The sequence below is a fragment of the Acetivibrio ethanolgignens genome, assembly GCF_001461035.1.
Lineage (GTDB): Bacteria > Bacillota > Clostridia > Lachnospirales > Lachnospiraceae > Velocimicrobium > Velocimicrobium ethanolgignens.
The window spans coordinates 57,672-105,123 of sequence record NZ_LNAM01000175.1 but is presented as its reverse complement, the minus strand read 5'-3'; the positions used below and the strand labels follow the sequence as shown (position 1 = coordinate 105,123).

Here is a 47,452-nt window from a genome sequence, read left to right as displayed (position 1 = left end):
CCTTCCGAAATCCAACTTAATTTTTTGAAAAAAGTGTCTTGACAAATGGGTTCACTTTATTTTGAACTTAGTGCATAGGCGTGGTTGAGGAACATATTCATGCGTTTGTCGTGCGTAATTTAAAGAAATTCTTGTATTTCTCTCAGAATTACGGTATAATAAAAAGGTTAGCGAAAATTGAGATGATGAGAAGAGCAAATAGGAGATTTTTATGAGTGAACCAAAGATAGCAGAAAATAAAATGGGTGTCATGCCAGTGCCGAAGCTTTTGGTTAGTATGTCGCTGCCGATGATGATATCCATGCTGGTGCAGGCTCTGTATAATATCGTAGATAGTATTTTTGTTGCAAGAATCAGTGAAAATGCACTGACGGCAGTATCTCTGGCCTTTCCGATACAGAATCTGATGATTGCAGTAGCCTCGGGTACAGCAGTAGGTATTAATGCCCTGTTATCCAGAAGCCTGGGAGAGAAAAAATTTGAAGAGGCAGATAAGGCAGCAGAAAATGGTCTGTTTCTTGCTCTGGTAAGCTATATTGCCTTTGCTATATTCGGTGTATTTGGCTCTAGAATCTATTTTGAAAGCCAGACAGATGTAGCTGAGATTGTAGAATACGGCGTAGAATATATGTCGATTGTACTGATTGTATCTATGGGGCTCTTTTTTGCGATTACTCAGGAGAGGCTTTTACAGGCAACCGGTAACAGCTTTTATTCCATGATTTCCCAGATTAGCGGGGCGTTGACCAATATTGTTATGGACCCGATTTTGATTTTTGGACTGTTGGGGATGCCAAAGCTTGGAGTAGCAGGTGCGGCGATAGCGACAGTTATGGGACAGCTAGTATCTATGGTGGTAAGTCTTTGCCTGAATTTGTGGAAAAACAAGGAAATTCATCTGAGTATCCGTGGATTTAAGCCGGATTTGCGAATTATCAGTATTATTTATACGGTAGGTGTGCCGTCAGCCATTATGATGGCGATTGGCTCTATTCTGACCTATTATTATAATAAAATACTGTTGCTGTTTTCATCAACGGCAGTGTCTGTATACGGAGTTTATTTTAAGCTGAACAGCTTTATCTTTATGCCGGTATTTGGCCTTAACAGCGGTATGATACCGATTATTGCCTATAATTACGGTGCAAGGAATAAAAAGAGGATTTTGGATACGACTAAGCTGAGTGTTGCGGTAGCAACGGCTATTATGATACTGGGAATTATTATTTTCCAGACAATTCCGGATAAGCTGCTGGGGATGTTTGACGCCTCAGAAAATATGCTGGAGATAGGGGTAACAGCCTTTCGGATTGTTTCCATAAGCTTTATTTTTGCCGGTTATAATATTATTATCGGTTCTGTATTTCAGGCCTTTGGAAATGGTGTATACAGTCTTATCGTTTCCGTTGTGCGTCAGCTAGTTGTGATTCTGCCGGTAGCGTATTTCCTGGCAATTAATTTTGGATTGGATGAGATATGGTGGTCCTATCCATTGTCAGAAATTGTGGCAGTGATTTTAAGTACAGTATTTTTTATCCGGCTGTATCGCCAGAAAATCCGATATATAGAAAATTAAAAAGAGCTGCTGCGGTGTATACTGCGGTAGCTCTTTGGTGTGAACTCACTAATTTGTTTATAAATCCTGCTTGCCTTCGCCCTTTTCCTTGGTAGAACTAAAGGAGCTATTGCTCCATGGGCGACGCTTATAGGTCTCCAGACTGTCAAAAAGAGTCTTGATAAGCGAAAAGGCAGCGTCTATATCTCGCGGATCCCTATTTTCCAACAGGCGGTACAAGGAGTACGCGACCACAGAATTTGTGTATTTTCCTGTGTAGGAATCTGCTAACAGGTAATCTACAGTAACTCCCAGAGCATTAACAATTTCGAGCAGAACATCAAGAGAAACACTTCGTTCACCACGCTCGATTTGTCCTATATAGGCGGAAGAAACATGTACATTTTCAGCCAACTGCTCTTGAGTCAAATTAAGTTTCAACCGTTCTTCCCGAATTCGGCTTCCCATCGACAAGTAATTCATATTATTCCTCCAGTATTAAGTTACAAATTAGCCTATTATTATATTATCATGTCAAAAAATGTAAAAAATATACGGAAACTATTAAAAAAAAGCCATTAGTTATAAATTAAAGCGAATAGTTTTTTTATAGAACAAACAATTTGAAAAAATGCTTGCAATTTAAAAATGCATGTGGTAATCTATCAAATAAATAAATTTGAATATCGGCTATGACGAAGACTAAGTCCTACTGAGTGCGTTGTAAGACAGGAAAGTGGTGCCACCGACTGAGAGCCCGCTATGGATGCTAGGTGGGAGGAGGAACACTTCTGAGCTCGCAGGCTGAACTTTAAGTAGGTCTGTGCGTGGTACGCGTTAAGTGCATGAAAGTGGGAAAGCAAAGAAGCTTTCCAATGCGGGTGGTACCGCGGATTATTTTGATAAACCGTCCCGGAGTTTTATACTCCGGGATTTTTTTATTCGATAGGAAAATTTGCCTTACAACTCATTTTATCCATATTTTAACAGATTCAGGAGGGAAAGAAAATGGAATTTATGAAAAAAGCATTTGGAGAAATCGTTACTGTAAATGGAGCAATTCATAATGTCCGGGATATGGGCGAGGTAATTTTTGTAATTCTTAGAAGAAGGGAAGGGCTGGTACAGTGTGTCCTGAAGCACTCCGACATGGAGGCGGTAGAAAAACAGATCAGGGAGGGAGCCTGCGTTACTGTTGAGGGGGTTTTAATAGAGGAGCAAAGGGCACCACAGGGAGCAGAAATACAGGTACAGAGGATAACCTTCTTATCTATGCCGGCAGAGGCGATGCCAGTTCCGATTGGAAAGTGGAGGCTTAATACCTCCTTGGAGACAAAGCTTTCCCTACGGCCGGTAACTCTTCGGAATATCCGGGAGAGAGCGAAATTCAAGATACAGGAGGGAATTGTGCGGGGCTTCCGTGACTTTCTCTATCAGGAGGGCTTTACAGAAATCCGTACACCAAAGCTGGGAGCCAGAGGAGCTGAAGGTGGTTCTAACCTGTTCCGGCTGGACTATTTTGGGAAAAAGGCCGTACTGGCACAGAGCCCACAGTTCTATAAGCAGATGATGGTAGGTGTATATGACAGAGTCTTTGAGACAGGACCGGTATTTCGTGCCGAAAAGCACAATACAAAGCGGCATCTAAATGAATATACTAGTCTGGATTTTGAGATGGGCTATATCAGTGGCTTTGAGGATATCATGACAATGGAAACCGGCTTTTTAAAATACACGATGGAGCTTTTACAAAAGGAGTATGCTAAGGAGCTTAATATTCTGGGGATTGCTCTACCGGAGATAAGGGAGATTCCAAGGGTACGCTTTGATGACGCGAAACGGCTGGTTTCGGAAAAATATAACCGGCCTATCCGTAACCCTTATGATTTAGAGCCGGAGGAGGAGCATCTGATAGGCTGCTACTTTAAGGAAGAATATGCTTCGGATTTTGTGTTTGTAACCCATTATCCATCTAAGAAAAGACCTTTTTATGCGATGGATGACCCGGAGGATACGACCTTTACCTTAAGCTTTGACCTTTTGTTTAAGGGAATGGAGATTACCACAGGCGGTCAGCGTATTCACGATTATAAAATGCTGATGGAGAAGATAGAAAAGCGTGACATGACATCTGAGGGTATGGAAACCTACCTGATGGCCTTTAAATATGGCATGCCGCCGCATGGAGGCCTGGGTATTGGTTTAGAGCGTTTTACCATGCAGCTTTTAGGAGAAGACAATGTAAGGGAGGCTACGATGTTCCCAAGAGATTTAAACAGATTAGAACCATAAGGAGAGAAAAAATGGCAAATCAGATTTCAGATGAAACAATGGAGTATGTAGGCATTCTTGCAAAGCTATCCTTGACACCGGAGGAAAGTGAAGAGGCAAAGCACGATATGGAACGGATGCTAGACTATATTGATAAATTAAATGAGCTGGATACGGAAGGGGTAGAACCGATGTCCCATGTATTTCCGGTAGAAAATGTATTCCGCGAGGATGAGGTAGTACCGTATGCCGGAGGCCGGGAGGAGATTCTGGCTAATGCACCGGCAAAAAAGGACGGAAGCTTTGTAGTACCAAAAACAGTGGAATAGCAGAAAGGAGGAAATGACGTGGGTCTGACGGAATTAACAGCTGTGGAGCTGGGAGAGAAGATTAAAAAGGGTGAAGTAACGGCAGTAGAAGCCATGCAGGCCGTACTTGCAAGGATAAAGGAAAAGGAAGAAGTTATCAATGCTTATGTTACCGTTGATGAAGCAGATGCCCTGAAGCGGGCAGAAGAGGTACAGAAAAGGATTGAAGCAGGCGAGCTAACCCATCCCCTGGCAGGGGTTCCGGTTGCGATAAAGGATAACCTTTGTACGAAGGGAATGAAGACAACCTGCAGCTCAAAAATACTGGAGAATTTTATACCGGTATATACGGCAACGGCGGTAGAAAAGCTTACGGAAGCCGGAGCCGTTATTATTGGTAAAACCAATATGGATGAATTCGCCATGGGAAGCACAACGGAGACCTCAGCCTATGGTGTTACGAGAAATCCAAGGAATACAGACTATGTACCGGGTGGCTCCTCTGGCGGCTCCTGTGCAGCAGTGGCAGCAGAGGAATGCTTTTTTGCCCTTGGCTCAGATACCGGCGGCTCTATCCGGCAGCCAAGTGCCTACTGCGGTGTAACAGGCATTAAGCCGACCTATGGTACCGTGTCCCGGTATGGACTGGTGGCCTACGGCTCTTCCCTTGACCAGATTGGGCCGATTGGCAAGGATGTCAGGGATTGTGCGGTAATTCTGGAGACTATTGCCGGTCACGATAAGAAGGACAGCACCTCGGTAAAACGGGGAGAAGCTGATTTTTCCAAGGCATTGATTCATGATGTGGCAGGGATGAAAATCGGCATTCCAAGGGATTACTTTGGAGAAGGGCTGGATAAAGAGGTAAAGGAGTCTGTACTGGCAGCAGCAGAGCTTTTGAAGCAGTGTGGGGCTGTTGTGGAGGAATTTGATTTAAGCCTTGTAGAGTATGTAATACCGGCTTATTATGTCATTGCCTCTGCGGAAGCAAGCTCCAACCTGGAGCGGTTTGACGGCGTGAAATATGGCTACCGTACAAAGGAGTTCGACGGGCTTCACGATATGTATAAAAAATCCCGCTCCGAGGGCTTTGGAAAGGAAGTAAAGCGAAGAATCATGCTGGGCTCCTTTGTCTTAAGCTCTGGCTACTATGAGGCCTATTATCTGAAGACTCTGCGGACGAAGGCACTGATAAAGAAAGCCTTTGATAAGGCCTTTAAAAGCTATGATATGATACTTTCCCCTGTGGCACCGACAACGGCACCGAAGCTGGGAGAAAGTCTAAAGGATCCATTAAAGATGTATCTGGGCGATATTTACACCGTATCGGTGAATCTGGCGGGGCTTCCGGCTGTCAGTCTGCCTTGCGGTGTAGGCAAAAATAATCTGCCGATAGGTCTGCAGCTGATTGGCAATGCATTTGAAGAAAAGAAGCTGATACAGGCAGCCTATACGTTAGAACAGACCTTAAAGAGACAGGAGGTAGAATAGGATGAAACAGTATGAAACCGTGATTGGTCTGGAGGTTCATGTGGAGCTTGCGACCAAAACAAAGATTTTCTGCTCCTGCTCCACTCAGTTTGGCGGAGCACCGAATGCTCACACCTGTCCGGTCTGCACCGGTATGCCTGGTTCTCTTCCGGTTCTTAATAAAAAGGTGGTAGAGCATGCTGTGGCTGTGGGGCTGGCAACAAATTGTGAAATTACAAGGTACAGTAAATTTGATAGAAAGAATTATTTTTACCCGGATAATCCACAGAACTACCAGATTTCCCAGCTGTATGAGCCAATCTGCCGAAATGGAGGGATTGAGATAGAGACTAGGGCAGGGAAAAAGGTTATCGGCATTCATGAAATCCATATGGAGGAGGACGCAGGAAAGCTGATTCACGATGAATGGGGTGACTGCTCCCTGGTAGATTATAACCGTTCCGGTGTACCGTTAATTGAAATCGTATCAGAGCCGGATATGCGTTCTGCAGATGAGGTAATTGCCTATCTGGAGAAGCTGAGACTGATTATCCAGTATCTGGGAGCCTCTGACTGCAAGCTTCAGGAGAGCTCCATGCGTGCAGATGTCAACCTGTCGGTAAGGGAAATAGGGGCAGAAGATTTTGGCACAAGAACTGAGATGAAGAACTTAAATTCCTTTAAGGCGATCCGTCGGGCTATCGAGGGTGAAAGAGAGCGTCAGATTGAGCTTCTGGAGGATGGAAAGGCAGTGGTACAGGAGACAAGACGCTGGGATGACAATAAGGAGATGTCCTATCCGATGCGTTCTAAGGAGGATGCCAAGGATTATCGTTATTTTCCGGAGCCGGATTTAATGCCTTTAGTTATCAGCGATGAGTGGCTTGAGGAAATTAAGGGCCGCCAGCCGGAGCTTCGTGATGAAAAAATGGAGCGGTATGCAAGGGAATTTGATATTCCGGAATATGATATTGCTATTTTAACGGGAACAAAGAAGCTGGCAGACATCTTTGAAGCAACAACCACCCTGTGCGGCAAGCCAAAAAAGGTGTCCAACTGGCTGATGGTAGAAACGATGCGGCTGTTAAAGGAAAGGAACATGGATGCCGAGGATATTTCCTTTTCACCCAAGCATCTGGCAGACCTGATTGAACTGGTGGAGGCCAGGGAAATCAACGGTACGGTGGCGAAGGAGGTTTTTGAACGGATTTTTGCCGAAAATATTGATCCGGTAAGCTATGTAGAAGAAAAGGGCTTGAAAACCGTCAGTGACGAAGGGGCCTTAAGAGAGACGATACAGCGGATTATGGAAGAAAATCCTCAGTCCGTAACGGATTATAAGAATGGAAAAACCAAGGCCATGGGCTTTTTGACCGGACAAACCATGAAGGCGATGAAGGGAAAGGCCGATCCGGCTGTAATCAACAAAATTCTTCTTGAACTGATCTCCTAAATGGGGTAAAATAGTACTACGGATAAGACCATCGGGTAAATAGAAGGAGGAGCAGGTAATGGAGGAAAAAAGAAGACATAAAAGAATGCCGGCAGAGTTATATCTGGATATATCTTCTCTGTTTAAGCAGGATAATGTAAAGGTAGACAATGTTCACGCACCGATTGAGGTTATTGATGTATCTAAGAGCGGCATTGGCTTTAGGTCAAGCAGTATTCTTCCGGTTGGTTACTATTTCAATGCACGTCTGGTACTGGGAGACAAGATGGATTCCAGCTTAAACTGTGTAGTGCAGATTATTCGCAACCAGCTGTGTGAAGATGGAAAATATAAGTATGGCTGTGAATTTGTTGGTCATGCCGGAGTTCTGGATTATATTTTTGACGAATATGAAAAGAGGCTTTCTGGAGAACAGAAGTAACGGCTTGACAAGGAAAGAAGATTGCGATAGAATAATGTTCAGTGAATGGCTGGGATAAGGAATAGTAAGGATGGAAGGCTTTTTCAGAGAGCTGCCGGCGGGTGTAAGGCAGCAGCATAGGAAGTCCTGAACTCGCCTTGGAGCTCTTTTTCTGAAGCAGTATTTGTGTGTAGGAGAAAGCGGGATTTCCCGTTACAGAAAATATGAGTGCGTAAGAGTGCAGAAGCTGCCAGCAGCTGTTGGAGTCTTACGAAGTAGAGTGGTACCGCGGATATGCTCCGTCTCTATGGGCTTTGCCTGTATAGACGGAGCTTTTTATTTTTTCAACAACAAACAGGAGGAATTTTTTATGGCAACACCTTATAAACATAAGGAAGTAGAGAAAAAATGGCGTGAGACTTGGGAAAAGAACCCGGTCAACGTAAATGATGGCAAAAAGCCAAAGTATTATTGTCTGGATATGTTCCCATATCCGTCCGGCAATGGTCTTCATGTAGGTCACTGGAGAGGCTATGTAATCAGTGATGTATGGAGCCGCTATAAGCTGTTAAAGGGTTATTATATCATTCACCCAATGGGCTGGGATGCTTTTGGTCTGCCGGCAGAAAACTATGCAATTAAGATGGGTGTTCACCCTGCAAAGTCTACCGCAATCAATATTGCTAATATCAAGCGGCAGATTAATGAAATCGCTGCCCTTTATGACTGGGATATGGAGGTAAATACTACAGACCCAGAGTTCTATAAGTGGACTCAGTGGATTTTTGTGAAGATGTTTAAGGCGGGGCTGGCTTATGAAAAGGAGATGCCAATTAACTGGTGTCCATCCTGTAAGACAGGTCTTGCAAATGAAGAGGTTGTCAACGGTAAGTGCGAGCGGTGCGGTGCTGATGTAACCAAGAAAAATTTAAAGCAGTGGATGCTTCGGATTACCAAATATGCAGATCGTCTGTTAGATGACTTAGACAAGCTTGACTGGCCGGAGAAGGTTAAGAAGATGCAGTCTGACTGGATTGGCAAGTCCTATGGTGCAGAGGTTGATTTTAAGGTAGATGGAACGGATAAGGCCATCACCGTATATACAACCAGACCGGATACCCTGTACGGAGCTACCTTTATGGTACTGGCTCCGGAGCATGCGATGGCAAAGGAGCTGGCTACTTCTGAGACCCAGGAGGCAGTAGAAAAATATATTTATGAGGCTTCTATGAAGTCTAATGTAGACCGTCTGCAGGATAAGGAAAAGACCGGTGTATTCACTGGCTCCTATGCAATTAATCCAATCAATGGTGCAAAGGTTCCTATCTGGCTGTCCGACTATGTTCTGGCAGATTATGGTACAGGAGCTATCATGTGTGTTCCTGCCCATGATGACAGAGATTTTGAATTTGCAACCAAGTTTAATATTCCGATTATTCAGGTTATTTCTCCGGATGGAAAAGAGCAGGAGAACTTGACGGAACCGTATACAGAATCCGGCATTGTGATCAATTCCGGTGAATGGACCGGCAGAGATTCTGCAGAGCTTAAGAAGAATGCTCCAGGGGAAATCGAAAGCCGTGGTATCGGTAAGAAAACTACGAACTACAAGCTTCGTGACTGGGTATTCTCCAGACAGCGTTATTGGGGTGAGCCGATTCCTATTGTACACTGCGAGCACTGTGGTGCCGTTCCTGTACCGGAGGATCAGCTGCCGCTGCTTTTACCGGAGGTAGAGAGCTATCAGCCGACGGGTACCGGTGAATCACCGTTAGCAGACATCCCTGAGTGGGTAAATACAACCTGTCCGGTCTGTGGTGCTCCGGCAAGGAGAGAGACAAATACTATGCCTCAGTGGGCTGGCTCCTCCTGGTATTTCCTACGTTATGTAGACAGCAAGAACAAAGAAGAGCTGGTATCTAAGGAAAAGGCAGACAAGTACCTGCCGGTAGATATGTATATTGGTGGTGTAGAGCATGCGGTGCTTCACCTTCTGTATTCCCGTTTCTATACCAAGTTCTTACATGATATTGGTGTAGTTGATTTTGATGAGCCATTTGTAAAGCTCTTTAACCAGGGCATGATTACCGGTAAGAACGGTATTAAGATGAGTAAATCCAAAGGGAATGTAGTATCACCGGATGATCTGGTACGCGATTACGGCTGTGATTCCCTGCGTCTGTATGAGCTTTTTGTAGGACCGCCAGAACTGGATTCTGAGTGGGATGACAGAGGTATTGACGGCGTTTACCGTTTCTTAAACCGTTTCTGGAATTTGGTTCAGGACAGCAAGGATGCCAATGTAGAGGCAACCAAGGATATGTTAAAGCTTCGCCACCGGATGGTATGCGATATTACGACTCGTCTGGAAAACTTCAGCTTAAATACCGTTATCAGCGGTTTCATGGAGTACAACAATAAGTTCATCGAGCTGGCTAAGAAAACTGGAGGTATTGATAAGGAAACTCTGGGTACAGCAGTTATCCTGCTGGCACCATTTGCTCCTCATGTGGCAGCAGAGCTTTGGGAGGCTCTTGGTCATACGGAGGGCGTATTTGAGCAGAGCTGGCCGGAATATGATGAGGCTATGATGAAGGATGATGAAATCGAAATCGCAGCTCAGATTAACGGCAAGACTAAGGCTACCCTTTGCATCCCTGCCGATGCAGATAAGGATACTGCGATTGCAGCAGCTAAGGAAGCCCTGGGTGATAAGCTGACCGGCAACATTATAAAGGAAATCTACGTGCCGGGAAGAATTGTAAATATTGTAGCGAAATAATTTGAGAGATTTTAGTACCCCTGTAAAACGATACTCTTTTACAGGGGTATTTTTTGCTTTAAATCCTCTGAGAAAGCTTGCGAACAGCAAAAATGGCAGTATCAATTTCAGCTTCTGTATTGAAGTAGGAGAAACTGAAGCGGACACAGCCCTGAGCCTTAGTGCCGAGGGCTTCGTGCATCCTGGGGGCACAGTGGGCACCGGGACGAACAGCAATTTCATATTCCTGGCAAAGAAGGTCAGCGACAAGACCGGATTCCAGAGATGCAATATTTAGAGAAACGATAGGAGTCCGTGTTTTAGAGAAATCACCGTAAACAGTAATATTGGGAAGGTGCTGGATTCCCTGATAAAACCGCTTCATTAAAGCTTCTTCTCGTTCATGGATGACAGACAGGCCAGTGGAAAGGATGAAATCCACAGCTGCCTGAAGGCCTGCTATTCCATGTCCATTTAGGGTGCCTGCTTCCAGACAGGTAGGGAAGGCTTCCGGTTGGGGTTTACTGTAGCTTTGAACACCACTGCCGCCTACTTTCCATGGCTTGAGTCGAAGGCCTTCACGAATACAGAGACCTCCGGTTCCTTGGGGACCCATAAGCCCTTTATGTCCGGTGAAGCATAAAATATCAATTCCCATTTCCTCCATATAGATAGGAAGATGCCCTGCAGTCTGGGAGGCATCTACAAGAAAAAGAAGTCCATGGTTTTTAGCCAGTTTTCCAACTTGGGAAATATCAACGGCATTTCCGGTGACATTGGAAGCATGGGTGCAGATAATAGCTTTGGTATCAGGACGGATAAGAGAGGGGATAGCCTCATAAACAGGGTAGCCCTTGGCATCAGTAGGGATAAAGTCCACAGTAAGGGAAAGTTCCTTCTCTAAAAGATAAAGGGGCCGTAAAACAGAGTTGTGTTCAAGTTCGGTGGTGATTACATGGTCGCCTGCTTCTAAAATCCCATGAATGGCAATATTTAAAGCCTCTGTTGCGTTAGAGGTAAAAACAGTTTGTTCTGGAAGCGGACAGCCAAACAGCTCGGCCAGCTTTTTTCGGGTTTGAAAAATAGTAAAGGAGGCAGATAAGGAGCTTTCATGGGTACCGCGGCTGCTGTTTCCGAAGCTTTGCATGGCTTCAGTAACAGCAGAAATAACGGCATTTGGCTTTTTTAAGGTAGTAGCTGCGTTATCAAGGTATATCATAGATTGCCTTCTTTCTTTTTTAGATCAGCGGCACATAAGGCAGCACCAATGGCACCGGCATAACGGCCATTCTGACTGGAAACTACCTTAGCATGGAGGACATGTGACAGAGCATCCACGATATAGGAAACATCGCATAGTCCTCCAGTTAAGAAAATCGGAGCAGAGGATAAGTCCAGCCGACTGGTCTGGGAGGCTACCTTTTGCACAATAGACTCCACAACAGCATGGGCGATGGTTTCCTTTGTCTCACCCTGTCCAATCAGGCTGATAACCTCGGACTCTGCAAAAACAGTACACATGGAACTGATAGAAATATCGCCACCAAAGGCGGCCATCCGGCAAAGCTCATCCGGAGTTACGGCAAGGATATTAGCCATAACCTCAAGAAAACGACCGGTACCGGCAGAGCATTTATCGTTCATGATAAAATCACGGACAGATCCGCTTTCCATGCAGATAACTTTGGTATCCTGACCTCCGATATCAATAATGTTTAAGCTGGAGCTCTTTTGCAGCCAGAGAGCACCTTTTCCGTGACAGGTAATCTCTGTAACAGCCTTGTTTGCAAAAGGGACAGCAACACGTCCGTAGCCGGTAGCAACACAGTATTCCTTTGAGACATCTATTTGATGCTCCCAAAGAGCTTTCTCAATCGCTTTAGCGGTATCTACACTGCTCCAGCCGGTTGGCTGTACAAACTGGAGAAGGATTTCATTTGTATCCTCTAATACTACTGTTTTTGTGCAGGTAGAACCGATATCAATTCCAATGTATTTCATAGAACTCCTTTTTGCCAATCAGCAGAATTTTCCACGGTAGGGATTAATCTGGCAGGGCATTTCTACAATTGAATAATATCTTGCCTTATGTTCTTTGATACAATCAGTTACGGCCTTGATGGCAGAAGCTTCTATCAAAAGAGACATTCCGCAGGAAAGCTCTCCCTGGATTGTCCGGGGAGTTGGTGCAATACGAGAAGGAAGTCCTTTCTTTTGTAAAAGTTCCTGAAGGGCCAGACCATGCGTATAATTTTCAAATAAAATATAGTAATTCAGATCTGTAGTATCTGCCATAAAGCTTACCCCAGCATCTCAACAAAGGCTTCGATACGGGTTCTTAACTGTTGTTCATCGGTATCAGTATAATCCGTTTCGATACCAAGAACAGGGATACCAGCTTCTTTGAGAGCCTTTTCCACAGTATAGCCCTCTGTGTCATAAAGGCAGCAGAACTTGAGGTTGACATCAATAACACCATCCACCTGATATTCCTTAGCCATCCGCAGAATATCATCAATACGTCCGGTATTAGGTGTAAAGCAGGCACAGTTGGTTTTCATGTAACGCTGGGACAGTGCTATGTACTGCTCCTTGAGTGTAGTTTGGGTTTCATCCACCAAATTTTCAAAGTAGCGGGTTCCCGTACACATTTCTTCACAGACAACCGCAGCTCCACTGGTTTCAATGATATGATGCAGCTTCCAGTTTGGAATAGCAAGCGGAGTACCTGTAAGAAGAATTCTCTTTGTACCTTCAGGAAATACGGATACACCCTTTGTAATCCTCTCTTCCAGCTCGTCGGCCAGCTTATTTGCCATCTGGGCACAGCGAACCGGATCATCAAAGAAAGCAATCTGCATCATTAAAAGAGCATCCTTTCCGCTGATTGGAAGTAACTTGGACTTTCTGGCTTCAAATACTCTTGCCAGAGCCTTCCGTTTTTCATTAATAATCTTAATAGCGTGATTCAGTTTTTCAGGAGTAATTGTATTTCCAGTCAGTTTTTCTACTACCCCGGCAAATTCTTCAATTTCTTCAGCCCATTTTACAATATCTTTTTCCCGTTTCATCTGAGGAACATCCATGATATGAAGGGGAACATCTTGTCCCAGGATTTCCCAGGCTTTCTTTTTACCATCGCAGGTGGTTTCACCAACGTACATATCAGCGATACGGAAGAAAGGGCAGGTGCGGCCCAGTCTGGCACCAACAGAAGCCTTGATTAATGGACAGGTGCTTTTGGGGAGAACAGCTTCTCCATCCGGAACCCAGAACTGGGAGCCGCCGCACAGACCAGTAACGATACCATCTGCAGCGATAACAACTTCATCAGGAACATAGACACAAAAAGTTCCGAATACCTTCTGACCATTTTTCTGAGCTTCAATTAACTCAGAAGGGCGGATGCCATGAATTTCAGAGACAACAAAATCCCAAAAGTTCATAGCTTCCGGACGGCTTTTCTGGGACAGGTAAACGTCACCAAAAGCCGTCGGCAGTACTTGGCAAAGGGCATCGTGAGTTTCAAGATCCATTCCTAAAGATTTCCACATTTCTACATAGTTTGACATAATAATACCTCCTCTTTTCCAATATTTTAGCATAGTTTGGAGAAAAGAACAAATTCATAATCATTATGTTTTAAAAGGAGATTATAGAAAAATACTATAAGTATAAAAAGAAAGGGAGCAGACTTATAGGGCCTGCTCCCGTAGGTTCTTAAGAAATATGAATGGCTCCGACAGGGCGGACATTCATAGGATAAACATTTTCTTCACCAAAATATTTGGAAATGTAGGAAACATAGCTGTCAGCGTCTGTCTTCGGCAGGATACAGGCAATTACACCGGCAAAGCCGCCGCCATGGACACGGCAGATACCGCGGCCGTTCTTATCCAGGAAAAGCTGGGTCAGGGCAAGAGCCAAGGTAATCTTCTGCTCCTGTGGATTTTGGTTGGTGTAGCAGTTCTGCAGCCACTCCCAGGAGGAGGTACCAGAGGCCTGAATCAGCTTTAATAAGCTTTCAGCATTTCTTTCTTCCATGGCCTTGGCAGCATCCTCAACACGTTTTGTTTCGGTAAAGAAATGAAGGGCTCTCAAAACAGCACGGTCATTTTCAATATCGCCTATATGGGATAAAAGGGCTTCCAGCTTAGTCTCGCATAACAGACTGGCACCAGCAGCTTTCGCAGCCTCCTTCATTTCGGATGGAATCTCCGAATACTCCTGGCTTAAATCAGCATGTCCCTTGCCGGTGTTTACGATAACTAGCTCATAGCCGATATCATGGAAGGAAAAATCAACCTTTTCATATTTTGGATTTTTGGCATCGGAAAAATCCAGAAGAATGGTGCCGCCAACAGCACAGGCAAGCTGGTCCATCAAACCAGAGGATTTTTCCCAGTATACGTTTTCTGCATACTGGCCGATTTTAGCAAAATCTACATAGGTCATGGCATTATCATTGAAAAGGTAATTTACGATAGAGCAGATAAGCATCTCGAAGGAAGCAGAGGAGCTGACACCTGCAGCACGGATAACCGTGGTAGATACACAGGCATCAAAGCCGGCAGTCCTAAAACCGAATTTCTGAATGGCTTCCATCATACCTGCAACCAGAGACTCGGTACCCTGATTTTTCGGGACAGAGGAAAGCTGAGATAAGTCAATTAGGATTTCTCTGTCGTAGCCCTCACTGGTAATATGTATCACATTAGTATTATTTTTTGCAGCAGCACCTATGGTATCCAATGTGATGCTTCCGGCGATAACCTTGCCGCCGTTGTGGTCGGTGTGATTACCGATGATTTCTGTTCTGCCCGGTGCGGTAAAGAATTCGGCAGAATCGTGCTGGTACTTTTTTGCAAGCTGGTCAGCCAGTACATGGAAGCGTCCGGAACTGATTTTGCTTTCTCCATAAATTTTTTCTAATACGGTACAATCTGGTGTGTTCATTTTTTACCTCCCAATACATTTATTTGCTTATATTAATCATTATATCGCTTTATCAGGGAAAAAACCTTGATTATTCAGCGTATAAAAAGGAAAATATTGCGTTTTTCAACTGAAAAGTGGTAAAATAGAAAAAAATAAAGGGAAATTGTTGATTTTGGAGGAGAAGGATGCAGATTGTTACAAATCAGTTTCAGAAGGAATTAAAAAAGCATGGAAGCGATGAATTTCCGTTTCTGGTGAGCTATGAAAGTCTGTCCGGCTATGAGTCCGGCTCCTTTTTCTGGCACTGGCATCCGGAGATAGAGCTTACCCTTGTGGAGAGGGGACAGATGGTATATAAGGTGAATCAATACAGCTTCCATTTAAAGGAAGGCGATGTTCTCTTTGGAAATGCAAATGCTCTACATGCCGGCTTTATGTACGAAAACAGAGATTGCTCTTATATTTCCATAACCTTTGATCCCAAGCTTATTTATGGTTTTCGTCAGAGTCGGATTTGTCAGAAGTACGTGGAGCCGATTACCCGGGATTTTTCTCTGGCGGGAATTCATTTTGAAGCACAGTGGGAGGAGGGGGATAAGGCAGGGCAGATGCTTCGAGAAATTATTCGCCTGGATGAAGAAAAACCGGATGCTTATGAGCTTGATATTGTTGAAGAGCTTCGGTCCTTTTGGAAGCTTCTTTTAAAAAGCAGCCGTTCGGGAACTGATTATACGGCACATGACAGGACAGAACATGAAAGAATCCGGAAAATCATGGACTATATTGAACAGAACTATCAAAATAAGATTTCTCTGGCTGACATTTCCAGGCACATCCACCTGTGCGAAAGCGAGTGCAGCCGCCTCTTTAAACGATATATGAATATGTCGCTGTTTGGCTTTTTACAGGAATACCGCATTGAGCGGAGCCTGGAAGCCCTAGGAAATTTGGAATGCTCTATTACGGAAGCAGCTGCCAGTGCAGGCTTTTTGGACCCGAATTATTATTCTAAGGTATTTGCAAAGTGTAAAGGAGTAAGTCCGAGACAGTATCGGAAGGAGATAAAATATGCCAAATATCATTGAAATAACTGATTTTGAAGCACCGGAATTAGATGTATATGCCCGGCTAACAGAGGGGCAGCTTTTACCGCCTGTGACTATACGGTGTGTATTCCTATGTCCCACGGGGTAGATTCTTTAAACGTTGCAGCCGCCAGTGCAGTGGCTTTTTGGCAGCTTGGAGTAAGGTAAAAGATTTTAGGGTGAAAGAGGAAATTTTAATATTTCCCCTTGACACCCTTGCTTTTTTGTAATATACTTTGAAAGTCAAATTATTTTTAAATAAAAATATTAAAAATTCAAAATAAAAAGAAATGATTTTGAGAAATGAGGTTCAGACATGACAGGAAGAATCTGTGGAACGGGCTCTTTTATACCAGAGTATTGTATGGATAACGAAGAGTTTTCGGGTATGGTAGATACAAGTGATGCATGGATTCGGGAGAGGACAGGAATTGTACGGCGGCACATTGCCAGGGCAGAGACAGTCGCCTTTATGGCAGCAGAGGCAGGAAAGAGGGCTCTTGAAAATGCGGCAGTAGAGGTAGCAAAGCTGGAGCTGATTATCGTGGCAACCTTTTCAGCCGAGGCAGTGCTTCCCAGTGTGGCCTGTGAAGTGCAAAAAGAAATCGGTGCTAAAAAGGCGGTCTGCTTTGATATCAATGCGGCCTGTACAGGATTTCTATTTGCCTATCAGACAGCCCAGGCCTATATAGCTGCAGGTATTTATAGAAAAATTCTTTTAATTGGTGCAGAGAAGCTGTCAAGCCGGGTGGACTGGACAGACAGAGGCACCTGTATTCTCTTTGGAGATGGGGCTGGAGCGGTAGTGCTGAAGGCAGAAGGAGGAGAGCTTCTTCCGATGTGTGCCTATTCTGATGGGGAAAGCAGTAAAGCTCTTACCTGCCGGGAACCGGAGCTTACGATAAAAATGGATGGACGCAGAGTATTTGAATTTGCCGTCCGACGAGTACCAGAGGCCATTGCAGAGGTTTTGGAAAAAAGCCAGCTTAAAAAAGAGGATATCCGGTTCTTTCTTTTACATCAAGCAAATGAGAGGATTGTTGCGGCAGTGGCAAAACGACTTTCGGTGGAGGCAGAACGGTTCCCGATGAACCTTTCGGAATACGGGAACACCTCAGCAGCTAGTATCCCTATTTTACTGGATGAATTAAACCGGTCAGGAAGACTTAGAAGAGGAAATCATCTTATACTCGCAGGCTTTGGAGCCGGTCTTTCCTGGGGAGCATCTTTGATAAAGTGGTAGAAAATGTGGTAATTGCCGGAGATTTCCGGATTACATAGTATTTAATAAAAAAGGAGATTAAAGATATGTTTGAAAAGGTAAAGGAAATTGTAGCAAAGGAATTAGGCTGTGAAAGGGACACATTAGCTATGGAAACCTCTTTTAAGGAGGATTTAGGTGCAGATTCTCTGGACTTATTTGAAATGGTCATGTCCTTTGAGGAGGAATTTGGAAAGGAAATTCCTACGGAGGAGCTAGAGAAGCTGACTACCGTAGGTGCAGTTGTAGAATATCTGGAGCAGGACTAAGGAAGGACGAGGTGCATGAGAACCAGATTAAGTGAATTATTAGGAATCGAATATCCGATTATTCAGGGTGGTATGGCCTGGGTAGCAGAAAGTCAGCTGGCTACTGCAGTCTCTGAGGCTGGAGGCCTTGGACTTATCGGAGCTGCCAGTGCTCCGGCTGAATGGGTGCGGGGGCAGATTCGTAAAGTAAAGGAGCAGACAGATAAGCCCTTTGGTGTCAATATCATGCTGATGAGCCCTTATGCAGACGAAGTGGCAAGGGTCATAGCAGAGGAGGGCGTAAGGGTAGTAACGACGGGAGCAGGCAATCCGGAAAAATACATGAAGCTATGGAAGGAAGCTGGTGTAAAGGTAATTCCTGTGGTTGCTTCTGTGGCACTGGCAAAACGGATGGAGCGTTGTGGTGCTGATGCAGTAGTAGCCGAAGGCTGTGAGGCAGGCGGTCATATCGGCGAGAGCACGACGATGGTTCTGGTACCGCAGGTGGCAGATGCCGTGGGGCTTCCTGTTATTGCAGCGGGCGGTATTGCAGATGGAAGAGGTGTTGCGGCGGCCTTTATCCTGGGAGCAGAGGGCGTACAGCTGGGGACTCGTTTTGCAGTGGCAAAGGAAGCTGTGGTACATCAAAACTATAAAAATAGTATTTTGAAGGCAAGGGATATTGATTCCAGAGTTACAGGACGAAGCACCGGACATCCGATTCGGGTTCTTAGAAACCAGATGGTAAGACAGTATCTGGAGCTGGAAAAGGATGGAGCTTCCTTTGAGGAGCTGGAAAAGCTGACACTGGGAGCTTTGAGAAAGGCTGTTGTAGAAGGTGATGTAATAAATGGAAGTGTAATGGCTGGTCAGTGTGCGGCTATGGTGTCAGAGGAGCTTACCTGCAGAGAGCTGATGGAAAAGCTTGTTAAGGAAACCGACGATTTGATTAAGAAAGCAGGATTTTATGAATAAAACAGCATTTATTTTCCCGGGTCAGGGTGTGCAAAGGGCCGGTATGGGAAAGGATTTTTATGAAAACAGCCAGGTAGCAAGAGAAATTTTTGAGGAGGCCTCTGAGGTGCTTTCCATGGATATGAAGGCACTTTGCTTTGAAAAAAATGAACAGCTTGATAAGACAGAATTTACCCAGGCTGCCCTGGTAACGACCTGTCTTGCTATGCTTTCAGCGGTAAAAGAGGCAGGATTTTCAGCAGATGTGACAGCAGGCTTAAGTCTGGGAGAATACTGTGCTATTGTGGCAGCAGGCGGCATGAGTGCAAGGGAGGCCATTTATGCTGTAAGAAAACGGGGAATTTATATGCAGGAGGCAGTACCGGCGAAAGAAGGAGCTATGGCAGCAATTCTTGGCATGACTGCCGAAGAGGTAGAAGCTGGTATTCAGGGAATCCCGGATGTGTATGTAGCAAACTACAACTGTCCTGGCCAGTTGGTGATTACCGGAAGGACGAAGGCAGTCAAAGCGGCTAAGGAAGAGCTTTTAAGCCGGGGAGCAAAAAGGGCTGTTGATTTGAATGTGAGTGGGCCCTTTCATTCTCCGCTGTTAGAGGCAGCGGGGGAAAAGCTCGAAAAGGAGCTTTCTAAGCTTATCTTTACAAAGCTTACACTTCCTTATGTGACAAATGTGACTGCAGAATATGTAACAGAGATCGGAAAAACAAAGGAGCTTCTAAAAAAGCAGGTGGCTTCTGGCGTACGCTGGCAGCAGAGTATGGAGGTTATGCTTAAAAATGGAATTACCACCTTTATAGAAATTGGACCGGGACAGACATTAAGAGGATTTTTAAAGAAGATTGCCCCAGAGGCAAAAGTTATCAATATTGGTACATGGAAGGAGCTTTTATATGTTAAAGAATAAGATTGCTGTAGTGACCGGAGCGTCCAGAGGAATTGGAAGAGCGGTTGCAGTGGAGCTGGCCGGGCAGGGGGCTTTTGTAGTGATTAACTACAACGGCTCCGAAGAAAAGGCTATTGAGGTAAAGGAAGAGATAGAAAAAAAAGGCGGCCGAGCCAGCCTGTACCGGTGTAATGTTGCTTCCTTTTCAGAGTGTGAGACATTTATTAAAAAAATAATAGAGGATTTTGGAAGAATAGATATTTTAGTAAATAATGCGGGCATTACCAGAGACGGTCTTTTGATGCGGATGAGCGAAGAGGACTTTGATGCTGTGCTGGATGTAAATTTAAAAGGAGCCTTTCACTGTATGCGATTTGCAGCACGGCAGATGATGAAGCAGCGGGATGGAAGAATTATTAACATGGCTTCTGTAGTAGGTGTGGCAGGCAATGCAGGACAGGTAAATTATGCAGCCTCTAAGGCGGGAATGATCGGACTTACAAAAAGTGCGGCAAAGGAGCTGGGAAGCCGTGGAATTACGGTGAATGCTATTGCACCGGGCTTTATTGAAACCGAAATGACCCAGGTGCTTTCTGACGAGGTAAAGCAGGCAGCGGCAGCCCAGATTCCGCTGGGCAGCTTTGGAAGGCCGGAGGATGTGGCAAAGGTTGTGGCCTTTTTGTCATCGGGAGGAGCCGCTTATATTACCGGACAGGTGATTCATGTAGACGGTGGAATGGTGATGTAGTTAGGAGGGTTTTTATGAAGAGGCGAGTTGTGATAACAGGACTTGGTGCGGTGACACCTATCGGAAATACCGTGGCAGATTTCTGGGCAGGAATCCGTTCTGGAAAGGTGGGAATCGGTGAAATTACCCGTTTTGATACAACAGAGTATAAGGTGAAGCTGGCGGCAGAGGTAAAGGACTTTTCGACAGAGAACCTGATGGACTTTAAGGCAGCAAAACGGATGGAACGTTTTTCACAGTTTGGCGTAGCTGCGGCAGTTGAGGCTTTTTCAGATGCGGAGCTTTCTATGGAGGCAGAGGATCCTTACCGGATTGGCGTTATTGTTGGTTCCGGCATCGGAAGCCTGGAGATAATTGAGAGGGAATATAAAAAGATTTTAGAAAAAGGGCCTGCCAGAGTGAATCCCTTGATGGTTCCACTGATGATTTCCAATATGGCGGCAGGAAATATTTCAATTCGGCTGGGACTGAAGGGAAAATGCACCAATGTGGTCACAGCCTGTGCAACAGGCTCTAACTCCATAGGAGATGCCCTCCGGGCAATCCAGCATGGAGATGCGGATGTTATGCTGGCAGGCGGCTGTGAAAGCTGTATCTGTCCGACGGGAATCGCAGGCTTTACGGCATTAACGGCTCTGACAACAGTGACAGACCCTCTTCGGGCATCCATTCCTTTTGATAAGGACAGAAGCGGCTTTGTGCTGGGAGAAGGAGCAGGTATTGTCGTACTGGAGGAGTTAGAGCATGCAAAACGCCGGGGAGCCAGAATCTATGCAGAGCTGGCAGGCTATGGATCAACAGCAGATGCCTACCATATTACCTCACCGGCAGAGGATGGAGAGAGTGCAGCAAGGGCTATGACCCTGGCAATGGAGGAAGCAAAGGTTTCTCCGGAAGAAATTGATTATATTAACGCTCACGGCACCAGTACACGTCACAATGATTTGTATGAAACGAGAGCTATCCGGGCGGCACTGGGAGCGGCAGCAGACAAGGTGGCTGTTAACTCTACCAAGTCCATGACAGGCCATCTTTTAGGAGCAACTGGAGCAATAGAGCTTATTGTATGTGTGAAATCCCTAGAGGAGGGCTTTATTCATCAGACGATGGGAACCAGAGAAACCGAAGAGGAATGCGACCTCAATTATGTGCTAGGGGCACCTCTTGAGAGGCAGATAAAATGTGCCATCAGTAATTCTCTGGGCTTTGGAGGTCACAATGCAGCTTTGCTAGTAAAAAAGTATGAAGGGTAGATAGGCATGGAGATAAAAGAAATCTTAGAGCTGGTGGAGGCTGTTTCAGCATCAAAGCTGACCGGCTTCCGGTATGAGGAAAATGGTGTACGGTTGTCCTTAAAAAAGCAGACCACGGTGACAAAAGCAGAGGCACTTCAGCCGGAAATGGATACAAGAGTTACCGTACAGGCTGTATCTGTGAGGGAGACAACTGCAGAAGAAAAGCTAATCAGCTCACCGCTAGTGGGGACCTTTTATGCAGCTCCGGCAGAGGATGCCGAGGCCTTTGTAAAGACTGGAGATGTAGTGAAAAAGGGACAGGTGCTGGCGATTGTTGAGGCTATGAAGCTGATGAATGAAATTGAATCAGAGTATGATGGCACGGTAGCGGAGATTTTGGTCGAAAATGGCCAAATGGTAGAGTATGGACAGCCCTTGTTTAGGATTGTATAGAGAAAGGAAGAAAACATGAATGCATTGACAGTTAAGGAAATAGAAGAAATTCTCCCTCACCGGCATCCCTTTTTACTGGTGGATGCGATAGAGGATTATGTGCCGGGAGAGTATGCCATTGCCTATAAATGTGTCACCTTCCGGGAGGACTTTTTCAGAGGGCATTTTCCGCAGGAGCCGGTCATGCCGGGAGTTCTGATTATTGAGGCACTGGCCCAGACAGGGGCGGTAGCTATTTTGAGTCAGGCAGAAAAGAAAGGAAAGATTGCCTACTTTGGTGGAATTGAAAAGTGCAGATTTCGCGGCAAGGTAGTACCGGGTGACAAGCTTAGGCTTGAGACCCGGATTATAAGGGAAAAGGGACCGGTTGGTGTTGGCGAGGCAATAGCGTCCGTAGATGGAAGGACAGTTGCCAGTGCAGAGCTGACCTTTATGATCGGATAGGTGAGAACAGTGATAAAAAAGGTATTGATTGCGAACAGAGGAGAAATTGCAGTGCGGATTATCCGGGCTTGCAGAGAAATGGGAATTGAAACAGTTGCAGTTCATTCGGAAGTGGACAGGGAGGCACTTCATACCCAGCTGGCAGATGAGGCAGTCTGCATCGGACCGGCACCTTCGGCCCAGAGCTATCTGAATATGGAGCAGATTATCAGTGCGACTTTAGTATCTGGAGCAGATGCCATTCATCCCGGCTTTGGATTTTTATCGGAAAATGCAAGATTTGCAGCTCTTTGTGAGCAGTGTAACATTACCTTTATCGGACCATCCTCCGCTGTCATTGAGCGAATGGGAAATAAGGCCGAGGCAAGAAATACGATGATAAATGCCGGAGTACCAGTAATTCCAGGAGGGAAAGAGGCTGTTTGGGATGTAGAAGCAGGCAAAGAGGCTGCAAAGGAGGCTGGCTATCCGGTTATGATAAAAGCAGCTCTGGGCGGTGGCGGCAAGGGCATGCGGGCGGCAAAAAAACCGGAGGAATTTGAAAAAAGCTTTCAGACAGCACAGAAAGAGGCCAAGGCAGCCTTTGGCGATGGCACTATGTATGTGGAACATCTGGTGGAGCATCCAAGACATATCGAATTCCAGATACTGGCAGACCATTATGGTAATGTAGTTCATCTGGGAGAGAGAGACTGCTCCATTCAGAGAAATCACCAGAAGCTGGTAGAGGAATCACCCTCAGAGGCAATTTCGGACCAGCTACGAAAGCAGATGGGAGAGGCTGCTGTCCGGGCAGCAAAGGCAGCAGGCTACGAAAATGCGGGAACCATAGAATTTCTTTTAGAAAAGGATGGAAGCTTTTATTTTATGGAGATGAATACCCGGATTCAGGTAGAGCATCCGGTAACGGAATGGGTGACGGGGATTGATTTGATAAAGGAGCAGTTAAGGATTGCTTCCAGGCTTCCACTCTCCTTTTCCCAAGAGGACATTCATTTTAAGGGACATGCAATAGAATGTCGGATTAATGCTGAAAATCCGGCACAGAATTTCCGTCCTTCTCCAGGAAGAATTACCGGAATGTACCTTCCCGGCGGCGAGGGTGTGCGGATTGATACGGCAATTTACAGTGGCTACCAGGTACCGGCCTACTATGATTCCATGCTGGCAAAGCTGATTGTCTATGGAAAGGACAGGAAGGAAGCTATTGCAAAAATGTGCAGTGCTCTGGGAGAGGTTATTATCGAGGGTATTGATACCAATGTGGATTACCAGTATGAGATTATGAATCATCCTCTGTATATATCCGGCGATATTGATATTGATTTTATTGAAAAAATGGAAAGGGCTTCATTGGAAACAGAGCCTTGCTTTGGGAGGTAATAGAGGTTGCAGCTGAAAAATATGTTTAAAAAGACCCGAAGTGCATTTAACAAAGAGGAGGAAAAGACTCTGGAGAAGGCACCGGAGGTGCCGGAGGGACTTTTAAAGAAATGTAATGTCTGCAAAAAGGCGATTTTTACGGAAGAGGTAAAAAGAAATGACTATATCTGCCCGAGCTGTGGAACTTATTTCCGTATTCATGCGAGAACACGGGTGGAGCTTTTAGCAGATGAGAGAAGCTTTGAGGAATGGAGCCAGGGGCTTGAGACGAAGAATCCGTTAAATTATAAGGGCTATGAGGAAAAGATAAAAAAAGCACAGGAAAAGACAGGGCTTGAGGAGGCTGTTTTATGTGGCAGGCTGGCAATCGAAGGAAGAAAGGCCGCAGTTGCTGTCTGCGACAGCCGTTTTATTATGGCAAGCATGGGAGGCGTAGTTGGTGAAAAAATAACCAGGACGATTGAGCGGGCAACAAAGGAGCGTCTGCCGCTGATTATTTTTGCCTGCTCCGGTGGTGCCAGAATGCAGGAGGGAATGACCTCGCTTATGCAGATGGCAAAGACAGCCGCAGCCTTGAAACGGCACAGTGATGCGGGACTTCTCTATATTTCTGTATTAACGAATCCGACAACCGGTGGTGTGACAGCTAGCTTTGCTATGCTGGGGGATGTGATTTTGGCAGAGCCGGGAGCCTTAATTGGATTTGCCGGACCCCGGGTAATTGAGCAGACCATCGGACAGAAGCTTCCAAAGGGCTTTCAGACAGCAGAATTTCTTTTAGAGCATGGTTTTGTTGACCGTCTGGTAGAGCGGAGGGAGCAAAAGGCAGTGCTGTCCCGTCTTCTTATGCTGCATGAGAAAAAGGAGGCAAAGGATAGAAAAAAGGCGGTTTCTTACCAGAAAAAGGCGGCAGGAGAGGAAAGGCAAGAGCTGTCTGCCTGGGATAGAGTAGCCCTTTCAAGACGCTCTGACCGTCCGGTGGGAAGTGATTACCGAAAGCGACTGTTTTCAGAATTTATAGAGCTTCATGGAGACCGTCTATTTAGGGATGACAGGGCAATCTTAGGTGGTGTAGGACTCTTTGAGGGACAGCCGGTGACGGTAATTTTTCAGGAAAAGGGAAAAACAACGAAGGAAAATATTGCACACAATTTTGGTATGCCCTCACCGGAGGGGTACCGGAAGGCCTTGCGGCTGATGAAGCAGGCGGAGAAGTTTCAGCGGCCTGTGATTTGCTTTGTAGATACGCCGGGAGCCTTTTGTGGTCTTGAGGCAGAAGAGAGAGGACAGGGCGAGGCTATTGCAAGAAATCTTTTTGAAATGGCAGGCTTAAGGGTGCCTGTATTATCTATTGTGATTGGAGAAGGCGGCAGCGGCGGAGCATTGGCTCTTGCCGTAGCAGATGAGGTCTGGATGCTGGAAAACTCAGTATATTCCATTCTTTCTCCTGAGGGCTTTGCTACGATTTTGTGGAAGGACAGTAAACGGGCAAAGGAAGCTGCTGAGGTAATGAAAATGACAGCCCAGGATTTAAAGGCTGCTGGGATGATTGAACAGGTCATTGCAGAGCCGGAACAGCTGACTACAGAGACTATGGAAGAGGTCTGTGTGGAGCTTAGGACAGGAATCTGTCGGTTTTTGAAAGCTTCAGGGGAGCTTTCGGAGGAAGAGCTTTGTGAAAAGCGATATCAGAGATTTCGGAAATTTTAGAGAGAGAGGAAAAATATGGATTATAAACCTCTGCAAATTGGAGAAAAGGAAGCTAAAATACCGTTAATACAGGGCGGTATGGGTATCGGCATCAGTCTTGGATCACTGGCAGGAGCGGTAGCAAAGGAAGGAGCTGTTGGTATCATTTCCGCAGCTCAGCCAGGCTTTCGTGAGCCAGATTTTGAAGAGAATCTGCTGGAAGCCAATCTAAGAGCTATAAAAAAGGAATATGAAAAAGCCAGGAGGATGGCTCCAGAGGGAGTAATTGGATTTAATGTCATGGTTGCCATGAATCATTATAAGGAACATGTAGAGGCGGCTGTGGAGGCTGGTGCAGATTTGATTATTTCCGGGGCAGGACTTCCTGTTTCTTTACCAGAATATGTTCCTGTGGAGAAGGCTAAAATTGCACCGATTGTATCATCAGCAAAGGCAGCCGGAGTGCTTTTAAAGCTCTGGGGTAAAAAATATAACCGTACTGCAGACCTTTTGATAGTAGAAGGGCCGCAGGCCGGAGGACATCTGGGCTTTTCTCTGGAGGAGCTTTCTGCTTATGAAAAGTGCCGGGAAAGCTATGAAAAGGAAGTCCTTTCTATATTTCTGATTGTGCAGGAGTATGAAGAAAAATATAAACGAAAAATTCCAGTAGTACTGGCAGGAGGCATTGACAGCAAAGAGGCTGTGGAACGGGCTCTGGAGCTTGGAGCAGACGGTGTGCAGGTGGCAAGCCGCTTTGTGACAACAGAGGAATGTGATGCGGATATCCGTTACAAGGAAAGCTACCTAAAAGCAGAAAAAGAGGATATTGTGCTGGTGAAAAGCCCAGTCGGCATGCCGGGACGTGCGATAAAAAATCCTTTTATTGACAGGGTATATCAAGAGAAAAGAATACCGCCAAAACGCTGCTATGACTGCCTTAAGACCTGTAACCCTGCTGAAACACCCTATTGTATTACGCAGGCTTTAATGAATGCAGCCAGAGGGGATATTGAAAATGCCCTTTTGTTTTGCGGAGCAAGGGCATGGAAGGCAGAAAGGATAGAATCTGTAAAAGAAGTGATTGATTCTTTATTTTTCTCTAAATAATGTGTATAATGGTAGAAGGTATTAAAATTCTTTCAAAGGAGGAAGCAAGTGGATACCTATAAGACGATTAATGACATTCTGGTTCATCTGTTTCATGAAATCTGGGAGCTGGAAGAGAAAGCCATTATTACAGAGGAATTTAAGGATATTACAAATAACGATATGCATATCATAGAGGCTGTAGGAACTTCAGGAGACCGTACCATGTCTGCTATCGCGAAGCAGCTCAATATCACAGCCGGTTCCCTGACGACCTCCATGAACAGTCTGGTAAAAAAACGCTATGTGATAAGAGAACGCAGCGAAGAGGATCGCCGCGTTGTCTATATCCGCCTGACTCCAAAGGGAGAAAGGGCGTATTTTCATCATGCTGATTTCCACCGGCAGATGACAAACGCTGTGATGGGACAGCTGTCAGAGGATGAGATACCGGTACTTATGAAAACTCTGGAGGGACTCTCCACGTTCTTCCGAAGCTACAGATAAAAACATCTTTAAAAGCTGGTTTCCCAAAATTCCGTTTTTTACGAGCGAAATAAATGGATTTATTTTCTGATACACCGTCAGTTGTTAGCAAGCTCTTATTGGACAGCCGCCTTCAATACATCCAGAAGCTCATCATTCTTTTCCGGGCTCATAAAACAGAAGCGGATGTAGCGGTTGTCTAAGAATGGGAAGGTAGAGCAGTCGCGGATCATAAGGCCGCGGCGGATTGCCATATCAAAGAGCTCTTCTGAGGTAAGTCCTTCTTTTTCAATACGGACAAGTACAAAATTGGCAGTAGGTGGATAGACCTTATATTCCGGAAGTTTGGACAGTTCGTCACAGATACGAATCCGTTCGCTGGAAATCAGCTGGCGGGTCGCTTTCTTATATTCTTCATCGGAAAACATAATTTCACCGGCAATAGCAGCCAGGCTGTTAATGGTCCACGGATTCTTCTTCTGGTTGATTTCCTTTATCAAATCAGTATTGCAAAAGACAGCATAGCCCAGGCGGAGCCCTGGAGCAGCAAAAAACTTGGAAATGCCGCGTAGGATAATAATATTGTTGTAATATTCCGTCAGTGGAACCGAGGTTATCTCCTCCATCTGTTCTGCAAACTCCACATAGGTTTCGTCCACCATAACAAAGATATCGCGTTCCTTACAGATATCCAGAATCTGACGCATTTTGTTGCGGGGGATGGCAGTAGAGGTTGGATTGTTCGGATTGCAGATAATTAAAAGGTCAATGTCCTTTTGCAGTTCTTCTGACAAGGCCTGGAGATTTAACTCAAAGTTATCCTCTTCTTTGAGGCTAAAGTACAGGGAACGTCCACCTTCTAAGGAAACCTCACGTTCATATTCTGAGTAGGTCGGGCCAATAATCAGGGCCTTTTTCGGCTTCTGAAGCTGAATCATAATAGAAATCAGCTCGGTAGAACCATTACCGACCAGAATATATTCCGGGTCAGAGTGGATATAGGAGGCAATGGCCTTTCTGAGACTTGTGTATTCCCGATCCGGGTAAGAGGTAATGGCATCAATACGGGAGGCCAGAGTTTCCCGCAGGCGGAAAGAAACCCCAAGGGGGTTTACGTTAGCGGAAAAGCTGGTAATGTCCTCTTTTTTTATGCCATAAATATTTTCTATTTTTTCTAAATCACTTCCGTGAAAATGCTCCTTATGCTTAATCATATTTTAAAATCCTTTCTGAAAACGTTGTACAAAGGTCAAAATCAGTGGTATAATTTACTATTATAAGGCATTTTGGGAAAAATGCAAATATTTACTTGAGAGGCACCGATGAAAAAGAAAATTTACCAGCTGGCGAGAGAAGAATTTGAATATACCCCTGCAGTGCTGATTCTGCAGGAGGAGGCAATACAAAAGGAAGCACAGGAGGGAGGCAGTGCTAAAGGCACACTGTTTATCCGTAATTTCGATAACAGAAGAATGAAGGGGGTTTTGTATGCAACAGCCCCTTTTATCCATTTGGAAGCTACGGCCTTTTTTGGTACAGAGGCTCTGATTGATTATGAGCTTCGTACAATGGATAGGAAGGCAGAGGAGCATCTGCGGGGAGAAATTTATCTGGTTACCAGCTGTGGTGAATATAGAATTAGTGTAGAGCTTACGATAAAAGAGAATGAGCAGAAAAAAAAGGCAGGGAATCTTTTTCGTCTGGCAAATTTAGCAAGGGATGACTGGGCGGCGGCAGTAGAGCAGTATAAGCTTTTGTATGCCAGAAGAAGCGGAGGAGGACCAGCCAGCCAGGAGCTGGAGGAGTTTTTAATAGATGGCAGTAAAAAATGGAAAATCCAGCTGAGTACCGATGTATCCTCCTTTTATTATGATGAGGTAACGGAAAGCTTTGCAGAGTCTTTGATGATAAAAAAAGATAACTGGGGATATTTAAAAGTTGAGGTATGGTCAGATGCAGAATTTTTACAGCCGGAGCATAAGGTCATCTGGAGTGATAGCTTCATTGGGGATGAATACATGCTGGAATTTCTGGTTAGAAAAGAAAAGCTGCATGATGGAAAGAATTACGGACGTTTATATATTAAGACCATCCATCAGCTTCTCACAATAGAGGTTTGTGCTGTCTGTGTAAGCCGAAGAGAGGAAAAGGAACGGCGAAGAAAGCAAAAGGAAGTAAAGCTTTGGCTTATGAATACCTATTTCCAGTACAGATGCGGACTTTTGGAGAAAAGCAGCTATGCAAAGGAAGGGCTCAGGCTTCGCCGGGAAAATCAGAATGTATTTCCTGAGATAATAGAACAGTATCTGGAAATCTATTTTATGATTTTGAATAACCAGGGGGCTCTGGCACAGGAGCTTTTAAAGGATATGCATCCGGAGGACAGGCTCCAGAAGGGCTGTGAAGCATGGCTTTGGTATCTTGCCTGTGAGAATATGGAGGAAAAGAAGGGCTATGTCGGGAGACTTTTAGGGCTTTGGGAAAAAGAGCCGGATAATATGTGGCTTTTGTGGCTGCTTTTACAGGTAAAGGCGACACTTTGCTGGGACGCCAGAAAATGCTTTGAACAGATAGAGCAGTATAATCAAAAGCATCATCCGAGTACTCTTTTACACATTGAGCTTTTAGAGGCATTAAATGAAAAGCCCGCTCTGTTAAAGCAGCTTAACAGTTCTTTAATCAGTGCTCTTAATTGGGGAAGCCGGATGAATCTTTTATCACCAGAGGTTAAGGAAAGATATGTTTTCCTGGCAGCCAATGAGGAAAATTGTCTGCATGCCCTGGACGGGCTAAAGGAGCTCTATAAGCAGGAACCATCCGAACAGGTTTTGTATGCAATTAACGCAGTTATGATTAAAAATAATTGTCTGGGAAGCCGGTATTTTCCATGGTATGAAAAGGGAATTTTGATGCAGCTAAGGCTTCAGGGATTGTATGAGGCATATTTATGCTCTGCGGATGAAGGATTCGACTTTAGAATACCAAAACAGGTGCTTACTTATTTTAGCTATGACAGCCTGCTCCCGGACAGTGCAAAGGAGCTTTTGTTTTCTTATATTATCAGGCACAAAAGAGAGGAAGAGGACATCTATCTGAATTTCCTGGGACTGATAGAACAGTTTGCTTTGAAGCGGCTTTCTGAAGGAGCATTGAATCATTTGCTAGCAGTTATATATCCTGAGGTTTTAAAGCCGGAAATGATGAATGATTTTTATTTAAAAAAGCTGTCCAGGTTTTTATTCCGTGAGGAGCTTTCCTGTGATAATCCGAATATTACAGGTGTATATGTACAGCATAAGGAGCTTGTGTCTGAGGAATATTATCCTTTGGAAAAGGGCAGGGCTGACATCTATGTGTTTACAGAGAATGCAAGGATTTCTTTTGTAGATAAAGATGGGGCAAGATATGGGTCTTCGATTGAATACAGGAGAGAAAATTATCTGGATTTGTCTTCCTGGTATGAGGAGTGCTTCCGGGTGGATGGCGAGAATCTGCATCTTTTGCTGAACCGGTATGAGAAGATAGAAAAGTATCAGAAGTTTGATGAAAATGCAAATGAAATCAGAAGAAGGGTTTTGAATATTCCGGGACTTTTAAAGGAATATGAGGCAGAGTGCCGGCTTGCCTTAATTCATCAATATTTTGATAAGATGGAGGAGGAACTTTTACGGGAGCAGCTGCTGCTATTTTCACCAGAGCTGGTGGAAGAAAAAGAACGTCCGAAGCTGATAGACTACTGCATTTTACAAGGCTTAAATGACAGGGCTTATGAGCTGATACAAAGCTGGGGATATCAGGGAGTGCCATATAACCGGCTTTTGCGTCTGGCTACCCGGCTTTTGGAAACAACAAATGGAAAGGATGAGGTACTTCTTTCTATCTGCAGCTATCTTTTGGAAAGCAGAAGATACAGTCAGGGAACTCTTATCTATCTTGTTCTTTTTTATGAGGGATTATTAGGACAGATGGCACGAATCTGGGAGGTGGCACGGGAAAATGCCGTAGAGACCTGGCCATTAGAGGAGAGAATTTTAGTACAGCTTTTGTTTACAGAAGGGTATATTAGAAACCATTCTAAAATTTTTGCTTCTTATTATCGGAAAAAGAAAGACTTGAGTATTAACAGGGCGTATCTTAATTATTATTCCTATCGTTATTTTGTAAAGGAAAGCAGTCTTGCGGAAGAATTCTTTGGTTTCCTTCCAGCAGAGCTTGACAGGGAATTCAGTCAGATTATGGCCTTAGCATTTCTGAAGGAAAAGAGCGGAAAAAAGGAGCTTTCTGCAAAGGAGAACAAACGGGTAGAAGAGCTTTTGCTGTATTTTCTACAAAGGAACAGAATATTTCCGTTTTTTAAGGCCTTTAAGGATACAAACCGGACCTATATTGAATACCGGACAGCTCCGGAACGCAGAGTCAGTCTTTCTTACCGGCTGGGAGATATGGCAGAGTTTAAGGTAATTCCTATGACGGAATTGAGTTATGGGATTTATGTGGCAGATTTTTTGCTGTTCCCGGATGAAGTACTGCAGTATTATATAATGGAGCAGGGAACAGAGGAGGAAGCTATTACGGAAAGCTGCACCCTGATAGAAAATGATGAGAGCCGGGAATTAGAAAATTCAAGCTTTGGTCTTTTGGGAGCAATTCTGACAGCAAGACAGCTTGCAGAGGATGGGACGGCAGAGGAGCTAATGGAGGAATATATTTTGCAGGAATATAGAAAAGAAAAGCTGTTTACTGAGCTGTAAAGAGAGGAGATAGCGGCAGTGGAGGAAAGAACAATATATGCAGGAATGGATCTGCGTGAAAATAAAATACAGCTGTGTGCTTATCCGCCTCAGAGCAGCGAAATAAAGATGATTCTGGAGGATTTTCCCCTGTTAATTGCTATCGAAGAGGATAAAAAGGAATGGATTTTTGGAGAAAGGGCACTGGAGAAAAAGGAGCAGAAGGAGGGTATTGTTATAACCGGTTTCTTAGAGCTTTTGGAAACAACGGAGGAGATTACCATCTATGGAGTAAGGTTTTCAGTAGAGGACCTGCTATCCAAAATTATAAAAAAAGCCTTGCTTTTCTTGAAAACAGAATTTCCCAATGACCTCATACGGCATCTTAATGTATCGCTGGAGAACCCTTCTAAAAAGCTGGAGGAGAGGCTTAAAAGAGCCTTTTTGAAGCTGGGGATTGATGGAGACCGTCTGCAGGTTGAAAGTCATGGACACAGCTTTTTATGCTATGCACTAAGCCAGAAGAAGGAACTCTGGATCGGAGAGGTAGGTCTTTTAGATGGAAGCGGTGGAGAAATTTTATTCCGGCGGATTCTTCTGGATAGAAAGCGGCGGCCGGTGATAGCAGGAGTAACCAGGGAAAAGCTTGCCAAGCCTATGCAAAAGGAAGAAATTGTACAAGTAGTAAAGCCAGAGATAGGAACACTTTATCTGACAGGCTCTGGTTTTTCAGGTGAAGAAAGGCTTAATCTGGTACATCAGCTTTGCCGGGGCAGAAGAGGCTTCCTTGGAGAGAGTCTGTATTGTGAAGGAGCCTGTATTTCTGCAAAAAGCCAGGAAAATCCTGAGATGATGGAAAGCTTTTTGCTTCTAGAAGAGGACAGTATCCAGTGTGAAATTTCAATTCCTATATACCATGATGGGAAAGAATGCAGGGCTTATCTTGCGAAGGCATCTGAAAAATGGCAGGATGTTAAAAAGAATGCCTGCCTGATTTTAGAGGAAGAGGAAGAAATACCGGTAACGGTGTCCTATCTGCCAAGCGGAGAGGAAAAGACTTTTATTATCGCGTTGGAGGGCATGTGGAAGCGGCCATCCAGGATGACAAAGGTATCCCTCCGGCTGATGTTTACCGATAAGAAAACCTGCATTGTCAGAATAAAGGATCTGGGTTTTGGAGAATTCTGTCCATCCAGCCAGAGAATCTGGGAAAAGACAATTGAGCTCTAAGGAGGTAAAGACTTGGGAAGGATTATTTTATGCTGTGGTGAAAAAGCAGAGAATCCGTGGTATATAAAAGAAACAGATACAAAGCTTTATAGTATAGAAGAATTGTGTTATTATATATATAATAACATATATATTATTTCACAGGGATTTTTCACACTGGGACTGGCAAATTGGATAAAGGAGGAGCTCAAGCTTCCTGCTCTGGCCGACAAGCTTAAGAATCTGGTTCTTGGTAGAAACAGCTGCAAGGACATGGTAGTGACGGTGCTATGCGGTTCCGATTATTATCAGGAAGAGGAGCTTAAAGAACTGATAGTGGTTATGGACAGCTTGACTCATATGTCGGAGCTGCAGCGTGAAAAGTATAAGGCAGATTTATGGCTTAAGAAAAAGAGGTATACGCTGGCAGCGATGGAATACCGGAAGCTTCTGGGGGGACAGCTTAAGGAGCTTACACCGGAGGAGACAGGTGACATTTATCATAATATTGGTATTACCTGTCTGTACACGGGAACATTAGAGGAAGCAGCACAGTATTTTTTACAGGCCTATGGAAGGAACCAGAACCGGGAATCCCTAAAGGCCTATGTGCAGGCATGCAGTATGGCAGGAATACCTGTACTTGAATTATCCGAGGAGGAAGAAAAGGAACTTTTGACAGAGCTTGAGGAAAGTAAGATGGCTTATAAGGAAACCTCGGATTATCGAAGACTGAAGGAAGCCATTGAGAAGAAGCTTCAGGGTCATGCCGCTGATTATCATGAGGAGCTTAACCAGATTTTAAAGGAATGGAAGCGGGAATACAGAAAGAAAGTTGGATAAAAATGGGTTTATTTTCATGGTTTTTTAGAAAAAAACAAAAGGAAGAGAAAATTTTATCGCCGGAACAGAAATTTTTTTCATCAAGAGCGGTAGATGAGGAGAAGCTTTTTAAGGAAGCTGTGGCACAGCCTTTGGCAGTAGATGAGGATGCCAAGGAGGAAGCAAGGCGTCAGCTTCAGGAGGCAAGAGTGGAATATGAGGCTGTAACCTCTTATCTGACGGATATCCAGAGGATTGATATGGTGCCGGAGGAAGAAAGAAAGAGCTTTACTGAAGCAGCCGAGAAGATTCTGCTTTTTAAAGGAGAAAGAGAAAAATATAAAAACCAGGAGATTAAGCTTTCTGAGCGGCATAGAAACAGCATGGAGCTGTATGAGGAGAGCCTGCCACAGGAGCTAAAGGCAATGCAGGAAAAGGAGCAGTATCAGTCAGTCATAAAGAATGATATGCGGCATCTGGAGGGAGAAAAGGGTGTCCTTCTCTATGAACGGGATGAGATTGTGGAAAAACAGGAAAATTTAAAAAAACTAGCTGTAACAGCAGCAGCTTTAGTTGTAAGCTTGTTAATTTTGCTGGCATTGCTTGACCAGGTATTTGAAGCAGCCATGCAGCTTCCCTTTCTTTTGACTGTGCTTATGGGAGTTGTAAGTGCAGCTTACATTATTTACGAGTCCAGACAGAACCGGAAAAATATGGTGCTGACGGAAAAGAAACTGGCACGGGCGATTGGATTGTTAAATAAGGTAAAGATAAAGTATGTAAATAATACCAGCTGTCTGGAATACGCTTATGAAAAACTGGGGGTAGAAAGCTCCATGGAGCTGGAATATGTCTGGAAGCAATACCTTTTATTAAAGGAAAGAGAAAAACAGTTCCGCTCTACAACGGAGAAAATTAATCAGTACAATCAGATTTTAATTACAGAGCTTAAGAAGATAGATGTAAGGGATGCAGAGGTCTGGACCTATCAGCCGGAGGCACTGTTAGATAAAAGGGAAATGGTTGAGGTGCGGCACCGCCTGAATGTAAGGCGTCAGAAGCTGAGAGACCGGATGGATTACAATAATAAGCTGTTAGGACAGGAATAAATACTTGACGAAAAAAGGATTTTTCAATACTATATAAAAAGGGAATTTTTTTAAAGGAGATAAGAAGATGCAAAAAGAACTGGAAAAGACCTACAATCCGCGGGAGATTGAGGGAAGACTGTACGAAAAGTGGATGAACAAGAAGTATTTCCATGCAAAAGTGGATAAAAATAAAAAACCATTTACGATTGTGATTCCGCCTCCAAACATTACAGGACGGCTTCATATGGGACATGCCCTGGATGAAACAATGCAGGATATCTTGATTCGTTTTAAAAGAATGCAGGGATATGAGGCTCTTTGGCTTCCGGGTACTGACCATGCCAGCATTTCTACGGAGGTTAAGGTCATCAATCAGTTGAAGTCTGAGGGAATTGACAAGGCAGAGCTTGGCAGAGAGGGCTTTTTAAAGAGAACCTGGGAGTGGAAGAAGGAATACGGCGGAGCTATTGTGGAGCAGTTAAAGAAATTAGGCTCCTCCTGTGACTGGGACAGAGAGCGTTTTACTTTGGACGAGGGCTGCTCTAGGGCCGTTGAAGAGGTATTCATTAAATTATATGAAAAGGGATATATTTATAAGGGTTCCCGTATTGTAAACTGGTGTCCTGTCTGCAAGACATCTATTTCTGATGCAGAGGTAGAGCATGAGGAACAGGCTGGACATTTCTGGCATATCAAATATCCGGTAGCCGGTGAAGAGGGACGCTTTGTTGAGATTGCGACAACCCGTCCGGAGACCCTGCTGGGTGATACTGCTGTAGCAGTTCATCCGGAGGATGAAAGATACCAGGATTTGATTGGAAAGATGGTTATTCTTCCGATTGTAAATAAGGAAATTCCGGTAGTAGCTGATGCCTATGTAGACAGAGAATTTGGTACCGGTGTTGTAAAGATTACACCAGCCCATGACCCGAACGATTTTGAGGTAGGAAAACGCCACAATCTGCCGGAAATTAATATCATGAATGATGATGCTACCATTAATGAAAAGGGCGGAAAATATGCAGGTCTTGACCGCTATGAGGCGAGAAAGCAGATTGTAGCAGAGTTAGATTCCCTGGGACTTTTAGTAAAAACCGAAGACCATGTACACAACGTAGGTACCCATGACCGCTGTTCTACCACTGTTGAACCTATGATTAAGCAGCAGTGGTTCGTTAAGATGGATGAGCTGATTAAGCCGGCAGTAGAGGCTGTAAAGAGTGGTGAAATCAAGCTGATTCCGGAAAGGATGCAGAAGACCTACTTTAACTGGACTGATAATATCCGTGACTGGTGTATTTCCAGACAGCTGTGGTGGGGACACCGGATTCCGGCTTATTATTGTGATAAATGCGGTGAAATCGTAGTAGCGTTAGCTTCTGAGAAGCCAGAGGTTTGCCCAAAATGCGGACATAGCCATATGTGTCAGGATGAGGATACTCTGGATACCTGGTTCAGTTCTGCCCTGTGGCCATTTTCAACCCTTGGCTGGCCGGAAAAGACAGAGGAGCTGGAATATTTCTACCCAACAAATGTGCTGGTAACCGGCTACGACATTATTTTCTTCTGGGTTATCCGTATGGTATTCTCCGGCTATGAGCATATGGGTAAAAAGCCATTTGATACCGTATTATTCCATGGACTGGTAAGAGATTCCCAGGGCCGCAAGATGAGTAAATCCTTAGGCAATGGCATTGATCCGCTGGAGATTATTGATGAATTTGGTGCAGATGCTTTAAGATTCACCCTGATTACAGGAAATGCACCTGGAAATGATATGCGTTTTTATATGGAGCGTGTTGAGGCCAGCCGTAACTTTGCCAATAAGGTATGGAATGCTTCCCGTTTCATTATGATGAACCTGGATAAGGCAGATGCAAAGCAGGAGAACTTTACCCAGGCAGATAAATGGATTTTATCCAAGGTAAATACCCTGATTAAGGATGTTACTGATAATATGGAAAGCTATGAGCTCGGTATTGCCGCTCAGAAGATTTACGATTTTATCTGGGAGGAATTCTGTGACTGGTATATTGAAATGGTGAAGCCACGTCTTTATAATGATGAGGACGAGACGAAGGGTGCTGCTCTTTGGACTTTAAAGAAGGTACTGATTGATTCCTTAAAGCTGTTACATCCATATATGCCATTTATTACCGAGGAAATTTTCTGCACTCTTCAGGAGGAAGAGGAGTCAATTATGATTTCCCAGTGGCCGATATATAAAGAAGAAGATAGTTTTCAGGAGGATGAAGAGGCTGTTGAGACAATCAAGGCAGCAGTAAAGGGTATCCGTAATGTTCGGGCGGAAATGAATGTTCCACCAAGTAAAAAGGCTACAGTAATCGTAGTTTCTGAGGATGAAAGGGTAAGAAATATTTTTGAAAACAGTCGTGTATTCTTTGCAACTCTTGGCTATGCCGGTGAGGTGCAGATCCAGGCAGACAAGACTGGTGTGGCAGAGGATGCGGTATCTACCGTGATTCATGGTGCTACCATTTACATGCCATTTGCAGAGCTTGTGGATGTTGCAAAGGAAATTGAGCGTCTGACAAAGGAAAAGACGAGACTGGAGGGCGAATTAAAGCGTTCCAACGGTATGCTGAATAATGAAAGATTTATAAGTAAGGCACCGGCTGAGAAGGTTCAGGAGGAAAAGGAAAAGCTTCAGAAGTATACAAATATGCTGAATCAGGTGGAGGAACGTCTTGCAAATTTAAAGAAATAAAAGCTTGAAAACAGTAGAGAAGCTATAAAGGAGAGAGGTGATACTGTGTCTGTTAATTTAGAGGAAAATAAATCAAGAGTACGTGTTTCTGAGACAAGGACAGAGGCATATTTGAGCTTATGTCCGCCAGAGGAGGGAACAGAGTACAGGGTCAGCGATTTAGAGGAAATACTGGAAAAGAATGGTGTTATTGCAGGAGTAGAAAGAAAAAAACTTCAGCGAATGATTGATGAGAAGCAGTATTTTGAGGAGGAGCTGGTGGCTGAAACAAAGCCGGCGGAGGATGGAATTCCAGGACGTTTTGAATTCCTCTTTAATACAGAGGCTGAGCGCAAGCCTAAAATTCTGCCGGATGGCTCGGTAGATTACAGCAGTATCAGTGAGGTGGAGATTGTTACAGAGGGGGAGGAGATTGTACACTACTATCCGGCTACTAAGGGTGAGGATGGTATGGATGTCTATGGCAATGTTATTACGGCCAAACCAGGCCGTGAGCTTCCAACGATTAAAGGAAAAGGCTTTCTTCTATCAGAGGATAAAAGAATTTATACTGCGGCAATTACCGGAAAGATAACCTATCAGGGAGGACGGCTTATTATTACCAAGCTTCTGGAGATAGATGGTGATGTTACCCATGCAACAGGAAGTATTAATTTTGCTGGAGATGTCGTCATTCATGGCAATGTTGTTACAGGTATGACAGTTCAGGCCAGTGGCAATATTATAGTAAATGGCTATGTAGAGGCTGCTGCTTTGCATGCAGGCAAGGATATTATTTTGAAGAACGGTATGCAAGGTGGTGGAAAGGGAGAGGTGCATTGTAAGGGGAATTTATCCGGTAAGTTCTTTGAACAAACAGAAATTCAGGCTGGTGGCAATGTAAATGCCAATGCAATCTTAAACTGTGTTATTATGGCAGAAGGAAGGGTTTCTGTTTCCGGTAAGCTGGGAGTTATTGTCGGTGGACGTACTCATGCCATTCGTGGAATTTCGGCAACAACCATAGGAAATATGTCCGAGGTAAAAATGGAACTGATTGTTGGTGTTGACAGCGAAGTTTATACTAAAATCGGAGCATTGCAGGAAAGAATAAAGCCACTTTTGGAAGAAAATATGAGAATTGAAAAAGGTATTAAAAAAATTGATTCAATTCTTGAAAAGCAGGAAATGCCAGAGCTTCAGGGGAAAAAGCTACAACTGCTCCGGGCTAAGATAAGCAGGGAATCAGAAATTCTTACTTTGAAAGAGGAAAAAGAAAAGTATGAGACCTGGCTGGCAGATGCACAGAATGCAAAGCTGGTTGTACAAAAGAGCATTTATCGGGGAAGTAAGCTAACGATTAATGGAATTCATAGGATGATAGAATCAGAAAATTATAATGTAACGTATTGTCGGAGAGGCGGGGGGATTGAATTTTATGCAAATATTTAGAAGGGAATGTGAGCAGACATGATTGATTTTGAAGAGGAAATAAAAAAATTTGAGCCAAGTCTGGATATTGACCAGGCAGAGGATGCAATTTATCATAACGATATGACAGATGTAACTGACATTATCAAAGAAATATTAAAAGACAGAAGGTCCAATTAGGAGGTTTGTCAGTTATGGGATATCCGGATTTTGATCACATACGCAAAGCTTCTAACATGTACTATAACAGTGGACTGGAAAAGGCAAAGGTAAGAGATTTGTCGGGTGCAGTTGATGCACTGAAAAAGAGCCTCAAGCTGAATAAAATGAATACCAGGGCCAGAAATCTTTTGGGACTGGTCTATTATGAGATGGGTGAGGTAGTCAATGCCTTGAGTGAATGGGTTATCAGTAAGCATTTTGAAGAGGATAATGAAATGGCTGACCGCTATATTGCAGCTATTCAGAGAAACCCATCCCGTCTGGAAACGATTAACCAAACCATTAAGAAATACAACCGTGCTTTAGAGTACGCAAAGCAGGGGAACAGTGATTTGGCTATTTTACAGCTGGAAAAGGTAGTAAGCTTAAATCCTCACTTTGTACGGAGCTATCAGCTTCTGGCACTTCTTTATATGCAGTCCGGAAATAATAAAAAGGCGGTAAAATGTCTTTCTAAGGCATTGAAAATTGACCGTAATAATACCGTAACCTTAAAATACAAAAAGGAGCTTTCCGGCGGTAGTGAAGGAAAAGCAGAAGAAAAGGAAGAAAGGGTAAAGGACAGAAGCATCCTGCATGAACAGGAAAATGGGGGACAGGTCTTTAAAGCTCCCTCTTATAAGGAAGAAAGATTTAATTTCTGGCCTTATGCGAACTTTTTTCTGGGAGCTGTCCTTGGAATTTTAGTAGTTTATTTTTTGATTGTGCCTACGGTAAAAAAGCAGGTGGCAACAGAATACGAAACTAAATTTAAAGCCTACAGTGATGATATGGCGAGCCAGGATATTACCTTTAATACCCTGAAAAGAGAAAATGAGGGGCTTAAGGCAGAGCTAGAAAGCCTTAACCGTGAATTGGAGGAGCTAAAGGGCAAGGGCATGGATGAGTCCCTTTATGATAACTTTTATAAGGCTATCCGCTATTATATGGATGGAGAAAAGGAAGAGGCAGCAAAGCAGCTTGCTGATGTAAAGGAGTCTGCCTTGGAAAATGCAGAGGCCAAAAATATTTATAATACCATCAAGGGTGAATCCTTTGAGGCTGCGGCAGAAGAGCTGGCAGAGGAAGGCCGTGTGATTTATAACCAGGGAAAATATGACGAAGCCTTAGAAAAGCTCCAGGATGCTCTGAAGCTGGACCCTGCGAATGTAAAGGCAATTTATTTTACCGGCCGTGTATACCATCGCAAGGGAGATAAGGAAAAGGCAGCAGAGTACTATAATAAGGTTATTAACGATTATCCGGATTCGGAACGTGCAGCTGAGGCAAAGCGGCGGTTAAGCGAACTGGGATTGTAGAAAATAGGTTTTGCAAAACAGAACAACTCCGATAAGGAGTTGTTCTGTTTTTTGCATTCTGCCAAAGATTATTATTTTCTTCGAAGCATTAGTTAATCTTACAACGGAACCAATTGGTAAATATTTTTTACGAGGTACAGCTGCCACTACAAATCTCCTTCCATTAAAATATGGTAATTGTCCAACACATATTTTACCTTTGTCTCAATCATTTTACCATATTGCTCTATGTCACGGACATTTATGACAAATCCATTATTGTCATAAATAGAATGAATAACAAACTCTGCATCATCAAATATAGATTCGTTAGTATATTGCGGCTTTTTTTCTTTAAAGGCTGCAATATGCAGTACATTTCCACATTCCCACAGCAAAGGGTCATTTTTTATTTCCGTTAAAAGGCGTAAATCTTGGGGCATAATTTCAATAAAATATTCACCCTTATCATTCTTGATACAAGGATACAATTCACCTATTTTATTATCCAGCTCCGTGATAGAGGTATCTGTTTGATAGGCATCTAAATGAACTACAATGGTATAATCACTTGCCAAGCTTAAAATAATATCCCGTTGGATGTTATCCCATAAAATAGTATCACAGTAGTATTTAGTATAATCGAAAAAAAGCTCAAACTGAGAATGGGATATATTTTTTATAAATTTTACCCTATCGAAAGGTTTGAGACAATTATTCTTTGTTTTCTGTTTTGCAGCTAAATACTTTGTTATATGCTTTTTTAGCAATTGTTTCACCTCCTGCTTTTCCAGTTACCGAGCCTGCAATACTGCCAACTATAGCACCGACAGTATCGCCAATGGCTTCAACCCAGTCCTGCACACCTGCAGAGGCTATGACGGTATTTTTCCAATTCTAATAACAAATGAAAGAGGCATTTTGTGACATTGGTAAACCAGTAAGATTAAAGGTTTTGAGAAGGAATAAATGTACATTTTGATATTGAAATTATGGAGGCTAGGAGTGAATAATAGGAAGTTTAAAATTAGAATAGCAGTTGTTGTGATTATATTGCTTGCATTTTATACATATTGGTTAAAGGATACAAAAATTAAGATACCGGAAGAAAATGTAATGTTTATTATCTATGAAACTCAGTCTAATAGGGAAATTACAGACTCTGATGTAAAGAGAGATATTATAGAAATAATAGAAGGCTTTAAAGTTAGAAGAAATGTTTTTGGAGAATACCTTCCTGTGGGAGGATTTGCCAAAAAAGATGGAAATATTTTAATTACCATCATGGATTATAACAAGCCAGAACGATATGAGGTCTATATACGGACAAATGGGAAATCTTTTCTGAATATACCGGGCAAGGGAAAATTTATTATAGAGGATAAGAAAGTGCTGGTGGATTATCTTGAGAGGAGCTTAAAGTAGGGAGATGAATTATGAACAGAAAGTATAAAATCGGAGCTGTCCTTTTTATCTTAGCTGTAGGAATGTTTGCTTTTTATAAAATGTATTCTTCCAGAGCAATCATCTGGCATATAGAAAATGTGGATATAAAGGAAATTGCGAGTATCGAAGTTGTATATAGAGCCAGTTCGGATGGACTTTTTTATGCCTCTCCGACATCTTCTTTGGTAGGAGCGGAAGCTTATGGAGAAGTATTACAAAGACTAGAAGAACTGCAATATACCTATTATGCTGATGAAAGCAATCAGACAACAAGCTCCAAATTAAGTGACAGGGGATATTCCTTTCAAGAAAGCTTAAGCATTTCTATTTATGAAAGAAATGGAGAAAGTATCCAGCTGTGTTTACGGCAGAATGCGGAAAAGAAATGGAGCTTTATGGAACTTCAGCTATATTCTCAAAAGGGGATAAAAGATAGAAAGCTATATAAGGTGGACTATAACCAGGGAAGCCAGTATATAGACTGGATTTTAGAACTGTGCAATAACTAATGCATGCTATCTTCAATGGTGCCCACTTTATCATCCAGGAAGCACTGGTAGGCTATGTTCGAGGAAGAAAAGGCAGTAAAGAGAATTACAGCAAAAAAAGAGTCTAAAGAAGAACAACAAATTGTAATGAAAATTTAATGATAAATTATCAAACCTCATAGTTGATTTTTTACTGATTTCTGCATATAATAAGAGTAGAAGAAAGCATTGGAGGTGTTTATTATGGCAATTGCAGCAGATCTTTTGCAAAGCTTGGTTCCTATTTCACAGTTTAACAAAGGTCAGGCAGCGAAGATATTTGACAGACTTCACTCTGAAAGAGAATTAATTGTTTTAAAGAACAATCAGCCTTCTGCAATTATTTTGTCACCTGAAGAATATACAAGACTGACAGAAATTGAGGAAGATTATTTCCTTTTGTTAGAAGCAAATAAACGAATGGAAGATAATGGAAATAATAAAACTATTTTATTTGATTCTGTAATGAATAATTTAGGAATCAGTGAAGATGAACTTTTAGATACGGAGGATGTTGATATCGAATGACATGGATTATTGAGTTTTTAGAAGAAGCAGAAAAAGACATAAAAAAACTCGATCATTCAGCTCAGGTACAAGTGTTAAAAGGCATCCGAAAAGTTAGTCAGAATCCATTACCTACAGAAGAAGGTGGGTATGGAAAACCTTTGGGTAATAAAAGTGGGACAAATCTTACGAATCTTATGAAAATAAAATTCAGAGATTTAGGAATCCGGGTTGTATATAAGGTAGAGCGAGTAGATGGAGTTATGAGGATTATCGTTGTTTCGGCCAGAACCGATGAACAGGTTTATAAGGAAGCAGCAAAAAGAAGAGAAAGACATAATTTATAACAGATTTTTAATTTTTGATAAAAATGGCTAAGAAAAGAAATTTGTCATAAGAAGGCGACAGGGTTTTCTTGCTTTTTTTGGCAGGATTCATTATGATAAATAGAAAGACAAAACATTTACGAAGGAAGAACCAGGGACAAGCCCCCGGTCCTTCCTTTTTTATTCGATAGGAAAGCTCATCCTATCGAATAAAAAACGATCCGCTAGGGATTGCACTGCGGCGGTATAGAAAGGAAGATAAAAAATGGAAACTTTTGAATTGAAAAAAGGCTGTCTGATTATCCATATTCGGGACGAGCTGGATCATCACCGTGCTATGCTTCTTAGGGCAGAGGCTGACCGGAAAATTGAAAAGGAGGGGGCAAAGCATGTAATTTTTGATTTTACGGGAGTGCCCTTTATGGATAGCTCCGGCATCGGTATGGTGATGGGAAGATATAAAAAGGTTATCTTTACCGGGGGACGGGCCTTTGTAACAGGAGTAGGACCGGGAGTAGACCGCATATTTCGGATTTCGGGTTTGTATAAAATCATCGAAAAATATGACAGTGTAGAGAAGATACTGGAAAATTTATAGCTTTATTTTGGAGGATAAGAAAATGAATCGAAATGAAATTTATCTGGAGATGGAAAGCATCTCGGAAAATGAAAGCTTTGCAAGAATTGTAGTAGCGGCCTTTATTACCAGACTCAATCCCACGCTGGAGCAGCTGGCTGATATCAAAACGGCAGTTTCTGAGGCAGTGACAAATGCAATTATTCACGGCTATGGAGAAAAAGAGGGAAAGATAAAGCTAAAGTGCCAGATAGAGGGCCGTGAGCTAAGACTTTGGGTCATAGATGATGGCGTTGGCATTTCTGATGTAAAAAAGGCAATGGAACCTTTGTATACGACGAGACCGGAGTGGGAACGGTCTGGTATGGGCTTTACCTTTATGGAAACCTTTATGGACCATCTGGAGGTAGAGTCAAAGCCTAAGGAGGGTACTACCGTTTATATGGTAAAGCAGCTGTAGGAGGGTGAAAATGGATACTCTTGCGTTAATTCAACGGGCGAGAGAAGGAGATAAAGTTGCAAGAGATAAAGTGATTACAGAAAATATGGCCTTAGTGTGGAGCATCGTGAGGCGTTTTACCAACCGGGGGCAGGATCCACAGGATTTGTTTCAAATCGGAAGTATTGGTCTTATGAAGGCTGTGGACAAGTTTGACGGAAGCTTTCAGGTCCAGTTTTCGACCTACGCTGTGCCGATGATCAGCGGGGAAATCAAGCGTTTTCTGCGGGACGATGGAATGATGAAGGTAAGCCGCTCCTTAAAGGAAAACGGCTGGAAAATAAGGCAGGCGGGAGAAGTCCTATCCCAACGGCTAGGGAGAGATGCGACCTTAAAGGAAATAGCAGAAGAGACCAAGCTTTCGATAGAAGATATTGTTATGGCTTTGGAGGCAAACGGAGAAGTGGAATCCATATACAAATCGGTTTATCAGGGAGACGGCAATGAAATCTGCCTGGTGGACAAGCTTCCAGAGCCAAAAAATGAAGGAGAGCGGCTCTTAAACCGAATGGTTTTAAAACAGCTCCTTGATAATCTGGGAGAGAAGGAGAAAAAATTGATTTCTATGCGGTATTTTGAGGAGCGAACCCAGACAGAGGTGGCAAAGGAGCTGGGGATATCCCAGGTGCAGGTAAGCCGTCTGGAAAAGAAAATTTTAGGCAGCATGAGAAAGGAATTTATGCAATAATTGAAAAAATTACCAGTATAGCAGTTTATTTACAGCTTCATACTACTCTTAGGAAATGATAGAAAAGGGGCAATTGTATGAGCAAACAAAGAAAAAGAATTCTCTGGGTAGCAGTCGTAGTGTTTTTTGTTTTACTCGGAGCGGTGATCTATGCAGATACGGTATCTGGAAGAGATAAAATGCCGGGAGGAGTGTTTGTCTGTCTATGAGAGAAGCAACTCTTTATTTAAAACTGGAGCAGAGTACCGATATTTTAAACAAAAAAATATTTCTCCGTGATTTGGGTACCATTTTGTGTTCGGATAAAAAGATTGAGGATGAAGTAAAGGAAATGCTGTTGTATACAGTAACGGCCAAGGAAAGTACCAAATACATTTTCTCAATTATGAAGGTAATTGAACTCATTGAAAAACGGTTTCCGGGAGTGCTGGTAGTGAATCTGGGAGAAAAGGATTTTATTATTAACTATATTGCTCCTGGAAAGAAACCACCGAAGGCCTGGGAATGGGTAAAAGCGGCTTTTGTTGGTATGATTGCCTTTTTCGGCTCTGCTTTCTCTATTATGACCTTTAATGAAGATGTTAGTGTTTCTGATGTATTTGATAAGATTTATTTTCTGGTGACAGGAAGTAAGAGTACGGGTGGTACTGTAGCAGAGCTTGGATATTGTGTAGGCCTTGCAATCGGAATCTTGGTATTTTTTAATCATTTTTCCCGGAAGAAGATACAAAAGGACCCTACACCGATTCAAATCCAGATGCGAAGCTATGAAACGGATATTAACGATGCCTTGATAAAGGATGCACAACGGGAGGGAAAGAGCATTGATGCTGGTTAAAAATGTATTGCTTTTTCTGATAGCAGCGGCAGGAGGCGGCGTTGTATCAGGTGGTGTTTTTGCTTTGATAAGCCTCATCGGTGTTTTTCCTCAGCTGGCCTCACGGACAGCAACTGCTACGCATATTGCGGCTTATGAAAGCTGCATCATCTGGGGCGGTATTGCAGGGAATGTGATTTCTGTTTTTGAATGGGGGATACCGGGTGGCAAACCGATACTTTTAGTGTTTGGATTGTTTTGCGGCATATATATAGGATGCTTTGCAATGGCTCTGGCAGAAATTCTTAAGGTAATACCGATATTTGCGGAGCGGGCAAGGCTGGTACAGGGAATCCCCTATATTGTTTTGGCGATTGCAGCAGGAAAGGCCCTTGGAAGCTATTATCAGATGTTCTGGCCATAAATGGCTGCAGGAAGGAGGAAATGAAATGGCAGATAAGCCGGATATACAGGAAATATTAAATGAAACAGATGAAAGCAAGAAGAAGAAAAAATACAATGCTTATGTAAAAGAAATGACGCCTACCCACTGCTGGTGGCTAAATATGATAAAGGCATTTTTGATTGGAGGTATCATCTGTACTCTGGGGCAGGCCTTTAATAACTGGTTTAAGGGTATGGGAATGAAGGAGGAAACAGCTGCCCTGTATGGTATTCTCTGCCTGATTTTTTTAAGTGTTGTACTGACTGGACTTCAGCTGTATCAAAGGCTGGCGAAGTTTGGCGGTGCGGGAACAGTAGTTCCGATTACCGGTTTTGCCAATTCGGTAGCAGCACCCGCCATTGAGTTTAAGAAGGAGGGACAGGTCTTTGGAATCGGTTGCAAGATATTTACCATTGCAGGCCCTGTAATCCTTTATGGTATTTTTAGCTCCTGGGTGCTGGGAGTTATCTATTGGGTGCTTAAATGGTTTTAGATGGAAATGGAATAGAGGTATCCGAATTTTGTTATTTCGGTGGATGGTACTGTGATACATCTGGGTGGAGCCAAACAGACAGAGCTTATGGCTTTGTTGGTAGACCGTGCACAGGCGGGACTTAGCAGCGGTGAGGCGATTTCGTGTCTGTGGCCGGATGGCCGGCAGATGAGAGTACGCAGATTTTATATCGTGTAACCTTCCACCGTTTGATGGAGGCACTAAGAACAGCAGGAATTGAACAAATACTTTATTCTGTAGGACGGAAAAATATATTCGTACAGAACAGATAAATTGCGACTTGTATCGTATCTTAGAAGGAGAGGTTGAGGCGGTGCAAAACTATGGTGGAGAGTATATGAAGGATTACTCGTGGTCAGAAGCAAGAATTGCACAGCTTTTGATAAAGAATATGTCATAAAAGTTCTCTAAAAATATATTGATACTTAGGGAACTTTTGCTTATAATAAATTATATAAAAGTTCCCTAAAAGAAAGAGGCGGAAG

Annotated in this window: 50 protein-coding genes, 1 pseudogene and 1 other annotated feature; of the genes and pseudogenes, 42 read left to right on the top strand and 9 right to left on the bottom strand. The window is 43.5% G+C overall.

Features of this window, described 5'->3' with window-relative positions; translation table 11 throughout:
- Positions 1-211: 211 nt before the first annotated feature.
- Complete coding sequence (locus ASU35_RS13055) at positions 212-1,576, top strand: MATE family efflux transporter (protein WP_058353440.1); 1,365 nt, start codon at positions 212-214, stop codon at positions 1,574-1,576.
- 57 nt (positions 1,577-1,633) lie between these two features.
- Here the strand turns inward: ASU35_RS13055 and ASU35_RS13050 are convergent, their stop codons facing one another.
- The gene (locus ASU35_RS13050; RefSeq protein ID WP_083504303.1) at positions 1,634-2,038 is read right to left on the bottom strand and encodes a helix-turn-helix domain-containing protein; all 405 of its coding nucleotides are present in this window, start codon (positions 2,036-2,038) and stop codon (positions 1,634-1,636) included.
- Between the two features lie 525 nt (positions 2,039-2,563).
- On the opposite strand from ASU35_RS13050, the gene aspS reads away from it, so the two are divergent.
- The 6 genes from aspS (at position 2,564) to leuS (ending at position 10,239) form a co-directional block, all read left to right on the top strand.
- Complete coding sequence (gene aspS, locus ASU35_RS13045) at positions 2,564-3,847, top strand: aspartate--tRNA(Asn) ligase (RefSeq protein WP_058353439.1); 1,284 nt, start codon at positions 2,564-2,566, stop codon at positions 3,845-3,847.
- 11 nt (positions 3,848-3,858) lie between these two features.
- On the top strand, positions 3,859-4,155 hold the full coding sequence (gene gatC, locus ASU35_RS13040; protein WP_058353438.1) for an Asp-tRNA(Asn)/Glu-tRNA(Gln) amidotransferase subunit GatC: 297 nt from the start codon (positions 3,859-3,861) through the stop codon (positions 4,153-4,155).
- Between the two features lie 18 nt (positions 4,156-4,173).
- Positions 4,174-5,625: an Asp-tRNA(Asn)/Glu-tRNA(Gln) amidotransferase subunit GatA gene (gene gatA, locus ASU35_RS13035; protein ID WP_058353437.1), complete on the top strand. Its 1,452-nt coding sequence runs from the start codon at positions 4,174-4,176 to the stop codon at positions 5,623-5,625.
- Position 5,626: 1 nt separating this feature from the next.
- The gene (gatB, locus tag ASU35_RS13030; protein WP_058353436.1) at positions 5,627-7,057 is read left to right on the top strand and encodes an Asp-tRNA(Asn)/Glu-tRNA(Gln) amidotransferase subunit GatB; all 1,431 of its coding nucleotides are present in this window, start codon (positions 5,627-5,629) and stop codon (positions 7,055-7,057) included.
- A gap of 58 nt (positions 7,058-7,115) precedes the next feature.
- Entirely contained in the window at positions 7,116-7,478 is a 363-nt protein-coding gene (locus ASU35_RS13025) for a PilZ domain-containing protein (protein WP_058353435.1), read from the top strand.
- A gap of 42 nt (positions 7,479-7,520) precedes the next feature.
- Positions 7,521-7,767, top strand: a binding site (T-box leader).
- A gap of 60 nt (positions 7,768-7,827) precedes the next feature.
- Positions 7,828-10,239 (top strand): leucine--tRNA ligase, encoded by a 2,412-nt coding sequence (gene leuS / locus ASU35_RS13020; RefSeq protein ID WP_058353447.1) that lies wholly within the window; start codon positions 7,828-7,830, stop codon positions 10,237-10,239.
- Positions 10,240-10,297: 58 nt separating this feature from the next.
- Here the strand turns inward: leuS and ASU35_RS13015 are convergent, their stop codons facing one another.
- The 5 genes from ASU35_RS13015 to ASU35_RS12995 form a co-directional block, all read right to left on the bottom strand.
- A complete protein-coding gene (locus ASU35_RS13015) occupies positions 10,298-11,437 on the bottom strand; it encodes an aminotransferase class V-fold PLP-dependent enzyme (protein WP_058353434.1) in 1,140 nt (379 codons plus the stop codon).
- The gene (locus tag ASU35_RS13010; protein ID WP_058353433.1) at positions 11,434-12,219 is read right to left on the bottom strand and encodes an acyl-CoA dehydratase activase; all 786 of its coding nucleotides are present in this window, start codon (positions 12,217-12,219) and stop codon (positions 11,434-11,436) included. Before ASU35_RS13010 ends, ASU35_RS13015 begins: the two co-directional genes overlap by 4 nt.
- An 18-nt stretch (positions 12,220-12,237) precedes the next feature.
- Positions 12,238-12,513 (bottom strand): putative Se/S carrier protein, encoded by a 276-nt coding sequence (locus ASU35_RS13005; protein WP_058353432.1) that lies wholly within the window; start codon positions 12,511-12,513, stop codon positions 12,238-12,240.
- Between the two features lie 5 nt (positions 12,514-12,518).
- A complete protein-coding gene (locus tag ASU35_RS13000; RefSeq protein WP_058353431.1) occupies positions 12,519-13,790 on the bottom strand; it encodes a double-cubane-cluster-containing anaerobic reductase in 1,272 nt (423 codons plus the stop codon).
- A 148-nt stretch (positions 13,791-13,938) separates the two neighbouring features.
- Positions 13,939-15,174 (bottom strand): galactokinase, encoded by a 1,236-nt coding sequence (locus tag ASU35_RS12995; RefSeq protein WP_058353430.1) that lies wholly within the window; start codon positions 15,172-15,174, stop codon positions 13,939-13,941.
- A 167-nt stretch (positions 15,175-15,341) separates the two neighbouring features.
- Between ASU35_RS12995 and ASU35_RS12990 the strand changes: the two genes are divergently transcribed.
- The 15 genes and pseudogenes from ASU35_RS12990 to ASU35_RS12930 all read left to right on the top strand — a co-directional run bounded on the left by ASU35_RS12990 (position 15,342) and on the right by ASU35_RS12930 (position 27,153).
- The gene (locus ASU35_RS12990; protein ID WP_058353429.1) at positions 15,342-16,241 is read left to right on the top strand and encodes an AraC family transcriptional regulator; all 900 of its coding nucleotides are present in this window, start codon (positions 15,342-15,344) and stop codon (positions 16,239-16,241) included.
- A complete protein-coding gene (locus ASU35_RS20510; RefSeq protein ID WP_278278076.1) occupies positions 16,225-16,350 on the top strand; it encodes a hypothetical protein in 126 nt (41 codons plus the stop codon). The genes ASU35_RS12990 and ASU35_RS20510 overlap by 17 nt, the downstream gene beginning before the upstream one ends.
- Positions 16,311-16,409: pseudogene (locus ASU35_RS18835) on the top strand (TrmH family RNA methyltransferase); the annotation flags it as partial. The gene ASU35_RS20510 and the pseudogene ASU35_RS18835, both read left to right, overlap by 40 nt.
- 148 nt (positions 16,410-16,557) lie before the next feature.
- Complete coding sequence (locus ASU35_RS12985) at positions 16,558-17,484, top strand: beta-ketoacyl-ACP synthase III (RefSeq protein WP_058353428.1); 927 nt, start codon at positions 16,558-16,560, stop codon at positions 17,482-17,484.
- 65 nt (positions 17,485-17,549) lie between these two features.
- Complete coding sequence (acpP, locus tag ASU35_RS12980; RefSeq protein WP_058353427.1) at positions 17,550-17,771, top strand: acyl carrier protein; 222 nt, start codon at positions 17,550-17,552, stop codon at positions 17,769-17,771.
- Positions 17,772-17,786: 15 nt separating this feature from the next.
- On the top strand, positions 17,787-18,725 hold the full coding sequence (fabK, locus tag ASU35_RS12975; RefSeq protein ID WP_058353426.1) for an enoyl-[acyl-carrier-protein] reductase FabK: 939 nt from the start codon (positions 17,787-17,789) through the stop codon (positions 18,723-18,725).
- Positions 18,718-19,629 (top strand): ACP S-malonyltransferase, encoded by a 912-nt coding sequence (fabD, locus tag ASU35_RS12970; RefSeq protein WP_058353425.1) that lies wholly within the window; start codon positions 18,718-18,720, stop codon positions 19,627-19,629. The genes fabK and fabD overlap by 8 nt, the downstream gene beginning before the upstream one ends.
- A complete protein-coding gene (gene fabG, locus ASU35_RS12965; RefSeq protein WP_058353424.1) occupies positions 19,616-20,356 on the top strand; it encodes a 3-oxoacyl-[acyl-carrier-protein] reductase in 741 nt (246 codons plus the stop codon). Before fabD ends, fabG begins: the two co-directional genes overlap by 14 nt.
- Before the next feature lie 14 nt (positions 20,357-20,370).
- The gene (gene fabF, locus ASU35_RS12960) at positions 20,371-21,609 is read left to right on the top strand and encodes a beta-ketoacyl-ACP synthase II (RefSeq protein ID WP_058353423.1); all 1,239 of its coding nucleotides are present in this window, start codon (positions 20,371-20,373) and stop codon (positions 21,607-21,609) included.
- A gap of 6 nt (positions 21,610-21,615) precedes the next feature.
- Entirely contained in the window at positions 21,616-22,044 is a 429-nt protein-coding gene (gene accB / locus ASU35_RS12955) for an acetyl-CoA carboxylase biotin carboxyl carrier protein (RefSeq protein WP_058353422.1), read from the top strand.
- Between the two features lie 15 nt (positions 22,045-22,059).
- Positions 22,060-22,488 carry a 3-hydroxyacyl-ACP dehydratase FabZ gene (gene fabZ, locus ASU35_RS12950; RefSeq protein WP_058353421.1) on the top strand — a complete coding sequence of 143 codons (429 nt, stop codon included), beginning with the start codon at positions 22,060-22,062 and terminating at the stop codon, positions 22,486-22,488.
- Between the two features lie 9 nt (positions 22,489-22,497).
- A complete protein-coding gene (locus tag ASU35_RS12945; RefSeq protein ID WP_058353420.1) occupies positions 22,498-23,871 on the top strand; it encodes an acetyl-CoA carboxylase biotin carboxylase subunit in 1,374 nt (457 codons plus the stop codon).
- 6 nt (positions 23,872-23,877) lie between these two features.
- Positions 23,878-25,581, top strand: coding sequence for an acetyl-CoA carboxylase carboxyltransferase subunit alpha (locus tag ASU35_RS12940; RefSeq protein ID WP_083504302.1), 1,704 nt, complete (start codon positions 23,878-23,880; stop codon positions 25,579-25,581).
- 15 nt (positions 25,582-25,596) lie between these two features.
- Entirely contained in the window at positions 25,597-26,667 is a 1,071-nt protein-coding gene (locus ASU35_RS12935; RefSeq protein ID WP_058353419.1) for an NAD(P)H-dependent flavin oxidoreductase, read from the top strand.
- 48 nt (positions 26,668-26,715) lie between these two features.
- Positions 26,716-27,153 carry a MarR family winged helix-turn-helix transcriptional regulator gene (locus ASU35_RS12930; RefSeq protein ID WP_058353418.1) on the top strand — a complete coding sequence of 146 codons (438 nt, stop codon included), beginning with the start codon at positions 26,716-26,718 and terminating at the stop codon, positions 27,151-27,153.
- Positions 27,154-27,248: 95 nt separating this feature from the next.
- On the opposite strand, the gene cobD is transcribed toward ASU35_RS12930, so the two are convergent.
- Positions 27,249-28,346: a threonine-phosphate decarboxylase CobD gene (cobD, locus tag ASU35_RS12925; RefSeq protein ID WP_058353417.1), complete on the bottom strand. Its 1,098-nt coding sequence runs from the start codon at positions 28,344-28,346 to the stop codon at positions 27,249-27,251.
- Between the two features lie 108 nt (positions 28,347-28,454).
- Between cobD and ASU35_RS12920 the strand changes: the two genes are divergently transcribed.
- The 8 genes from ASU35_RS12920 (at position 28,455) to ASU35_RS12890 (ending at position 40,642) form a co-directional block, all read left to right on the top strand.
- Entirely contained in the window at positions 28,455-31,883 is a 3,429-nt protein-coding gene (locus ASU35_RS12920; protein ID WP_058353416.1) for a DUF5717 family protein, read from the top strand.
- 18 nt (positions 31,884-31,901) lie between these two features.
- Positions 31,902-33,092, top strand: a complete 1,191-nt coding sequence (locus ASU35_RS12915) for a DUF5716 family protein (RefSeq protein ID WP_058353415.1) — start codon at positions 31,902-31,904, stop codon at positions 33,090-33,092.
- A gap of 12 nt (positions 33,093-33,104) precedes the next feature.
- On the top strand, positions 33,105-33,914 hold the full coding sequence (locus ASU35_RS12910) for a hypothetical protein (protein ID WP_058353414.1): 810 nt from the start codon (positions 33,105-33,107) through the stop codon (positions 33,912-33,914).
- A gap of 2 nt (positions 33,915-33,916) precedes the next feature.
- Positions 33,917-35,002, top strand: coding sequence for a hypothetical protein (locus ASU35_RS12905; protein WP_147525445.1), 1,086 nt, complete (start codon positions 33,917-33,919; stop codon positions 35,000-35,002).
- A 67-nt stretch (positions 35,003-35,069) separates the two neighbouring features.
- A complete protein-coding gene (locus ASU35_RS12900) occupies positions 35,070-37,712 on the top strand; it encodes a valine--tRNA ligase (protein WP_058353412.1) in 2,643 nt (880 codons plus the stop codon).
- Between the two features lie 45 nt (positions 37,713-37,757).
- Positions 37,758-39,143 (top strand): DUF342 domain-containing protein, encoded by a 1,386-nt coding sequence (locus ASU35_RS12895; RefSeq protein ID WP_058353411.1) that lies wholly within the window; start codon positions 37,758-37,760, stop codon positions 39,141-39,143.
- An 18-nt stretch (positions 39,144-39,161) separates the two neighbouring features.
- A complete protein-coding gene (locus ASU35_RS19740; protein WP_172794645.1) occupies positions 39,162-39,302 on the top strand; it encodes a hypothetical protein in 141 nt (46 codons plus the stop codon).
- 14 nt (positions 39,303-39,316) lie between these two features.
- The gene (locus tag ASU35_RS12890) at positions 39,317-40,642 is read left to right on the top strand and encodes a tetratricopeptide repeat protein (RefSeq protein ID WP_058353410.1); all 1,326 of its coding nucleotides are present in this window, start codon (positions 39,317-39,319) and stop codon (positions 40,640-40,642) included.
- On the opposite strand, the gene ASU35_RS20770 is transcribed toward ASU35_RS12890, so the two are convergent.
- Positions 40,622-40,789 (bottom strand): DUF4176 domain-containing protein, encoded by a 168-nt coding sequence (locus tag ASU35_RS20770; RefSeq protein ID WP_172794644.1) that lies wholly within the window; start codon positions 40,787-40,789, stop codon positions 40,622-40,624. The genes ASU35_RS12890 and ASU35_RS20770 overlap by 21 nt on opposite strands.
- Positions 40,789-41,391, bottom strand: coding sequence for a hypothetical protein (locus ASU35_RS12885; RefSeq protein WP_058353409.1), 603 nt, complete (start codon positions 41,389-41,391; stop codon positions 40,789-40,791). Before ASU35_RS12885 ends, ASU35_RS20770 begins: the two co-directional genes overlap by 1 nt.
- A 235-nt stretch (positions 41,392-41,626) precedes the next feature.
- Between ASU35_RS12885 and ASU35_RS12880 the strand changes: the two genes are divergently transcribed.
- The 12 genes from ASU35_RS12880 (at position 41,627) to ASU35_RS19350 (ending at position 47,144) form a co-directional block, all read left to right on the top strand.
- Complete coding sequence (locus ASU35_RS12880; RefSeq protein ID WP_058353408.1) at positions 41,627-42,046, top strand: hypothetical protein; 420 nt, start codon at positions 41,627-41,629, stop codon at positions 42,044-42,046.
- A gap of 11 nt (positions 42,047-42,057) precedes the next feature.
- On the top strand, positions 42,058-42,576 hold the full coding sequence (locus ASU35_RS12875; protein WP_058353407.1) for a hypothetical protein: 519 nt from the start codon (positions 42,058-42,060) through the stop codon (positions 42,574-42,576).
- A 222-nt stretch (positions 42,577-42,798) separates the two neighbouring features.
- Entirely contained in the window at positions 42,799-43,122 is a 324-nt protein-coding gene (locus tag ASU35_RS12870; protein ID WP_058353406.1) for a type II toxin-antitoxin system Phd/YefM family antitoxin, read from the top strand.
- The gene (locus tag ASU35_RS12865) at positions 43,119-43,448 is read left to right on the top strand and encodes a type II toxin-antitoxin system RelE family toxin (protein WP_058353405.1); all 330 of its coding nucleotides are present in this window, start codon (positions 43,119-43,121) and stop codon (positions 43,446-43,448) included. The genes ASU35_RS12870 and ASU35_RS12865 overlap by 4 nt, the downstream gene beginning before the upstream one ends.
- A 244-nt stretch (positions 43,449-43,692) precedes the next feature.
- Positions 43,693-44,025, top strand: coding sequence for an STAS domain-containing protein (locus tag ASU35_RS12860; protein WP_058353404.1), 333 nt, complete (start codon positions 43,693-43,695; stop codon positions 44,023-44,025).
- Positions 44,026-44,047: 22 nt separating this feature from the next.
- Positions 44,048-44,464 carry an anti-sigma F factor gene (spoIIAB, locus tag ASU35_RS12855; protein ID WP_058353403.1) on the top strand — a complete coding sequence of 139 codons (417 nt, stop codon included), beginning with the start codon at positions 44,048-44,050 and terminating at the stop codon, positions 44,462-44,464.
- Positions 44,465-44,474: 10 nt separating this feature from the next.
- Positions 44,475-45,191: a SigF/SigG family RNA polymerase sporulation sigma factor gene (locus ASU35_RS12850; RefSeq protein WP_058353402.1), complete on the top strand. Its 717-nt coding sequence runs from the start codon at positions 44,475-44,477 to the stop codon at positions 45,189-45,191.
- 77 nt (positions 45,192-45,268) lie between these two features.
- Positions 45,269-45,400 carry a hypothetical protein gene (locus tag ASU35_RS20505; RefSeq protein WP_147525444.1) on the top strand — a complete coding sequence of 44 codons (132 nt, stop codon included), beginning with the start codon at positions 45,269-45,271 and terminating at the stop codon, positions 45,398-45,400.
- Complete coding sequence (locus ASU35_RS12845) at positions 45,397-46,029, top strand: stage V sporulation protein AA (protein ID WP_058353401.1); 633 nt, start codon at positions 45,397-45,399, stop codon at positions 46,027-46,029. Before ASU35_RS20505 ends, ASU35_RS12845 begins: the two co-directional genes overlap by 4 nt.
- Positions 46,019-46,432 (top strand): stage V sporulation protein AB, encoded by a 414-nt coding sequence (locus ASU35_RS12840; RefSeq protein WP_058353400.1) that lies wholly within the window; start codon positions 46,019-46,021, stop codon positions 46,430-46,432. Before ASU35_RS12845 ends, ASU35_RS12840 begins: the two co-directional genes overlap by 11 nt.
- A gap of 25 nt (positions 46,433-46,457) precedes the next feature.
- Positions 46,458-46,946, top strand: coding sequence for a SpoVA/SpoVAEb family sporulation membrane protein (locus ASU35_RS12835; RefSeq protein ID WP_058353399.1), 489 nt, complete (start codon positions 46,458-46,460; stop codon positions 46,944-46,946).
- A gap of 51 nt (positions 46,947-46,997) precedes the next feature.
- A complete protein-coding gene (locus ASU35_RS19350; RefSeq protein ID WP_156059428.1) occupies positions 46,998-47,144 on the top strand; it encodes a hypothetical protein in 147 nt (48 codons plus the stop codon).
- Positions 47,145-47,452 lie beyond the last annotated feature (308 nt).

Coding starts and splice junctions, on each gene's coding strand:
- ASU35_RS12860 (WP_058353404.1), top strand. CDS start 43,693: ATGGAAACTTTTGAATTGAAAAAAGGCTGTCTGATTATCCATATTCGG.
- gatB (WP_058353436.1), top strand. CDS start 5,627: ATGAAACAGTATGAAACCGTGATTGGTCTGGAGGTTCATGTGGAGCTT.
- ASU35_RS13055 (WP_058353440.1), top strand. CDS start 212: ATGAGTGAACCAAAGATAGCAGAAAATAAAATGGGTGTCATGCCAGTG.
- ASU35_RS20510 (WP_278278076.1), top strand. CDS start 16,225: ATGCCAAATATCATTGAAATAACTGATTTTGAAGCACCGGAATTAGAT.
- fabZ (WP_058353421.1), top strand. CDS start 22,060: ATGAATGCATTGACAGTTAAGGAAATAGAAGAAATTCTCCCTCACCGG.
- ASU35_RS12900 (WP_058353412.1), top strand. CDS start 35,070: ATGCAAAAAGAACTGGAAAAGACCTACAATCCGCGGGAGATTGAGGGA.
- ASU35_RS12985 (WP_058353428.1), top strand. CDS start 16,558: ATGACAGGAAGAATCTGTGGAACGGGCTCTTTTATACCAGAGTATTGT.
- ASU35_RS12920 (WP_058353416.1), top strand. CDS start 28,455: ATGAAAAAGAAAATTTACCAGCTGGCGAGAGAAGAATTTGAATATACC.
- aspS (WP_058353439.1), top strand. CDS start 2,564: ATGGAATTTATGAAAAAAGCATTTGGAGAAATCGTTACTGTAAATGGA.
- fabD (WP_058353425.1), top strand. CDS start 18,718: ATGAATAAAACAGCATTTATTTTCCCGGGTCAGGGTGTGCAAAGGGCC.
- ASU35_RS12905 (WP_147525445.1), top strand. CDS start 33,917: ATGGGTTTATTTTCATGGTTTTTTAGAAAAAAACAAAAGGAAGAGAAA.
- ASU35_RS13050 (WP_083504303.1), bottom strand. CDS start 2,038: ATGAATTACTTGTCGATGGGAAGCCGAATTCGGGAAGAACGGTTGAAA.
- ASU35_RS12850 (WP_058353402.1), top strand. CDS start 44,475: ATGGATACTCTTGCGTTAATTCAACGGGCGAGAGAAGGAGATAAAGTT.
- accB (WP_058353422.1), top strand. CDS start 21,616: ATGGAGATAAAAGAAATCTTAGAGCTGGTGGAGGCTGTTTCAGCATCA.
- ASU35_RS12870 (WP_058353406.1), top strand. CDS start 42,799: ATGGCAATTGCAGCAGATCTTTTGCAAAGCTTGGTTCCTATTTCACAG.
- ASU35_RS19740 (WP_172794645.1), top strand. CDS start 39,162: ATGATTGATTTTGAAGAGGAAATAAAAAAATTTGAGCCAAGTCTGGAT.
- ASU35_RS20505 (WP_147525444.1), top strand. CDS start 45,269: ATGAGCAAACAAAGAAAAAGAATTCTCTGGGTAGCAGTCGTAGTGTTT.
- leuS (WP_058353447.1), top strand. CDS start 7,828: ATGGCAACACCTTATAAACATAAGGAAGTAGAGAAAAAATGGCGTGAG.
- acpP (WP_058353427.1), top strand. CDS start 17,550: ATGTTTGAAAAGGTAAAGGAAATTGTAGCAAAGGAATTAGGCTGTGAA.
- ASU35_RS12835 (WP_058353399.1), top strand. CDS start 46,458: ATGGCAGATAAGCCGGATATACAGGAAATATTAAATGAAACAGATGAA.
- ASU35_RS12840 (WP_058353400.1), top strand. CDS start 46,019: ATGCTGGTTAAAAATGTATTGCTTTTTCTGATAGCAGCGGCAGGAGGC.
- ASU35_RS13005 (WP_058353432.1), bottom strand. CDS start 12,513: ATGGCAGATACTACAGATCTGAATTACTATATTTTATTTGAAAATTAT.
- ASU35_RS12995 (WP_058353430.1), bottom strand. CDS start 15,174: ATGAACACACCAGATTGTACCGTATTAGAAAAAATTTATGGAGAAAGC.
- ASU35_RS13010 (WP_058353433.1), bottom strand. CDS start 12,219: ATGAAATACATTGGAATTGATATCGGTTCTACCTGCACAAAAACAGTA.
- fabG (WP_058353424.1), top strand. CDS start 19,616: ATGTTAAAGAATAAGATTGCTGTAGTGACCGGAGCGTCCAGAGGAATT.
- ASU35_RS12990 (WP_058353429.1), top strand. CDS start 15,342: ATGCAGATTGTTACAAATCAGTTTCAGAAGGAATTAAAAAAGCATGGA.
- ASU35_RS12935 (WP_058353419.1), top strand. CDS start 25,597: ATGGATTATAAACCTCTGCAAATTGGAGAAAAGGAAGCTAAAATACCG.
- fabK (WP_058353426.1), top strand. CDS start 17,787: ATGAGAACCAGATTAAGTGAATTATTAGGAATCGAATATCCGATTATT.
- ASU35_RS12865 (WP_058353405.1), top strand. CDS start 43,119: ATGACATGGATTATTGAGTTTTTAGAAGAAGCAGAAAAAGACATAAAA.
- spoIIAB (WP_058353403.1), top strand. CDS start 44,048: ATGAATCGAAATGAAATTTATCTGGAGATGGAAAGCATCTCGGAAAAT.
- ASU35_RS12875 (WP_058353407.1), top strand. CDS start 42,058: ATGAACAGAAAGTATAAAATCGGAGCTGTCCTTTTTATCTTAGCTGTA.
- cobD (WP_058353417.1), bottom strand. CDS start 28,346: ATGATTAAGCATAAGGAGCATTTTCACGGAAGTGATTTAGAAAAAATA.
- ASU35_RS12890 (WP_058353410.1), top strand. CDS start 39,317: ATGGGATATCCGGATTTTGATCACATACGCAAAGCTTCTAACATGTAC.
- fabF (WP_058353423.1), top strand. CDS start 20,371: ATGAAGAGGCGAGTTGTGATAACAGGACTTGGTGCGGTGACACCTATC.
- ASU35_RS12845 (WP_058353401.1), top strand. CDS start 45,397: ATGAGAGAAGCAACTCTTTATTTAAAACTGGAGCAGAGTACCGATATT.
- ASU35_RS13025 (WP_058353435.1), top strand. CDS start 7,116: ATGGAGGAAAAAAGAAGACATAAAAGAATGCCGGCAGAGTTATATCTG.
- ASU35_RS13015 (WP_058353434.1), bottom strand. CDS start 11,437: ATGATATACCTTGATAACGCAGCTACTACCTTAAAAAAGCCAAATGCC.
- ASU35_RS13000 (WP_058353431.1), bottom strand. CDS start 13,790: ATGTCAAACTATGTAGAAATGTGGAAATCTTTAGGAATGGATCTTGAA.
- gatC (WP_058353438.1), top strand. CDS start 3,859: ATGGCAAATCAGATTTCAGATGAAACAATGGAGTATGTAGGCATTCTT.